The sequence below is a fragment of the Streptomyces sp. GDS52 genome (assembly GCF_052246875.1).
GTDB lineage: Bacteria > Actinomycetota > Actinomycetes > Streptomycetales > Streptomycetaceae > Streptomyces > Streptomyces cathayae.
Genome location: NZ_CM125966.1, coordinates 56,316 through 113,292 on the forward strand (window position 1 = coordinate 56,316; position 56,977 = coordinate 113,292).

Below are 56,977 nucleotides of genomic sequence, written 5' to 3' on the forward strand. Positions count from 1 at the left end.
GTCCGCGTATGCGCGGCGATGTGCGCGATGAGCACGCTGGTCGCCGAGGACGCGATGGTCGGCATGTTGTGGTGTTCCGCGTACCAGATCCGCCGGTAGCCCCACTCCTCGGCGTGCTGGGCCATGGTCACGCTGGCCTGGAAACTGTCAGCGGCGGTTTCGCCCTCGCCGATCTGCGCCAGGTCGAGAATGGAGAGCGGGACAGTCACGGGTAGCAGACCTCTCGGAGGGACAGACACCGGTACGCGGCGCGGGCACGCCGACCGTGCCCGTATCCGGGAACACTGACGAGGCCCGGGATATTTCGGCGCCCCTGTCCACCGGCCCGCCGGGGGCATCGAGCGGTAAGCCGGTCGCTACCGCGGGGACGGTGGCGGAAAGGGGACGGTCACGTCCGGGATGCGCTCGAAGGGGACGGACAGGATGACGACGTCCTTGCCCCGGACGGCGTCCTCCGCGGTCGCCGCGCGCCCCGAATTCCCGCACGGCGGCGCCGCCGGTCTCAGGGTCCCGGGAGTTCGCCACATGCACCTCGCGTGTCCACCGGCGCCGGATGTGCGCGTCGGCGTCATCCCGATCACCCTGCGCCGATGACGCCGAGTTGCGTGTCTGTCCTTCCGCGGTTCACCGGTCTCCAACGGAGGCGGCGAGGCGCGCGGGCAGGGCCGCGAGCGCACTCCGCAGGTCCTCGAGGTGGGTGGCAGTCCGTTGCCGGAGGAAGCGGAGGGTGGTCCACTCCACCGTGGGGAGCGCGTCGCCGCCGTACCGGGGGCACCGGTACCCGGCCGAGGTCATCTCCCCCTGCGTGTGGCTGTACGTCCGCTTCCCGTTGTCGTTCCCCGATGAAGGGCTTCCGCGCAGTCGGCAGAACCCAGAAATCCCCGTCCGCGTTCGGCCAGGTCTCACCGCGCTTCCGGCCCCGCCGCCACCGGATGACCGCTACCGGCTACCGCACCGAGATGCGCCACCGCTTCGCCATCCGGGGCCAGATCACCAGCACTGTCGGCCGGCCCGCCACGGCCTGGACCCAGGCCCGTACCGCGGGCCCCACCATGCCATGACACACCGTCAGGCACCTGCGAACCCAACAACGTGACAGCACCCGACGGTGCGGGCGCGCATCACGGTGCCGTGGACACGCCGACGGCGCCGTGACGACCGGGGTCCTGCGCCGGTGCGACCGAGACTGGTCCCGGAGCGGATGCGTCCCGTGCGCTTCGGTGGTGCACGGGAAACCGAGTCAGCCGCGGAACGCGACGACGATGGGACGGATGCCATGCCTCTCGAGGGCGAGTACGAACCCAGTCCGACACAGTGGGTGCGCGAGCAGGTGGAGCTGTACGAGAACTCCGGCGGAACGCAGGGAACGACTCTGCGGGACACCGGCCTGCCCGTAGTCCTGCTGACCAGCCGGGGCGCCAGAAGCGGCAAGCTGCGCAAGTCCCCGCTGATGCGGGTCGAGCACGAGGGGCGCTATGCGGTGGTGGCCTCACTGGGCGGAGCGCCCAGGCACCCGGTCTGGTACCACAATCTCAAGGCCCATCCGCAGGTCGAACTCCGGGACGGACCGGTGCGGCAGGACATGACAGCTCGCGAGGTGACCGGGGCGGAGAAGACCGACTGGTGGGAGCGAGCCGTCGCGGCTTTCCCTCCCTACGCCGAGTACCAGGAGAAAACGGACCGGGAGATCCCCGTGTTCGTGCTGGAGGCGAGGGAGGAGTGAAGCGACGGTGACCCGGCCGGCGGGGCGCTCGCGCGCACCGGAGACACTTTCTTCGGCCCGGTGCGCATGAACAACCACCGGCGGCTGGGCGCGCGTGCCTCAGGCTCCGCCGCGCTCCCCCTCGCGGCGGGCTCTCCCCTGCCTCCCGCGCCTCCGGGGCGTTCCGGTCGGTGACGTCGAGGAGGACCTGCGCCGCCTCGGGGACCGCGCCGCCGATGGACCGTTCGAGCGGACGGCGGCTTCCTCCACCCGCTCGCGGTCCAGGCCAGTTGCTGGACAGATGGTGCCCGGACATTCAGGGAGGCTTCTGTGCCCCGCAGTTACCCGGCCGAGTTCCGGCACAAGGTCCTCGATCCCGTCGAAGCCGACCGACCGATCCGGCAGAGCCCGCGCCCAAGCCGAAGGCTGGGCCGGTGAGATCGAAGGGCTCGACCTCACCCTCCGACTCCTCGACGCCAAGCGCGACGACACCCACCGTCGCACCCGACGCCCCGTCGTCGACCTCGGCATCCCCACCTCAAGAACCACAGGAGCCCTACGACTGGCTGGAGCCCGTCTGGCAAATGACCACAGGGCGGGCTCGTGGAGCCATAGGATCAAGAAGCTGGAACAGCTCCGGCATGGTGGCGGTCGGTCGGCCTGTCGAGCCGCGTGGCGATCGCACGGAGCTGCTCGCCCCACAGTCCTGCTGCGCTCAGCGACCGAACTCATCGTCGCGGGCGTAGCGGGTGGGCGCCGCAACCAGCCGTGCCGGTGTTTGGATGAGGGCCGCGCTCGGTGGCGCCGCAGAAAGCATGGGAAGGCTGGGGCTGCCCCTGGCCGCGCAGGGCCCGGACACGGAGCGCCCTCGACCCGGTCCCGGCGTGCACCGCGCTCTGGATGCCTGACACATCTGACGCTTTTGCCATGCACCCGTTGAGCAGGTGGAGGGAAGCCCGCACGTGTCGGCGGGCGTCCGATGGGAGCCCGCGCATGCGGGCGGGCGGGGAAAAGGACGATGACGTATCGACGTGCGCTCGCGCCCGCGGTCGTCGGGGCGCTCTTGCCGGCGGGGCTGCTGCGGTGGGCGGGGAGCAGTGCCCACGCACTCAGCCCGCCCGGCGCCACCCACCTCCTGCGCGCCCTGCTCGTTCTGACGAATCTCGAAGTCAACCACCGACAAACGATCTACATCTCAGACCGTCGCCCACGACCAGCGTGAGCGCCCCGGAAGACGCTCATACCAGCCCTTTGACCTGCGATTTCAAGTTGGCGGAGGCTCAGTGCGGTCGCCTGTCCGGCGGTGTACATGTCGCTGAACAGATGGGCCCCGTCCAGCGGCCCATGCGCCTGGGCAGGCGGTGAGCGTGCTGGGATCGTTCCTCCTCAACACCTGTCTCACCTGCCTCACCTGCCGGACCGAACCGACCTGGCAGGCGTTCGTCCGTTACCCGCTGTCGCAGCGGCGCCGGCCTCTCGGCCGCCGGTGGACTGCTCCACTTCGCCGTCGACCATTTGGGCACGGACAAGAATATTGCCGCCCTGGCTGCGGGAACCCTCGTCACACCGTTGTCCTCCTGCTCACCCGGTGGGCCATCACCTCCAAGACGGCGTCGCACGACAGGTGCCGGACGATTTCGGACAGCGTGCGGACGAGTCCGACGCCGCCTGAGGACCGCCGTCACCCCGGACGGTGGTCGGTTTGCCCGACCGATCGATGAAAGGCAGTACCACGCATGGTCTTCGACGGGCCCGGAACCACGGACCCCGAGCAGTCGAACAAGGCCGGTGAGCCCACCCGGAGACAACGCACCCGACCCGAACGACCGTGGGCGCAGCACTGGGCTGCGGTTTTCTCCCTGGTGCCTCTCGGGCTGCTCGCCGCGGCCATGTGGTTCGGGCGCTGGGTCCGGCCCAGTGGGGATGAGTGGTGCTTTTTGCCCGTGGTGCGCGACGGCGGTCTCACCGGCATGCTCGAAAAGTTCTACGTCCATGACAACGGGCGGGTCGCGAATGCCCTGCTGGTCTGGGCCTACGCGCGTTTCGGTGTTCCCGGACACCAGTGGTTCGCGCTGATCAGCGGCCTCGTGGTGGTGGGCGTCCTGTGGGCCGTGACCCTCGCGGCCGTGCGCCGGGCCGGCGTGACTGTGCCACGGGGGGTGCCGCTCCTGGTGGCGTCCATGGTGACGGTCCTCTTCCTCTTCGCGTCCCCCAACACCTACAAGACCTTCTATTGGCCGGCGGCCTCGGTCTCGCACACCCTGGCACCCGTGCTGGCCGGCGCGGCGGTGATCCCGTTGCTCCGAGCGCGATCACGCACGACGAAGATCACTGCGCTGCTCGTCGTCTTCCTGACCGGCGTCTTCATCGGCACCCTCTCGGAGCAGAGCTCCGTCTGCGTGCTGGTCCTCCTGAGCGGCGTGCTGCTCCTCGGCCGCTGGATCGTCCCCGGACCCCGGCGAAGCTACGTACGGCTCTGGTGTCTCGTGGGAACCGCGGGAACGGTGATCGGTACCTTGGTGCTCGTCACGTCTCCGGGGTCACGCAACCGACGGCATGGTCGCGATGCGGGGATGGCGTCCCTACTCGCTCCCGAATCCCTGATTGGGGCCGCCAAGGGCTTCGTCCGAATCCTCGAAACCCTCCTCACCACCTGGCCGTACGCGGGGGCGGTCGCGGTCGGCGTCCTGCTGGGCGCGCTCGCCACGAGGGCGGGCAGCGGCACAGCCCCGTTGGTGAAACACCTCTTGCTGACGAACGCCGCCATCCTCGCGTTCCTGCTCTCCGGCTACCTCTGCACCCTCGCCGCCTATCCCGTCTTCGGCCCGGCAGTGGCGACCTCCACCCGGTTGTGGAACGACTTCCGGTTCCTCTACATCCTGCTGCTCCTCGGCATCGGCGTGCTCCTGGGGCACCGACTGCGACGACGTACCCTGCACCCCGTGGCTCTGGTGGTGGCCGGCACGGCCGTCTGCGGCCTGGTGTGCGTCGTGTCCGCTCTCTCCCTCCACCAGCTTGAACACACCATGCGGATGCGAGCACATCAATGGGACCGCCAGGACCAGTGGCTCCGCACCCAGGCGGAGCGTGGTGCCCGGGAACTGCCGTACCGGCCCACACCGATCAGCAAGATGACGGAGCCCTTGGACGGGGGCTGGCCCAGCCGCTGTGTGGCGAGGTACTACCACCTGGATCGCATCACCCCCGCACGGGTGTTCCCCTGGCAGTGACGCCTTCCTCGGCCACAGCCCCGCGGGGAGCACGGACCGAACCGGAGCGGAGTACCGTGAAGCGGAAGGCGAGCGACAGGGACCGCCCGGTCGCCCCGGCCCAGGCGGCTGTCCGGGGCAGGTCAGGAGCAGCCTTCACCGTGCCGGACGGGATCACCGATGTCCACGACATGGCCGCGGGACTGGTGGGACAGGGCGTGGCTGTCCCGGGTCCGCTCCAGGCCACTACGTCCGGGGCCACCGGTGAGAAGTCTCCCGGGCCGCAGGCCCTTTGTCCGATACGGCTGCTCCCCTGCTCGGGGGCGGGGCCCGGCTGGCCTCCTGGGTTCCCGTCCGCGTAGGAGGTGCACCCGATATGGATGCGGAACGTGCCCGTCGCATGGTGGAACTGCTGCGTGCCCGTGGTGTGATGGCCCATCTCGTGGAGGCAGGAGTCTACGAGTTCGGAATCCGCGTGGTCCTCGATGAGGGGGTCGAAGCACTCTGGGACATCGGCGGAGTGGCGGGGCTGGATGCGGAGATCGTCGACGAGGGGGTCCTCATCGGCTTCGTCCCCCATGTCCCCGGCTCCGAGAACTACACCGAACAGCAACTCGTGGACAGCATCGCGACAACAGACTACTCGTTGGAAGGACTGCACCCACCGACAGACGGCCCACCCGGTGCACCTCCTCCCGAGCCGGGTTCCCCAGCCGGTGGTGACCTCCCGTACCCCGATGCGCCGCCCCCGGGGGCGCCCCCAATCCGCCGCGACCAGCGCCGTGCCCACTGGATCCGGCGGGGCCGGCGATGACGGTGCCCGAGAGGGGTGACCACAGGACCGTTCCGGGCCGGCCTGCGCAGGAGTGGGACGCTCCGGTCGTTGTCCGTACCTCCAGGCTGACGAAGGGGTACCCGGACACGGACCTCCTGGCTGTTGACGGGACCGGACGCACCGTGCGGCGGGGTGAGGTCCTCAGCCCGTGGGGCCAACGGCGTCGGCAGGACCACTCGGGGAGCCGTCGCACCGCTGCATCGATGGCCCAGCGGCTACCGCACAGTCGGCCTTGAGGCGGACGTACCGGAGGAGAACCCCGCCGCCGTCGTCGTCGAAGGAGAAATCGTCGGCTCTTCAACGGGCTGTTCCGGCTTCTTTCCGTCGTGCGGCAGTGACGGGCCGACGGGGACCCGGCGTGACCGGGGCCGGCTTCGGCTCGGCCGGCCGGTCGGCGCATGCACGTCCGTCTCAGGCCGAGCCGTAGACCTCGCGCACGTTGTCACGGGGTGCCGGCCTGGTCCCGGCGGCCGGTCCCTCCGCGAAGGCCCGGAGCAGGTTCTCGGTGGTACGGGTCACGAAGGCTCCGGTGCGCGCGTCCATGCCGTGGTTGCGGCCGTTCTCCCCCGTCCCGGCCATCAGGCCCTCGACCCATCGCATCGTCCCGGACGCGAAGACCCCGGCCCCGCTCGGCATCGTGTAGTACGCCGAATCGGAGTGGCTTCTCCTCCCGTTGCAGACCAGCGGGGAGTGGGCGACGATCTCGATCGGCGCGTCCGGAAGCGATCCCGGGGTGACACGGTCGTATTCGACGCCGACGAGATGGGTGAAGGAGTCACCCCGCTTGACTCCGGTGCCCGCGAAGAGCCAGTGATCGGCGTTGTGGACGACATAGGGGGCGTTCACGGGATAGCCCTCGTAGAGGACTCCCGTCAAGGACGATTCCGGGTCGGGCTCGGGTGCCTGGCGGAAGTCGGTGGTCACCAGGGCGCCGTGGCGGGGATACAGGAGATCGTGGCGGTGGTCGGTCTTGTAGCAGACCACGGTGCGGTCCCCTTCCTCGAGCCTGATCCGTCGAAAGCAGGTGTTCGCGCCGAGGAAGGCCAGATTGGTTCCGGCGTCGCGGGCCCGGGTCATGGACTGCCGCTGCTGGGGTGTCCAGTATTCGTCGTGGCCGAGCGTGACCGCGGACACGACACCCCGCAGCACCGCCGGGTCTCGGTGGATGTCGACGCCGGTGGTGTACGCCAGCGGTATGCCCAGCCGCTCCGCGAGGACGACCACGGCCCGCTCGTGCACCAGGAACTTCTCGGCTCCGTCGCTGTCGTAGGGCCGGGCGAAGGAGACGGCCAGGGCACGCATTCCGTACGACCCGTCGTCGCCCTCGTAAAGGCTGTAGCCGCCCCACAGGTTGTACGCCTGCCAGGTCGCCGGCGCATGGATCAGCAGGGTCCTCCCCCTGGCGGTCGCCGAGCGGACGATCAGAGGGACGTACCGCTGGTGGCCGCTCGAAGCGTCCAGCCGCAGCAGGTAGGCGCCCTCCGGCCAGCCCTCGGTGCGCACCTCGGCCGTCCGCTCCCATCCGGCTCGCACCGTACGCGTGGCGGAGAGCAGGTGCGACGCAGCCTGGACCCGGCCGTCCATCGTTTCGGAGCGCCAGACCAGCCTGGCCTGTGCACCGCCGTACCAGCCGACCCGGTACGCCGAAACGCGGAAAACGGGGGAGGTGGTCGAGACGTACAGCCCGAACCCTTCTCCCGGCAGGACACTCGACTTGTCGGTGTAGCCGACGACGTCCTCGGGCCGGCCCATCGCGCGCAGACGCCAGTCGGGGTCGCCATGCCGGGAACGCTCGGACGGCCCGGTCGAAGCCCCGGGATCCCCGCCCGCCGGTGCGTCGCAGCCGCTCAGCGCCGTACCGGCGGCGCAGGCACCTGCCCCGGCGACGGCTCCCAGAAAACGTCTGCGACTCAGCGCGGTCCCGGGACTGTCGGTCTCGTCTTCGAGGTGCTCCGTATTTCCGTCCATACCGTCCATACCGTCCGTCGCGTCCGTCGCGTCCGTCGAACCGCCCAGAGAGACGTGCACAGATCCGTACCACGTGCGTGAAGGGCTGTGCTCTTGTCGCCATCGTGGACGAGTCCACGACCTCCGGCATTTCCATGGACCCGAAAGCTCCCAGGACGGTCGGCATCGCGACTGCGGCATATGTCGCTGCTCCCCCGGGCCGGTACGCCGTCACGGGGTGCCGATCAGCCCGACTGCTCAGGCCCTTGTGGGCGCGGTGCTCGGCCGAGGGCATGGCCTCGCGGTGCGCCGCTGTTCCGCCCTTCGTCGAGCGTTGCCGACGTGGTCAGATTTTCCGGAGCGAACGGTGCGGTGCGGTCAGCGGAAGACGCCGGTGTGGCCGAGCGAGTAACGGCCGGGCTGCGGGAAGACAGCCAGCCCGTGAGGTCCGTCGCCGACCGGGATCCTGGCCAACTGCTTGCCGCTGGTGGTGTCGATCGCGTACACCTCGGCGTCGTAACGCCCGGACAGCCACAGCACCTTGCCGTCCGCGGACACTCCGCCCATGTCGGGGCTGCCGCCGTCGGGCAGGTGCCACTTCTCGGTCAGCTTGTCGGCTGCGAAGTCGAAGACGGAGACCGATCCCTCGTCCCGGTTGGTGACGTACATCCGTCTGGAGTCGCGGCTGATGTAGAGCCCGTGGCAGCCCTTGCCAGTGGGCAGCAGTTTCGGGGCGGTGAACTTCTCGGCGTCGAGCACCCACATGCCGTGCGCCATCATGTCGGCGATGTAGAAGGTCTTGCCGTCCGGCGAGAGCTTGACGTCCTGTGGCATCGCACCCTTCATCGGCAGCTTCTGCTGCCCTACGACCTTCATCTTCTCCGTGTCGACCTTGAGGAGTTCGCCGGAGAACTCGCAGGAGACGATGAAGTACCGTCCGTCCGCCGTGAAGTCGGCATGGTTGACACCCGCGCAGCTCACCGGGACGGTCTTGGCCCGCTCCATGGTCTTCGGGTCACGGAAAACCAGTTCACGGTCCATCGAGGCCATGACGACGGCGTACTTGCCGTTCGGGGTGAAGTAGAGGTTGTACGGGTCGGAGACCTTTACGGTGCGGCCGGTCTTCCCGGTGGCCGGGTCGATGGCAGTGAGGCTGTCTCCGCGGTTGTTGTTGACCCAAAGGGTCTTCATGTCCCAGGACGGGACGACATGCTGCGGCTGGTTGCCGACGGGGAGGGTCTCGATGACCTTGTACGTCGACGGGTCGATCACCGACACCGTGTGGGAGCCGTTGTTGGGGACGTACACCCGGGACGGGAAGTCTTTGACCGCCGGTGCGAGCTTTCCCGCCCGGTCGGCCGCGTAGATGTCCTTCGGGTCGAGCACGGGTGGCATCCCGGGCAGTCCCTGCGGGGGATCGGCCCGCCCGGGCTCGGTCGGCGCCGTGGCCTCGGTGCGGGACTGCGCGGGTCGGCCTTCGTCGCCGGCGCAGGCGGCCAGTGCGGCGACGAGCACGCCCGCGAGCAGGGCGGTGGCGGTGGTGTGCGGGGAGGGAAGCATCAGGTCAGCAACTCCGTGGTCGTCACCGCGCGCAGTCGGCGCCGGCTGATTTCGGTGAGCAGGAGGGGCAGTGCGGCAACCGTGTCCGGGTAGCCGAAGTGCAGGCTGACCACGGACCCGTTACGCAGTTCGCCGGCGACCTTGCGGGTGACGGCGGTGACGCCCGGAGAGGTGAAGTCGAGGGAGTCCACGTCGTAGGAGAGGAGGTGTGGGTAACCGGCCCGGACGGCGAGGCGCTGGACGAGCGGGGTGGCGTACCGGGTACGCGACGGGCGGAACCAGGTGCCGATGGAGCCGGTGAGGCGGCGCAGGCGTTCGGCACAGCCGATGATCTCGGCGTACGCCCGCGTCTCGTCCATCGTGGAGATGTCGAGGTGGTTCTGGGTGTGGTTGCCGAGGTCGTGGCCACCGTCGAGGATCCGGCGGGCCATGGCGGGGTGGTCGTCGAGCCAGCTGCCGACGGCCAGGACGGTGAGCCGGGCTCCGGTCCGTTCGGCTTCGGCGAGGACGGTGCCGGCGAGGGCGGGGTCGCCCTGGCCGTGGAAGGTGAGGGCGACGCGGGCACGGTCACGGGGGCCGTACTCGATCTGGACCGGGCGGCCGGGGAAGCGGCGGGGCCCCTGTGCGGGGCGTACGGCACCCGGGGCTTTCCGCGCACCAGGAGGCGGGGCATCGTGGGCAGGGGAGGCAGGGGCGGTACCACGGTTGTCCGTACAGCCTGCGGTGAGTACGCCTGCCAGGAGCGCCCCGGCGCCCGAGCGCAGCGCGCTGCGGCGGTGCACCGGTGTCTCGCGACCGTTCATGCGCATACCGTAAGGCGGAATCATCGGAATATGCGCATTGAAGATTTCACCGCAGGGCAAATGAGGCATCCCATGAGACCCATGGTTACGCACCAAAAGCCAGGCAGGCGAGAGGACGCACCTGAGATTCATTTCCCATGCCAGCACAATCAGAAATAATTACCAGCTTCACGGCTTCGGCTTCGAGGTCCCCCCATCTGCCCTATTGATAAGAAACTCATGGGATTCTCGTCTTCGCCCCGGTTCCGGGCCCGGTGCAGCTTCACGATCAGCTCTCCCACCAGCCGCCGCGTCCTCACGGTCCCGCCCCGCCGCCGACGCGGCCACCGCCCGCAACCGCACGGCCTCCTGCGCCGACGGCGACAGACGCCGCGCGCCTCCCACCGGATCGCTCACACCACCCATGCCCCAGAACCCGAACCGTTTACGGCAGGGCCATGCGATCCGACGTGTGCGTCCCCCACCGGCGACGACACCATGTCCACCACGCCGCCCGACAAGGCCAAACGGGTCATCCGCAGGCGCGTAGTCGTGTGATTGCGTTCCTGGGCCGGTGAATACGGGTCGAATGCCTCTGGGAGTGCGGCCCCTGCCCGTGCCGGGGCCAACCGTCCCACCACCGTGCGGCGGAAAGGACCGCCCAGGCGTGCTCGGTCAGGAGACTGGTTTGGCGAGTCCTCAGCTTTCCGTGGTCGTACCGTGCTTCAACGAGGCCGCCGTCATCGAGAGGTTCCACGCGGCTGTCCGGAAGGTTCTCGGCCAGGTCGGCCTCGACTACGAGATCTGCTATGTGGACGACGGCAGTACCGACCGCACGCGGGACGTCATCGGCGGCCTCGGTGCCGGCGACCGACGCGTCAGATACACGGTGCTCAGCAGGAACTTCGGCAAGGAGGCCGCGATGCTCGCCGGCCTGCGCATGTCCCGGGGGCAGGCGGTGGTCCTCATCGACGCGGACCTCCAGCACCCCCCGGAACTCATCCCCCGGATGCTGGAACTCCACAAACGTGGGTACGACCAGGTGATCCCCCGGCGGACCCGCGACGGGGAGAGCATGACGCGCACCGTGCTGAGCCGCTGCTACTACGCTCTGGTGCGCCGCCTCATGGATGTGGAGGTACTCGACGGCGCCGGGGATTTCAGGCTGCTGTCACGCCAGGCGGTGGACACGGTGCTGTCGCTGCCGGAGACCAGCCGGTTCTCCAAGGGCATCTTCTCCTGGATCGGTTTCACGACGGTCACCTTCACCTACCGGAACGCCCAGCGGCTCGCCGGCAGCTCGAAGTGGGGAAGTCGCCGTCTGCTCAACTACGGCATCGACGGGCTGCTGTCCTTCAACAACCGACCCCTGCGGCTGGCCATCTACGCGGGCTTCTGGTGCTTTCTGGCCGCACTGGTCTACGCGGTGTGGGTGGCCTTCGACGTGGCGCTCCACGGGGCCGTCGTCCCCGGCTACACGACACTTCTGATGGCGGTGGTGGGGCTGGGCGGAATCCAGCTGATCACCCTGGGGATCATCGGTGAATACGTGGGCCGCATCTACCACGAGGTGAAACGCCGCCCTTCCTTCGTGATCCGGGAAACCGACGAGCACCCTGCCCCGGGGCCCCGCCCTCCGCACCCCGGATCGCTCACTCATTCGAAAGGCCGTCTCGCGACAACACGGCAGTTCACGACCTTCGTGTTGATCGGATTCGTCAACACCGCCGTATACCTGGCCGTCTACGCCACCCTGCACCTGTGGATCCCGTATCTCGCGGCGCATGTCATCGGGTATTCGGTCAGTACCGTCGGTTCCTTCCTGCTCAACTCCTGCCTCACCGTCCGGACCCGTCCGACCTGGCGCGCGTTTCTCCGCTATCCACTGTCCAGCGGATTCAACCTGGTGGCCTCCGGCGCGCTTCTCTACGTGGCCGTCAGCCGACTCGAAATGGACAAGAATGTCGCCGCCCTTGCCGCCGGAGTCCTCGTCACGCCGATCACCTTCCTACTCGTCCGCTGGGCCATCAACTCCGGCCGGCGGCCGACGGACCCTGCGGGTACCGTTCCGAACGGTCCAGCCCAGGCGGAACGGGAAGACCCCGCCCTCAGTTGACGCCGCTCGCCCGGATGCCGGGAAACACCCGGCGCCCGTGCGGCCCGTCGAGGAGACCGATACGGATGCGAGCGGACACGGGAGCAGGGGGAGCCCGACCCGCTCTTCCCTGCGCGCCGTCCCGGCGAGTACGGCCTTGCTGCCCCTCGTTCCGCTGGCGCTTTTCGGCGGAGCCTCATGGTTCGCACGGTGGGTACGCCCGAGCGCCGACGAGTGGTGCTTCCTGCCTCTCGTACGTGACGAAGGCTTCATGGCTCTGGTGGACCAGTTCTATTCCACGGGCAACGGACGGATCGCCAACGGCGTGCTCGTCGCCTCCTACGCCACGTTCGGCGTGACAGGCCAGCAGTGGTACGCGGGGATCAGCGCGGCCGTGATGCTGGTTCTGCTGTGGGCGTGGGCGGCGGCACTGCTGCGGCGCACCGGGTGGCGACTGCCCCGGGGCGTCCCGCTGTTCTCCGCGGCCACGGTCCTGGCCCTCTTCTGCTTCGCCTCCACGAACACGTACAAGACCTTCTTCTGGCCGGCCTCATCGATTTCCCACACCTTCCCGCCCGTGCTCGCGGTCGCGGCCACCATGCCGGCCCTGCTCGCGACCTCGCGGCGCGGAAAAGCCCTCGCCGTCCTGTTTGCGTGCGCCGTCGGAGCCGTCCTGGGCACGCTGTCGGAGGAGACCTCCGTGGTCGCCCTGGTGCTCCTCACCCTGGCTCTGCTGCTGGACCGCCGACTTTTCCCGGCCGGGCAGCTCGCCTTCGTACGGACCTGGTGCGCCGCCGCCGGCGCGGGCATCCTCATCGGCACCGCCGTGCTCCTCACCTCCCCCGGCTCACGGAATCGCCGCGCACGTCACCACGCGGATTCCATGTTCACGCCCGAATCAGTCTTCGCTTCGCTGCGGGAATACACGCAGGTCCTCCACACCCTGATGACGACCTGGCAGTACGTCGGCGCGATCGCCGTGGGCGTGTTGATCGGCGTCCTCGCCCGCCGCGCGGACGGGGGCGTCCCCCGGCCCGATCGCAGGGCACCGCTGCTTCTGGTATCCGGGGCGGCGGCTCTGCTGTTCTCCGGATACGCGTGCACGGTGATCGCCTATCCGGCGTTCGGCCCCTCGGTCGCGACCGCCAACAGGCTGTGGAACGACTACCTGTTCCCGCTGCTCCTCCTGCTCGTCGGCGCGGGCGGTCTCCTCGGGAACCTGGCGGTGCGGCACTACCGGCGCGGCGCGGTCCCGGTGGCCGCGGCCGCCGCGATCCTGTGCGTGTGCGTCACGGCCGTACTCGCCGTGTCCCTGCACGACCTGGAGTCGGACATGCGGGTGCGAGCCAGGGCCTGGGACAGCCAGGACCGCCTGCTCCGGGAGCGGGCCGCAGCGGGGGCCACGGTGCTGCCCTACAAGCCGCTCGTCGTCAGCAGCATGCTGGAACCGTTCGGCAGCGATGAGCGGCCATGGCCTGCCTCCTGTGTCGCTCGCTACTACCAGGTGGAGAAGGTCACGGACGGAACGGAACATCGAGGTCGGGGCGTTGCCCGAGCAGGCCCGCCACGGCCCGGCCCGCAAGAGGCTCCTCGGCACCGGCACCGGACAGACCCACTGGCCACGGACCTGAAGCGGTGACCCGCGAAGTGCGGCCCAGCGCAGGCCAGGGGCTACCCGCAGACGGGCGGCAGGGTCGGTCAGGTGGAACGGCTTGGACAGGCAGTCGATGGGCGGTCGGGAGGACGGCCGGGAAAAAGGACCTGTGGGCGCGCATCGCCCGGCACGCGTCCCGGTCGTCGACGTCGAGCAGACCGATACCGGGGACGGCGGAGATGCCGGAGGTGGCCGGACGCGGGGTGGGAGCGCGCCGTCCGGCGCGGGAACGGTGTCGACGTCCTCGTCGTAGTCCTCGCGGCAGCGCGTCACGCAGGGCGTGATCGTCCTCGACGACCAGGACACTCGGGCGGCCGAGGCCGGCGGTGGCGGGGGTGCGCACGGTCGACAGACCAGGAGCGGGCCGGGCCGCCGGGCCGCCCGCCCGCCTGCCTCAGCGTGAACACGGAGCCGGAACCCGGCCTCACCGCACCCGACACACCGTCAGGCACTCACGCGCCCCACAACGTGACAGCTCCCGGCCGCCGCCTTGGCCGGCCCGGTGCGCGGCGTCGAACGCGTCCGGGCTCGCCTTGGCGAGTTCACCCGTTCACCGCACTCCGCGGAGCGCCTCCGAGGGCTCCCCAGCCTCTAGGGTCGCTCGCATGGGGCTCGTCCGACGGAGTCCGCAGCCGGGTGCGGATCGCAGCGAGTGGTCACGGCGTGGATACGTCTCAGCGGTCTGGTATCTGCGGGTCGTCGCCTTCATCAACTTCCTCGGCGCCGTGTGGGTGTCCTTCGGGAACGACATCCGGCGGCACAACGACGACGAGTTCTTCACGCCCTACCTACTGACCGCCGGGTTCTTCTCCGGCGCACTCTCCGTGTTTCTGGCGATCACCATGCGGCGGCGCAAACGCGCCGCCTGGATCCTCAATCTCGCCCTGGCCGGGCTGACGCTGGTGCTGACGGCCCTGGCCCTGGGGCTGCCGGTGTACCGGCAGCACATCCAGAACTGGCTCGCGGTCCTGCTGACCGCGTTCTTCGTCGCCGCCCTGATCGCCGGGCGGCGGGAGTTCTACGCGAAGGGCGACCGCGCCAACTCGAAACTGGCGGCGGCGGTCGGCGCGGTCGGGCTGGTGGTGGGGTCGTTGCTCGCCGCCACGATGGTCACCGTGAGCAACACCGACCCGGACCCCGGGCGCTCCGGCTTCCTGGAGCGCTGGCACTACGGCGTGCTCCGCATGTTCTCGCTCGCCTACGACGACATCCACTTCGAGGGCATCACCACCCCCGGCTGGGCCAATGTGCTCATCAACCTGATGAGCACAGCACTGATCCTGCTGGTCCTGTACGCGGCCTTCAGATCCTGCCGCGCCGTCGACCCGCAGACCCAGGCGGACCAGCAAAAGCTCCGCGCGCTGCTGGAGCGTCACGGCGACCGGGACTCCCTCGGCTACTTCGCCCTGCGCCGCGACAAGAGCGTCGTCTGGTCGCCCTCGGGCAAGTCGGCCGTCACCTACCGAGTGGTCGGCGGGGTCTCGCTCGCGTCCGGTGATCCGATCGGCGACCCGGAGGCGTGGCCGGGAGTGATCGACCGCTGGCTGGCCCAGGCCCGTGAACACGGATGGACCCCGGCCGTGATCGGGGCGAGCGAGGAGGGCGGCACCGTCTATGCCCGGCACGGATTGAACGCCCTGGAGCTGGGCGACGAGGCGGTTGTCGACATCGGCGAGTTCACTACGGAAGGCCGTGCCATGCGGAGTGTCCGTCAGGCACACCACCGGGTCGAGCGCGCCGGGTACACCGTCCGTATCCGCCGTCACGAGGACATGCCACCGGACGAGATGGCCGAGATGATCGAATTGGCCGACGACTGGCGTGACGGAGCGACGGAGCGCGGATTCTCCATGGCGCTGGGCCGTCTCGGTGATCCGCAGGACGGCCGCTGCGTCATACTGGTCTGCCGTGATGCCGTCGGACGGTCACGTGCCCTGCTGAGTTTCGTCCCCTGGGGAGCCGAAGGGCTCTCCCTGGATCTGATGCGGCGTGACCGGAACGCGGACAACGGCCTGTTCGAGTTCATGGTGCTGGAGTTGATCCAGCGTGCGGGCGACCTCGGCGTGACCCAGGTCTCGCTGAACTTCGCGATGTTCCGCGCGGTCTTCGAACGCGGCTCCCGGCTCGGCGCGGGCCCGGTGCTGCGGCTGTGGCGCTCACTGCTGACCTTCTTCTCCCGCTGGTGGCAGATCGAGTCGCTGTACCGCGCCAACGCCAAGTACCGGCCCATCTGGGAGCCCCGTTTCCTGCTGTACGACCAGAGCACCGACCTGCTGCGCATCGGTATCGCGAGCGCCCGCGCCGAGGGCTTTCTGGAGGCGCCCGGTCTGCCGAAGTGGCTGCACCGCGGGCGTCTGGAGACCCCCCGTTGAGCAAGGCGGCCTCTTTCGCCCGGCGGGAGTGGAGCCCGCTGTACAGGACCGTGCGGGCGGCAGTGGCGGCTCGGGGAGGGCGGGCCGTCCCGCTGACGCTCGCCTCGGTCTCTCTGATCGCGCTCTTCCAGCTCGTCCAGAATCAGAGTCGGGGCCATGGCTTCGTCCGGGCCCAGGATCCTCTCTGGCTCGCCCTCCTCCGTACTCCGCTCTCGCTCTTCGTACCCGCGCTCGACCTGCCCGTCTGGGGCTCGCTGGCACAGGTCCTGCTGGTGTTCGGCATCGCGGAGATCGTTCTGGGGCGGCCGGGGACCCTCGTCGTCGCCTATGTCTGCACCCTCGCCGGGACGCTCTACGCGCGGCTCGGGATCACGCTCGGCCCCGGGGACGTCCTCGGGCTGCCGGCCTCGGACGCGCAGGTCGTCGACACCGGGCCGTCGGCGGCGGTCGCCGGGCTCACGGTGTGCGTCTGCGTCAGTACAAGGGCCTGGTCCACCGGGGCGTCGGTGATCGTGGCGATGGTCGTCGAGGTGATCGCCGGACCCGGCCTGGCAAGCAGAGAGCATCTGGCGGCGATCGGGGCGGCGATCGCACTCTGCTCGCTCGTGGCCCTGCGCCGGCGTCGGCGCGCGTCCGGCGTCGGTGGCGGTGGCGGTGGTGGTGGTGGCGAAAGCAAAGGCGGTGCAGGCCGGTCCGGGGCTCCGCCCGTGGGGACCTGAATCCCCTACCGCCCGCGCCGGGCCGGCCGAACAGGGAGAATCGCAAGCCCTACGCCTGCCGGGGCTCCGTTCGGTGCACGTTCTGCGGTGCACGTTCTGCGCTCCGGCGATCGTGCTCGGCCATGTGCTGCTGGGCGTCTCGGCGCTGCTCGGGCTGAACCCGAGGGCCCCGCGCCTGGACTGGCGCTCCGCGCAGTGGCTGCCGGCGTATCTGGTGGGCCTGGGTCTGATCTCCTGGCAAGACGGCTGCTGCGGCGGCGGACCGGTCTCGTCGGTGCCCTGCGGCGCGACCGGAGCGCTGCCCCTGTGGGAAGACATGGCGATCACCGCGGTGTTCAGTCTGCTGATCTACTTCTGGGCGCAGTCGGTGCGGCTCCCGGACGAGGAGATCCAGGAGTACATCGGGTCGGCCGACGCACTGCCCGGTCGCCCACCTGAACCGCGCACGGTCCCGGTGTTCCCGTACGGGTGTGCCCCGCGTGGTCGTCGGCCCTGCACCGGCTCTTCGCCACGCCCTGGCCTACAGTCCTTCCCGTGTCCTTGGGGATGGTGTGCGCACTCGCTTCGGCCTGCTGCTTCGGCACGGCCTCCGTCCTCCAGGCCATCGCCGCACGTGCCGTGGACACCGGTTCCGGCTCCGGTGTCGACCCGATGCTGCTGGTGCGCGCTCTGCGCCAGTGGCGTTATGCCGCCGGTCTCGCTCTCGACGGCCTCGGGTTCCTTCTCCAGATCATCGCCTTGCGGTCGATTCCCCTCTACGCGGTGAGCGCCTCTCTCGCCGCCAGCCTCGCGGTCACCGCCGTGATCGCCGCCTGGCTCCTCGACGCCCGGCTGACCATCGCCGAATGGGCCTCGGTGGCCACCGTCTGCGTGGGGCTGGCGATGATCGCCCTCGCCTCCGGACCGGAGGGAAACCGTGCCGGACCGGCCGCACTGCGCTGGTCCCTGCTCTGTGCCGTCCTCGTCGTACTCCTGGTCGGCGCGCTCGCCGGGCGGCTTGCAGACAGGCCGCGCGCTGCTGCTGGGTCTCGGCGCGGGCACGGGCTTCGGCGTGGTCGAGGTCGCGGTCCGGCTGATCGATTCCCTCGCGGTTCCCCGAATCTTCGGCAACCCCGCCCTCTACGCACTGCTGCTCGGCGGGGCGGCGGGGTTTCTTCTGCTCACCTCGGCGTTGCAGCGCGGCTCGGTGACCGTGGCGACAGCGGGCATGGTCCTGGCGGAAACGGCCGGGCCCGCCGTGGTGGGCGTCGTCTGGCTGGGCGACCGGCCCCGCGACGGCCTCCAGTGGCCGGCCGTCGCGGGATTCGTGGCGGCAGTGGTGGGAGCACTGGTCCTGACGCGATTCGGCGGCGCGGCGGCCGAGGGTCCGAGACGGCCCTGAACCGCCGTCGTGAAACCGTGGGGCGGGAGGTGGCCGGGCCCTCAGCCGCCCCAGCGCCAGTAGAGTTCGGGCCGGGACCGGGCGCCGCAGTCGGAGAGCTTCAGCTCGGGGCTCTGCCGGTCGTGGTCATCCCAGTGGGCGGGGAGTTCGCGGTCGTCCTGGTAAAGGCAGCGGTCCGCACTCCCGGAGATCCGCCAGGCCGTGCGTTTCCAGGTCGCGCTCCGCCATGGTTCACGGTTCCACTGCTGGCTCCGGCGACCGGGCTCGCACCGTGTGAGTCCGACCGCCGGTGCGAGCGCGGTCAGGCAGGAGCCGCGGTCGTCGCGGGGCCTGATCGTGCCGTCGTGACCCATGTCCCACTTCTGCGCGGCTGATCCATCGCAGCCGCGGATGTCGACCGCCCCGGCGTTCGGTGTCCCGGTGCCGGCGTGGAGGCACTGTGCCGGATTCCTTCCGGCGGAGTATGTGGTCCGCCCGATGTCCCCGAGGATCTCCCCCGCGCGTGGAGCCCGGTGGATCTGCTCGTACCGGCGGTGGATCCACAGGCTCCAGTCCTTCCGGAGCGGGCCCCTGAAGGGCGCGGCGTTCGCGCAGGTCCCGGTGGCGCGGCACTCCCGGTTGGCAAGGTACCAACGCGCCACCTCGTCCTTCTCCGCCGACTCACCAGGGGTGAGATTCGGCTTGAGCGGAGACATGGTGTAGCCGAGGTAGGACGACACGGGAAGCCCGAGCTCGTAGCCCACCCTGCGGAAGTACCGGGCGCCGACGCCGTGGTCGCTGTGATCGACGCCGCCGCCGAGGCCGAAGGCGAACGACGCGTTGTCGTGGTCCATCGTCAGGATGCGCGCCGCCCCGCTGAGGCGGACCAGTGCGGTCATCACCGCGAGCAGCCGGTCCTCCGTGTAGCTCTCGGCGCCCTGAAACGGCTCGATGCTCTTTCTGCTCCCGTCGAACAGCCTGAGCAGACTGTTCGGCTCCTGGCCGCGCGGGAGGCCGTCGTGGAGGTCCAGGAAGGTCAGCCGCACATCGGTGTCCCGGGCCTTGTCCGCGAGCCGGTAGGACCTGACCCGGACGCCGTCCGCCCGCACATCCGCCCGTTCCCAGCGGTTGGCCGCCTCCGCCATCTCCGCGTAGGCCGCCCGTACCCCGTACTCCCTGCGGTCCACGTACTCCAGCGCCTCGTCCCGGTTCTTCTTGCCGTCGTCGCCGGCGGTCAGATAGACCGTGTCGACCGGGCATCCGGCGCGGATGGTCTGTCTGATCTCCGGATTCAGAAAGAACAGGTCGTCATCAGGATGCGCCACGCCGACCAGGGTGCGCCGGCACTGCCCCGGGTCCTTCGCGTGCGCGGCCGGACGGGACGGCCCGGCCGTCGTGCCCACCCCGGGAGCGGAATCGGGCGTAGCCGTGCAGGCAGGGCCCAGCAGGGCGCAGACGACCAGTGCCGCCGCAGTCGCCGGTGTACGGGAGGAACAACCCGGGGGACGCTTTCTCCAGCCCACCAAGGGCTCCTTTCGCGGCAGCGGATCTCCTGACGGAGGATCTTCCAGCGGACGGAGCGGAAGCAACCGACACACCGACGAGCAGCCCGGAGGCTTGCGCCGGAACTCCGGACACCCCGCTCCCCCATCGCCTTCCCGGTGTCCCCGCAAAGGGCACCGGGCCTCCGGAGTCGGCATGACTTTCCCTCTCCCCCTGCCGAATGCAGGGCACTGTCCGTTCGGATCGCACTCGATCACCGTCCAGCGCTCCGGGGGTGTCCCCGTCGCCGGTCAGTGCGAAGTCGAGGCAGCCGAAGACCATGCCGAAGGCGGCGGCCATCTCCTGGCAGGTCGACGGGTCTTGACCGAGCCGGGCCCGGTCCGCGAGCGCGGTGATAATGCGCCGGCAGTCCACCGACAGCACCGACCAGGCCTGCCCCGGGCGCCAGACCGGTACCTGCGACTTCGCCTTCGCCGCATCCCGAGGCGCCGAACGAGCCTCCGCGTCCGGCGGATCCGCGACGGCCTCCGCCCCGGCGGTGCCGTCGCCCTCCGGAGCCAGCACCGTGCCGACCCGTCTGCGGGCGATCACCCACTCCTGCCGTTCCAGCTCGGCCGCGGCCAACTCGGCCTGGACACGGTCGGTCTCCTCCCGCAGTCCGTCCACGCGACGGCGAGCGGCGAACTCGTGCTCTTCCAGCAGTCCGACGACCGACGGCATCCACAACCTCCCCAAGCAGTGACCACCCGACAGGCCACCACTCCCACGGAAGCACCGCCCCTATCCCCGACCAGCGGAAACGCAACGATCATGCCCGGAAGGACAACAGCTTCTCACCAGTTCGTCGCTCAACCGGTCGTCCACGGCCTTGTCCCGCCGCGGCCTCTGCAGACCCGACGGCCTGGCGCTCGGTCGTGATCGGGAGTTTCACCGAACGTCTTACCGTCCCGCGCCCGGCGCGTCGACCAGCGAGCGGACGGAGGCGAACCTCTGCCGGTTACGTGAAGGAGAACACCAACCTGCACCGCACCCTCGCCCTCTGCGAGGAGGCCATCGGACAGCTCGTCCTGGAAAACTCCGCGGTGCGCCGGCGGGCTGTCGTCGTCCCGCTGCCCACCCACGCCCGCCCGGCCCCGGCGATCGCAGGACCGGGCTGCGTCCGTCGGAGCGGCAGCGAGAGGCCGCGTGGACCGGGTCCTGGCCGTGTGTGCGGGCAGCCGGGAGGCAGGTCACCGAGGCGCAGTGGCGGGTATCGAACTCCCGCCCTACGCTTGATCGGGAAGCGCCCGCTCAGCAGGACTGCCCCGCGTGGCCGTGCCCGGGCGGCAAGGGTCCGGTGCGGGCTGTCCTCTACAACGCATCCCGTTTCTGACCGGCGAAGTCTCGCCTCACCCGGTTCGCCGTGTCCCCGGAGGTTGGCGCGCCCATGCCCGGCCGCCCTTCTGAGGAGCAGATATGAAGGTCGCAGTGGTAGGGGTGGGCGCGGTCGGGTCGGCAACCGCTCTGTCCCTGGTCGAACGTGGCGGAAGTTGCCGGGAGATCGTCCTGGTCGACCGCGACACCGCCCGCGCCGACGGCGTCGCCAGCGATCTGCGCTATGCGGCGCCGCTGTCACCCACGGTCGACGTACGCTCCGGCGGCTACGAAGACCTGGCCGGCGCCGCGATCGTCGTGATCACTGCCGGTGTCAACGAGAAGACCGGTGGCGCCACCGACCGGTCCGACCCCAAAGGGCGCCTGCGACTGCTGGAGACCAATGCCAAGGTCTTCGCGGAGATCGTTCCGCAGGCGGTCGCGGTCGCGCCCGAGGCGGTGCTGATGGTCGTCACCGACCCACCGGACCCGCTGGCCGACCTCGCCCGGCATGTGGCAGGACACAACCGGGTGTTCTCGACCGGGACCGTGATCGACAGCCTGCGCTTCCGCGTCCAGTTGGCCGACCGCCTGAGGGTTCGGCCGCGTGACGTGCAGGCCCTGGTGGTGGGCGAACACGGGACGTCCGAGGTGCTGTTGTGGTCCTCGGCGACCGTTGGCGGCATCCCCGTCGCCGACCTGCTGGGCCGGGACGGGCGCTCCGTCGAGGACATCCGCAAGGAGGTCGAGCGCGACATCCGCTACGCGAACATCACCATCATCGAGGGCACCGGCGCGAGTCAGTACGGCATCGGCGCTGTCTCCGCCCGCCTCGTCGAGGCTGTTCTGCGCGATGAACGTGCGGTGCTGCCCGTCGCCGCCTACTCCTCTCGGCACGAAGTCACGCTGTCCCTGTCGAGCGTTCTCGGCGCCGGTGGCGTACAGCAGATGCACGAGCCCGTGATGACTCCTGAAGAGCATCAGGCCCTGGCCGAGAGTGTCAGGGTCCTGCGTGCAGCCGCTGATCGGGCCCTTTCCATCGGGACGACCTGAGCGGCAACGCGCCAGATCCCGCCGGTTGTTCAGATCCCGCCGGTTGCGTCGCCCAACAGGGAACTGCTGCACCGCTCTTCGACCAAGATCCGGACCGTTCCCGGACCGGTGAGCTGCTCCGGGCGCCGAGCTGCACTCCGTGCACTGGCCGGCGATGCGCCGTCGCCGTACCACCGGCAGACGAAGAACCCATTGGTGGCGCTCGGGCAGCACTTCTCTGACTGGATCAGGGAAAGCAGCGTTCACCAGCGGGCATCCACGGCCCCCGAGCCTTGTCGACTCTCCACAGGGCGACAGGGCACGTGCCGAGTTCCCGCACCGGCATCCGGCCCAGCCGCCCGCCGGGTCGGCATTCGTCCGGCCGGCACCGAGTCCGCAAAGGCCACCGCGCGCGAGGGAGCTGCGAGAAGAGTGTCTCAACCGCAGCTGACGAGGCGTCAGTGAAGTCAGCATCAGGTCGGCAAGAGTCCTGCCACAGCTGCTCACGGACGGCCACACCGGGGAGCCGCCTGCCATCCCGGCTCCGGTTCGCACTCCGCTCAGCCGTCCTTCCGCGAGCGGCCGGAAAGCGGGAGGCAGCACCCGACCACCTCCCGCCCACCAGCAGGGCGAATGCTAGGGCACAGGGGGTTGATTCCTGCCAGATTCCCGGTGTTCCCGTAACTCTTGGCGGTGTGTGGGTAGCGTCTGCGGTCATCACTCGGCCGGAGTGTGAGGCCGGCCGGGGTCGTCCAGAACTGAGGGAGCGGGTACTGATGCTGACTGTGGAGACGTCTCTGAAGGAGGCGATGACCTCGATCGAGGGGAGTGTGGCGGCCGCGCTGGTCGACTACACCAGCGGCATGGCGTTGGGAACGCTGGGCGGGAGCAAGGACCTCGATCTGACGGTGGCCGCGGCGGGGAACACCGACGTGATCCGGGCGAAAGTCCGCACGATGGAGATGCTGGGCCTCAAGGACGACATCGAGGATGTGCTGATCACCCTCGGCAGCCAGTACCACCTCCTCCGGCTGATCAGGGGCCGCGGAGGCAACGGCCTGTTCCTGTACCTCATCCTGGACAAGGGCAGGGCGAACCTGGCCATGGCCCGACACCAGCTCAGGCGCATCGAGGCGGAACTGGAGCTGTAGCCGTCCCCATGTTTCCCGGCTCCGCATGCCCACAAGTTGAAAAAGTCTTCAACTCAGCACATCTGAATGTGATCAAGCCAGGGCAGGCCGGGCCGGGAGACGGAAGGATGGCTGGAGCTGGGCACCGAAAATCCAGCAGGTCCAGCTGCCGGCCCTGGAATGGCCGAACCGTGGGTTGGGAGTGTTGTCGCATGCAGGTGCCGCTGTACCAGGCCAAGGCGGAGTTCTTCCGTATGCTCGGGCATCCCGTCCGGATCCGTGTACTGGAGCTGCTCCAACACGGTCCTGTACCCGTACGCGAACTCCTGAGCGTGATCGAGATCGAACCATCGAACCTCTCCCAGCAACTCGCGGTACTGAGACGGTCCGGCATCGTGATCTCCATCCGTGACGGCTCCACCGTCAGCTACGCCCTCGCCGGCGGCGACGTGGCGGAACTCCTGCGCGCCGCACGGCGTATCCTCACCGAACTCCTGGCCGGACAGAATGAACTCCTCGCCGAACTCCGGCACACCGAAAGCTCGGCACAGACGGGGTCTTCGGCTTTCCCCCCTCCGGGGAGATGACCTCTGGCCGCTGGGGCGTTGAATGTGTGGATGCCTTCAGAGCGGACGGATCCGGAACGGCTGGGTGGTCGAGACGACCATGGTTGGGCCTCGTCCCGGCCGCCGGCCGTTACGGAGGCCGGCGAGTTGCGCATCGAGCAGATCGTCGCGGCGGTTCAGGCTGATCATCACCCGGCGCACCGGAGCTTGCCGGCGCGGCTCGCCCGGGTTACCGATGTCGCGGTGCTCCTGCGACCGCGCCGGCGCCTCTACGAGGACGTCCCCGGCTGGCCGGGTTCAGGGCCTGGGCCGGCCCCCCTACGTTCCGGAATCCGGTCCACTCGCATGAGTGCACAGCCGGATCTCCAGTTGGCCTGATCCCGCCTGATCCGCTCAGCTGGGCCGCGAAACATTCGGTGAGGGTGGGGAGATGGGGGTGTGAGGTTCCCCTCCTGCTGTAAAAACCGTGACCGGAGGGACAGTTGGGGGTCATGGCATCCAGGAAGCACTCTACGACGCCGAGTTCCGCGAGGGAGCGGTACGGATCGTGACGGAGACCGGGAAGCCGATTCCGGAGGTGGCCGAGGACCTGGGCATCCACCCGGGGACGTTGCGCAGCTGGGTGCCGCGGGCCCGGCACAACGGCTCACCGTCCCCGGACCGGCCGGTGGCCGGTCCATCGCCCGGCGGTCGTCTGCGGGAGAGCGAGCGCGCTGAGCTGGAGCGGCGCTGAGCTGGAGCGGCTGCGGGCCGAGGCCGGGGAGAAGGACAAGCGCATCCGCGAGCTGGAAATGGAGCGTGATGTGTACAAGCGATTCGTGGCCTTGTGGGTGAAGCAGCTGAGGCGGACCCGGCCGTCGCGGTCGGAGTGATCAGCAACTGCAAGGTCGAGCAGAAGATTCCGTACCGCACCGCCTGCCGGGCGTTGGGGGTGTCCGAGTCGTGGTTCTACAAGCGGCGGGATCGTCCGCCGACAGCGCGTGAGGTACGCCGCCGGCAACTGGCCGAGGAGATCGAGGAGATCGAGGAGATCTTCCACGACTCGGGTGGCACCCACGGCTCGCCGAAGGTGTTCATCCAGCTGATGCGCAGAGGTTGGCAAGTGCCGGTGAACACCGTCGCGAAGGTCATGGCCGAACTCGGGCCGGCCGGACGGAAGGTGCGTCGCCGCCGGTCGCCGGCGAGGCCGGGCAAGCGGCCGGCCGCAGCGGACTTCGTACGCCGGGACTTCACCGCCGGGGAGCCCGATCCCGTCCGGGCGGACGATCTCACCGAGATCGAAGCCGGCGAGGGCACGTTGTACCTGGCGACGGTCGTCGACCTGTTCTCCCGCCGCCTGCTCGGCTACGCAATGGCCGCCCGTCATGACGCCGACCTGGTCGTCGCGCCCCTGAACATGGCCGTGGCCACCCGCGGCGGCGACGTGCGCGGCGTGATCACGCCCACGGACAGGGGCAGCGAGTACTGCTCGCGGCGATTCAGGCGAGCCTGCCGCAAGCTCGGCCTCGTCCAGTCCATGGGCAGAGTCGGGTCCTGCTTCGACAACGCCGTGAGCAAGGCGGTCAACAGCGTGCTGAAGGGCGAGTACGTCCACCGCCACTCCTTCCGCACCCGCACCGAGGCCCGCGTCAAGATCGCCACCTGGATCACCGACTTCTACGACGCCAGGCGGCTGCACAGCGTGTGCGGGTTCAAGAGCCCGATCGACTGCGAACGCGAGTACCGGGCCGCCCTCGCCGAGGGACTGGCCGCATGGATCGTCTCCACGCTGCGAGGGGATTGACATCTCCACAGCTCACTGCATCGAATCGTGTTTTCGGACGGGACAGGCCTGTGAGAACGGTCGATACGGACACGGCTGGGGCCGTAAGATCAAGTGATCTCATGGGGGTGGTCATGCTCAGGCGGCGTACGGGCCCACCGACGCTCGAGGAGGTGGCCGCGCTCGCCGGCGTGGGGCGGAGCACCGTTTCCCGCGTCATCAACAACGCGGCGGGAGTGAAGGACACGACGCGAGGCGCCGTGCAGCGCGCCATCGCGGAACTGGGGTACGTCCCCAACCTGGCGGCCCGTACGCTGGCGGGCCGGCGTGCCGACGCGGTCGCGCTGGTCATGACGGAGCCGGACTGGCGGCAGTTCGGTGAACCCTTCTTCTCGGAGATCGTGCGGTCCGTCGGTGACGCGCTGACCGAGACCGAGGTGCAGTTGCTGCTCACCCTGGTGCGCACGGACGCCGAGCGGCAGCGTCTCGTGGAGTACGCGCGCGGCGGCCGGGTCGACGGCGTCATGCTGATGTCCGTGCACGCCGAGGACGCGCTGCCCGACATGCTGGCCGAAGTGGGCGTGCCCACCGTCCTGCTGGGGCGGCGCTCCGGGGACGAGAGTGTGACCTACGTCGACGCCGACAACGTCGGCGGGGCCCGCAGCGCCGTGGCGCATCTGCTGGACACCGGCCGCCGCGCGGTCGCGACCATCACCGGACCGTCCGGCATGTACGTGGCCCAGTGCCGGCTGCGCGGCTACCGGGAGGCACTGGAGCGGGCGGGCGCCGAGGGCAGGGCGTCCTGGACCGTCGAGGGCGACTTCTCCGCGGACAGCGGGCACCGCGCGATGGCCGAACTCATCGAGCGCGCCCCGGAGATCGACGGGGTGTTCGCCGCGTCGGACACCATGGCCGCGGGCGCGCTGGGCGCCCTGCGCGCGGCGGGGCGGCGGGTGCCGGACGACGTCGCGGTGATCGGTTTCGACGACTTTCCGCTCGCACAGCACACCGATCCGAAGCTGTCGACGGTGCGTCAGCCGCTGGAGGAGATCGGGCGCACGATGGTGCGGCTGCTCCTGGAGGAGATGGAGGAGTCGGCGGTGGCCTGGCGGCACGTCATCCTCCGCACGGAGCTGGTGCTGCGCGGATCCGCCTGACGACCCACTGCCCCGACCCACCGGGCACACCCCCGGTGCACGTCGAATGTTTCGGGAGCGCTCCCGGCGTTCGGAGTTCGAGTGGATCACCTCTCCGACCAGCGCCTTCGAAACGCATTCGACGGGTTGCCGCGCACAGGGTTGTCAGGGACATGGACGCCTTCTACAGTCCCCTTCCGGAACGTACTGGGAGCGCTCCCACCCCTGGGGAGACGGGAGCGCTCCCGCCGGTAACCCCGCACCCCCTCCCGGAGAGGTCCCCCACATGCCACGGTTACGGCATCACCCCCGCACGCTGCGCACCGCGTCGGCCGCGCTCCTCACCGCTCTCGCCGCGCTCGCGGCGCTGCTGACCGCGACCGCGCCGGCCCAGGCCGACACCACGGTCTGCGAACAGTACGGATCAACCGTCATCCAGGGGCGCTACGTCGTCCAGAACAACCGCTGGGGCACCAGCGCCCCCCAGTGCGTCACCGCCACGGGCACCGGCTTCCGGGTCGCCCAGGCCGACGGCTCGGTGCCGACCAACGGCGCGCCGAAGTCCTACCCGTCGGTCTTCAACGGCTGCCACTACACCAACTGCTCGCCGGGCACGGCCTTCCCTGCGCGCATCAGCGGCATCGCGAACGCCCCCACCAGCATCTCGTACGGCTACGTCGACAACGCCGTGTACAACGCCTCGTACGACATCTGGCTGGACCCGACGCCCCGGACCGACGGGGTGAACCGGACCGAGATCATGATCTGGTTCAACAAGGTGGGGCAGATCCAGCCGATCGGCTCGCAGGTCGGCACGGCCACCGTGGCCGGGCGCACCTGGCAGGTGTGGTCCGGCGGCAACGGCACCAACGACGTGCTGTCGTTCGTCGCGCCGTCGGCGATCAGCAGCTGGAGCTTCGACGTGATGGACTTCGTCCGGGAGACCGTCGCGCGCGGACTGGCGCGCAACGACTGGTACCTGACGAGCATCCAGGCCGGTTTCGAGCCCTGGCAGAACGGCGCGGGACTCGCCGTGCACTCGTTCTCGTCCACCGTCAACACGGGCGGCGGCTCGAATCCGGGGGACCCCGGCGCCCCGGCCGCCTGCACGGTGTCGTACGCCACGAACGTCTGGCCGGGCGGCTTCACCGCGAACGTCACCGTCACCAACAACGGCCCGGCCGCCGTCGAGGGCTGGCAGCTCGCCTTCACCCTGCCCTCCGGGCAGAGCATCGTCCACGCCTGGAACGCGTCCGTCACCCCCTCCTCGGGCGCGGTCACGGCGACCGCACCGGTAGGTAACACGCGGATCGCCGCCGGGGGAAGCCAGAGCTTCGGCTTCCAGGGCAGCTACAGCGACGCCTTCGCACGGCCCGACGCCTTCCGGCTGAACGGCACCGCCTGCCGGACCGCGTGAGGCGCATGGCGAGCCGCGCCCCGCCGTGCCCCCTCGCTCCGGAGGCCGCTCTTCCCTCCCTGCGCCGACGGGGCGCGCCCCGGCCGGACCGCACCGCGAACGGCCGCGCCGAGGACCGGTGCCGACGCACCGGCCGCCCGGCCGGTCCCGCTTCCGCCGCGGGACGGTCCCTCCAAGCCCCCCGCCCGTCCGGTTGGCACCCTCCCCGGCCGGGCGGGGGTTCCACACCTCCACCGCTCATGAAGAACTCAGCATCAGGACAGGAGACTCCATGGCTCTGAGAAGCAGACTGGTCTCTCTGGCAGCGGTACTGGCGACCCTCCTCGGAGGGCTCGGTCTCAGTTTCCTCTGGCAGAAGGACGCGCAGGCGCACGGCGTGGCGATGATGCCCGGTTCGCGCACCTACCTCTGTCAGCTGGACGCCACCACCGGCACCGGCGCACTCGACCCGACCAACCCCGCCTGCCGGGCCGCGCTGAACCAGAGCGGCGCCTCGGCCCTGTACAACTGGTTCGCCGTCCTGGACTCCCGGGCTGCCGGGCGCGGCCCGGGCTATGTGCCGGACGGTACGCTGTGCAGTGCCGGCGACCGGTCGCCGTACGACTTCTCCGCCTACAACGCGGCCCGCTCCGACTGGCCCCGGACGCATCTGACGTCCGGAGCGACGATCAAGGCGCAGTACAGCAACTGGGCTGCGCACCCGGGTGACTTCCGGGTCTACATCACCAAGCCCGGCTGGTCGCCCACGTCCCAGCTGGGCTGGAACGACCTGGAGCTGATCCAGACCGTCACCGACCCGCCCCAGCAGGGCTCCCCGGGTACCAACGGGGGCCACTACTACTGGAACCTGAAGCTGCCCTCCGGCCGCTCCGGTGACGCGCTGATCTTCATGCAGTGGGTGCGTTCGGACAGCCAGGAGAACTTCTTCTCCTGCTCCGACGTCGTCTTCGACGGGGGCAACGGCGAGGTGACCGGCATCCGGGGCTCGGGCAGCACGCCGCCCCCGGACCCGGACCCGACCGACCCGCCCCACACGGGTGAGTGCATGGCCGTCTACAACGTGGTGAACTCCTGGAACGGCGGTTTCCAGGGCTCCGTCGAGGTGATGAACCACGGGACCTCGCCGCTCAACGGCTGGGCCGTGCAGTGGAAGCCCGGTCCCGGGACCACGATCGGCAGTGCCTGGAACGGCTCCCTCACCACCGGATCCGACGGCACGGTGACGGTACGGAACGTCGCTCACAATCGGGTGATCGATCCCGACGGAAGTGTGACGTTCGGCTTCACAGCCACGTCGTCGGGCAACAACTTCCCGGTGGGCACGATCGGTTGTGTGAATCCGTAGCGACCGCCCCGGCCAGGTGCGCCGCTTCGCCCCGCCTCCACCGCGGGGCGGAGCGGCGCACCCTTGCTCCCGTGTTCAGGCGGAATCCGTCCGGGCCGGCTCCCGGACCGGTGCGGGGACAGGGTGCGCGGCCTCGCGGTCGGCTCGGTGCAGGGGCATCAGTACCACGAGGCCGACGACCGCGACGAGGACGAGGAAGCCGCCGAGCACGGCCGCACCGGTCACCGGACCGGCCATCAGTCCGTGCGCGGTCACGACGGCGCCGAGGGCCGGTGCCCCGATGCCCTGGGCGGGCGTTGTCACGTTAGCGACGCGTCCCCCACGGACACCTCCTCCGACGTGATCGACCCGACGGTCATCCCACCCGGTCAGCCAACGTGACAGTGCCCCTCTGAGCGGTGCCGGCCGATGCCGGGCTGGAGGTCGTCCTCAGCGGCATCCGGATGTCCCGGACGAACTCCCTCATGGAACGGTGGATCCAGACCTGACGGCGAGAGCTGCTGGACCACACCTTGGTCTGGAACCAGCGTCACCTGCTCCACGCCCTACGCGAGGTTGCCGACGGCCGGGAAGGACCAGGGCGGCGCGATACGCCCCGGTGGGCTGACGGTGCCGAGGATTCTCCATGGCCGCTGAGTGCCGGAGTCGTGCGACGAGACGGTGGGGAGCCCGCTACCGTGCGGCTGCCGCGCGATCGGGTGTGTTCACACCAGGAGCGCAGGGAGCCCCGTCGGGGCAGGGTGACCAAACGGGTCCCCTGCCCCGACGGAGCTCGGTCGGCCGGGCGGCGGGTTACCGGCGCCCGGCCGAGGCCGGTGCCGTGTGCGGCGCTCTCCGGCTCAGCCGAAGTTCACGTCGCTGCACCACATGTAGGCCTGGTCGAGGTGCGAGGCCTGCCAGATCACGAACAGGACGTGGTGTCCGGTGTAGCCGGAGGTGTTGACGTTGAACCTGATGTCCTGCGCCGGGGCGAAGCTGCCGGTCTGCGTGATGAAGTCAAGGTTGCCCCAGCCCAGGTTCTGGGCCTTGGGGTTGAATCCCTGCTTGCTCACGTAGACCCTGAAGTAGTCGGCACCGTGGGACGCCTGGTCGTGCAGCTGGACCGTGAAGTTGTTGCTGACGTTGGTCGTCTTCCACTGCCCGGGCTTGTTCAGGCTGTCGTTCCTCGAGAGGTTGTTGCTGCAGAGCGTCCCGTCGGGGGTCCGCGCCTGGAACTGGCCACCGAGGCCGTCGCGGAGCGCGCTCATCCAGTTCCACATGGTGTCCGGGTTGGCCTGGAACGCCTGATAACACATGGGGTCTTCGGTCTGCATGGCCGGGCTCGTGTGGTTGCTGCCCCACGTCTTCCAGCACTGGTACGCGCGGGAGGCGGGGTTGACGATGGTGCCGTGAGCTTGGGCGGGGGCCGACCAGGCCAGTGCGCCGACAACCACGGCGAACACCATGACGAGCGCCTGGAGAGGCCGACGGAGGGACGACCACGAACGCCCGGTTAACGGACTCTTTGTGCGCATGTGGGGGGAACTCCTTCCAGTTGCAAGACTGTTATGGGAGCGCTCCCAACGGTACGACTTCTGAGTGAAATGTCAATGAAGCACGTGGTGTTGATTGCAGGGGTGGGCGGCGAGCAGGGAATCTTCCGTGAGCCGGGAGTCAGAACCGTTCCCGGGACCGGAAAACGAGGATGCGGCCTGGACTGGTGTGCGGGGCGATGCCAGGGAGGGGCGTTCGCGGCATGACAACGGGACCTGGTTCTGGCGTGAGAAGCCGTATCTCAACCGAACGTGATTCGCTTACTTCTGCCGGTCAGGCATGGTTTCGCTCGGAGTGAGGGAGGCATGCGGCGTCTCGTGTCTGCTTCAGGCAGCTTGGTGCGCCACCGCCGGTGCCCGTCCACGTTCTGCCAGCCCCTCGCACGCATCTCCGCCGCGCGCTCGGGCGTCTGCTCGTGGTCCCGGTCCTGGATGGCGACGTGGAACTCGCGGTTCGTCTCCGACGGCTCGAAGGCCACGATCATGGTGCGTCCCCAGTCCCGTGACGCCCAGAGCTTGAAGCCCACCCAGTCGCCGGGAGCCTGGACGGGCATGTGCTCCGCCCAGGAGGCGAGCATCCCCGCCGGTCGCTCCTCGGCCGCCGCCCAGTGGAAGGCCGGGCAGCGGGACCTGAGGGCGGCCTCGGTGGGGCACCTGGACCCACTGCTGGGTAGCCAACGGATGAGTACTTCGACCACAGGTGGTCGAAGCCTTCATTCAGACCATGGAAGGCAACGGCGCCGGTCTGGCCACGCAGCCCAAGACGGCACCGACCACCCCACCGTGCCGAGATTACCGTTGCCTGCCGGAGGTCATCGGTCACTGCGCGCGTCGGACGCGACGCCACGCACGTCCTGTCCGGCTCAGCCGCTCACGCTGACCGCAGCGTCGACGGTCGCTCGGTCCCTCTTCTCGTCGTAGCGGGGGCACAGGCTCGACGCAGGACGCGCCGAACGATCTCGCGCGCGTCTCGTTTCCACTACCGTGGATTCATGACGGCGCCACTGGACGTGTTGGTGGTGGGAGCGGGGCCGACCGGTCTTGCCCTCGCCGCGCAACTGCGCTTGTACGGAGCGCGGTTCAGGATCGTCGATCGTTGTCTCGACCGGGTGCGGGAGTCGCGGGCGCTTGCCGTCCAGCCCCGCACCCTGGAGGCGTTGGCGGGCTTCGGGGTGACGGACGAGCTGGTGGCCCGGGGCAACCCGGCGATGCGGTTGCGGCTCCACCTGCCCCGCCGCGTGGTGGCGCTGCGCTTGTTCGACATCGGGCTGACCGACACGGCGTATCCGTTCCTGTTGTTCCTCTCGCAGGCCGAGACGGAGCGCGTCCTCTCCGAGTATCTGGCCGCGCGGGACGTGACGATCGAGCGTGGCACCGAACTGGCCCGGCTGGCGGCGACGGACTCGTTCGTCGACTGCCGGCTGCGCCACGGTGACGGCTCGCAGGAGGCCGTGGAGGCGCGCTACGTCGTGGGCTGCGACGGCGCTCACAGCACCGTGCGCGGCCAGAGCGGTATCGGATTCGAGGGATACGCCTACCCGCAGACGTTCCTGCTCGCCGACCTGGAGGTCGACGGGCTGGAGCCGGACTCCGTGCATTCGTACATGAGCGGGGCGGGGATGGTGTTCTTCTTCCCCCTCGGCTCGCCGGCCGGCTGGCGCATGCTCGCGATGCGCCCGCCCGACGCCCCGGAGGCCGAGGTGGACCTGCCGTTGTTGCAGGAGATCACCGACCGCTACACCGGCCAGCGGCTGACGCTGCGGGATCCCGTCTGGATGACCGACTTCCGCCTCCACAACCGCAGCGCCGACCGCTACCGCTCCGGCCCCTGCTTCCTCGCGGGCGATGCGGCCCACATCCACAGCCCGGCCGGCGGGCAGGGCATGAACACCGGCATCCAGGACGCGCTCAACCTCGGCTGGAAGCTCGCCCTCGTCTGCCGGGGCGTGGCGCCCGAGGAACTGCTGGCAACGTATGAGGCCGAGCGGGCACCCGTCGGCCACAGCGTGCTGCGCTTCACCGACCGCGCCTTCACCATCGCCACCAGCGGCAACCCCGTCCTCCGCGTCGGCCGTACCCAGGTCGCCCCGCGTCTGGCGCCGCTGGCGCTGCGCGCGGCCGGGATCCGCGGGCGGCTCTTCCGAACCGTCTCCGAACTGGGCATCCACTACCGGCGCAGCCCCGCCTCCACGGCCGGCTCACGACCGCCCACGGGCGGGCCGAGAGCCGGGGACCGGCTGCCCGACCTGCCCCGTGGGCTGCAGGCACGCACGGCGGCACCGGGCTGGCACCTGCTGCTGTCCGGGCCACCGCCCCTCTGGCCGGATGAACGGCTCTCCTCGGCCCTGGAAGGACGGATCGGCCTGCTCTCCGTCCACCGGCTCGGCGGACAGGGCCCGTGGCCGGGCGTCGCGCAGGGACTCGTTCGCCCCGACGGCTACCTGGGCTATGTCGCACGGGGCACCGACCTGGACGGCCTGCGAGCCTACCTGGACCGCTGGCTACCGGTCGGCCGCCGTTGATCTCACCCGCCGCAATGCGGCCGGTGGCCTCTCCGACCGTAGATCCTGCACCCGAGTACCGGTTGCACATCTGGGGGCGTTGTCACGTTGTTGGGCGTGTGAGTGCCTGATGGCGCATCGGGGCGTGGTGAGGGCCGGGTTTCGGGCCGGTGCTCAGGCCTCGGCGGGCTGGCCGGCGGCACCGGTGATCTGGTCCCAGATGACGAAGCGGAGGGTCATCTCGGCGCGGTAGTGGAAAGCGGTCAGCAGGTGGCGACGGGGCCGGACGTGGGGCGAGATGCCGCTGAACGCAGCCAGGAACCTGCGCGCCCCGCCGACGCTGCGGAAACCCTTCATCGCGCGCTCGCGCCGCCTCGTCGGCTGGTGGGAGTTCTCGGCCCGATCGGTCAGGCCCTGGTGACAGCGGTGCTCGACGGAGGGCATGACCTCGCGGTGGGCCGCGCCGTAGGAGCGGAGCCTGTCGGTGACGATCACCCGCGGCACCGAGCAGATCTTCTTCAGCAGCCTGCGGAAGAACCGCCGGGCCGCAGCGGTGTCCCGCCGGTTCTGTACGAGAATGTCCAGGACGGTGCCGTCGGCATCCACGGCCCGCCACAAATACTTCAGTTCGCCGTTGATCTTGATGAAGACCTCGTCCGGGTGCCACTTGTCCCCGGGCCGGGGCTGCCGACGGCGCAGCGCGCCGGCGTAGGCCTGCCCGAACGTGGCGCACCAGCGGCGGACCGTCTCATGGGGGACGACGACACCGCGCTCGAGCATCAGCTCCTCGACCTCGCGGTACGACAGCGGGAAGCGGAAGTACAGCCATACACAGGGGGAGATGATCTCGACTGGGTACCGGTGCCCCTGGTACGACGGCGACGCGGATGACACGAGCGAATCCCTCCCCGGCACGATCAACTCCAAGATCACCCCAGGCCGGTCAGCCAACGTGACAACGCCCTTCCTCCTGATCCTTGCCGCCCTACCGTGCCTGGGAGCACACCCGCGTAGGCGGGCCAACCACACCGGCTGGACCGCGACTGCCGCTTTCACCGTCACCCGTCTGGCCGCCGTCCTGTCGCCGGGTCTGGTGGCACGCGCACACCAGCCACGGGCCAAGAGTGACCGCCCGCTCGTCTGCTGCCACCGCCTGCCGGGCGGCCCCGTAGGCTCATGTGCGGGTTGACACCGGACCACTGGGGCCTCGTACTGAGCATGAGGGAATCTTGATCAGAAGTTTCCTGTGGGGGGAGTTCCATCATCCGCATCCTCTCCCCTCTCATGGAGGCGCCGTGACGGTGCAGCAACAGCAAGCTATCCCGACGGTTCTGGTGTACGAGGACGACCCCGGCTTCCCTCCGAAGGTCAACATGCCCGTACCGCATCCCGTTCCACAGCTCGACACACAGCCCTTCCCGACAGCCATAGCGGAAGCCGCACCACAGCAGGACGGTGCTGGGCCTGGCACCGAGGCATTCCGCTACTGGGTGGCGGCCGACTCGCTGAGCAGGGCCAGCCAGACCTGGGGACCGCTGGTTCCGACCGGAACCCAGTGGAATCCGCAGGTCGGACGCGTCCTCACTGCGCACCTCAACGCCGGAGACGACCTCAACGCCTTCTACGACCGCAGAGGCCTGTGGTTCTTCCGCCGCACGGTGGCAGGCGTCACCGTCGCCGCATGCGAGAGCAACGAGGTCGTCGAGCACGAGACGGGGCACGCGATCCTCGACGCTCTGCGCCCTCAGCTGTTCAACGCGGCGAGCGCGGAGACGGCCGCCCTGCACGAAGCGTTCGGTGACATCAGCGCCCTGCTGAGTTCACTCCGGCTGGAATCGCTGCGGATCGCGGTACTGGCCGAGACGCAGGGCGACATCGAAGTGTCCTCGCGGGTGTCGAGGATGGCCGAGCAACTGGGCTGGGCGATCCGCCAGGGCCACCCGAACGCGGTCGACCCGGACTGCCTGCGCAACCTGGCGAACAGCTTCTTCTACCGCGACCCGGTGCAGTTGCTGCCGAACGGACCCGCGAACACGCTCTCCAGCGAGCCGCACTCGTTCTCCCGGGTGTTCAGCGGCGCGTTCCTGAAGATCGTCGCCGGGATCTTCCGGCAACAGAACCTGCAGGACCAAGCCGGTCTGGCCAAGGCGGCCGAGGTCGCGGGACAGCTGCTGGTGGATGCTGTCGTGGCCGCGCCCGTGGTGTCCGCCTACTACGCGCAGGTCGCGGGTCACATGATCGCCGCGGACCAGCGCCGGAACGGCGGCAGGTACGGTCAGTCCCTGCGCTCGGCGTTCATCCGCCACGGCATTCTCTCCCTGGAGGCTGCCGCGTCGATCACCGAGCCGGAGGTGGCACGCCGAGGTGCCGGAATCGCCGAGGCGACGCCGGGCGGTGGCGACGATCAGGGTCTGACGGCCGTCACCGTCCAGGGGGCGACGTACGGTATCACCCAGCCACTCACCCTCTCCGCTCCGGCGCAGGAACGACGCTTCGGCATCGCAGGCTCAGACCCCACCGGCGGCTCGGTGCGCCCTGCCGACCCCGAACTGGTCGCGACGTCGTTCCTCGAGGACCTTTTCCGACGCGGCCGGGTCCACGTGCCCGAAGATCACCGCTCCGACACGTCGTTCGTCGACGACAACACCTCCCGGCTCAAGACCCACGAGATCACGCGGAGCGCGACCGGCGAGGGTCTTGTCCTGGTCCGGCGGTGCTTCGACTGAACAATCAGTGGAAAAAGCGCAGACGACGGACGGTGAGCCGTCCGTCGTCCTCGCGCTTGATCACGTGCGTCGTCCTGGGCGTAGGCTCCTCGCCCTCGAAGACCGCCTCGCCGCGAGCCAGCAGGTCGCTGATGAATTTCTCGGTCGCCCGGCGCTCGGCGTCATCGCTCTGTCCGCCTTCACTGGCGCCCTTCCGGCCTTCATCACTATTTGCGTCCATCTCGTGTTTCGCACTTTCTGGCCGGTCAACGGTGGGACGGTGGGGTGACTCGGTGAGGTGATTTTCGGGCGGGCTGCGCGTGGCAGCGGCGGCCGTGCCCGGACATAACGGAAGCATCCGCGGTGTTCTCCCACACTCTTGCGAGGGGCCGCCGATGCTTTCGGGTCCGACCGTACCGCCTTCCCTGCTCGCTCTGCTGCAGGTGCTGCGCCCGTGTTTCACCGCGCCCGGCGTTGTCACGTTGGTGGGGGTGTGACCGGCTGAGTCTTCTCTCGTAGCGTAGAGACCCTGACTGCAGGGGAAGTTGGGAGTCATGGCGGAGAAGAGGCGGAAGTCCGACGCGGAGTTCCGTGAGGGGGCCGTGCGGATCGTGACCGAGACCGGGAAGCCGGTCGCCCAGGTCGCGAAGGACCTGGGGATCAATGAGACGACACTGGCCAGCTGGGTGTCGCGGGCCCGCAAGGCAGGCGGGGCCAGTCCGACGGGCGAGAGTGAGGAACTCGAGCGGCTGCGTCGAGAGAACGCCCAGCTGAAGAGAGGCGTCAAGGAGCTGGGGATGGAGCGCGAGGTCCTCAAACGCTGCATGGTCTTGTGGGTGAAGTAGCTGAGGCGGACCCGGCGGCCGTCGTCGGGGTAGTCAGCGACCGGAAGACGAGTACGAGATTCCGCACCGGACCTCCTGCCGAGCGCTCGGCGTGTCGGAGGCGTGGTTCTACGAGTGGCGCCGCCGCCCCGCCCAGCCGACGCAACGCGAGGTCAGGCGGCAGGCGCTGGCCGAGTGGATCCGCTACTTCTTCGACCGGTCGGGCCGGACCTACGGCTCGCCGAGGATCACGCTGGATCTGTGGGAGGAGGGCTGGCAGGTGTCGCAGAACACGATCGCCGAGATCATGGCCGAGCTCGGCCTGCAGGGCCGCAAGCCGCCCCGTCGGCGCCGCTCGCTGACCCGGCCCGGGAAGCGGAAGACCGCCCCTGACCTGGTCCGGCGCGGCTTCGACGCGGTCGCTCCGGACGTGCTGTGGTGGGGCGACATGACCGAGATCGAAACCGGTGAGGGCAAGCTCTACCTCGCCAGCGTCCACGACGCGTTCTCCCGCCGGGCCCTCGGCTACGCCATGGGACCCCGGCACGACACATCCCTGGTCAGCGCCGCCCTGCGGATGGCCGTGGCCACCCGGGGCGGCCACGTGGACGGCGTCGTCTTCCACACCGACCGCGGCTCGGAACGCCGATGAGTACCAGCCGCTCCGGACGGTCGCGAGCGACCACCTGTTCCACCTCCCACCGCAGGTTGCGTCCCGGGCCGCAGACCAGCAGGACGAGCGTTGCCCGGTCCAGAACCGTGAGCACCTCCTCCTGCCACTGAAGGTCCGAGGGGGAGTGGCGTGCCGCGCCGACCTGAGGCAGCCGGTCGTTGGGCCGGCCAAGCGCCACCATCGTCCCGAACGGCAGCACTTCCTTGGCTAGTTGCTCCTCCTCGGTCTCGGTGGACGCAGCCCAGGGGCCGTCCCTCATCGAGCCCTGCTGCACGCGCGCGAGCCCCGCGTCGTCCGCGAAGGACCGCAGGAGCAGCACGACGGGCTTGTCCTGCGGCAGGCCGGCGAAGTGCTGGAGCACCTGCGCCCGGTGCCGGCTGCCCTGCCTGATGGCCCACCTGCCGCCGGGCAACAGCACAATCATCGAGGCGAGTTCAACCAGGGTGGCCAACCAGCCCAGCTCGGCCTTCCAGGTGCGCAGGGAGCGGTAGGACAAGGCCCCGCAGTCCATCCCGGCACTCACCATGAGGGTTCCGGCCAATTTCAGCAGCAGCCCCCCGCAACTGCGACTGGTGAAGCTCGGCCGGAGGCCGGGGGAGTCGCCGACCGGACGACGATTCCGATCGCCCGGCCGCCCCCGGTTCCGTACCCGGCCCCTGTTCACCGGACGGATCCTCTTGCCCTTCGGACGTCGGCCCGTCCCCTCCAGCCATGCCACCCCCCGTTATGTTTTTCGCGGTCCTGCGAGAGGGCCGCTGGCCTCCGGGCCCGGCATGACTGTGTCCCCCTGTCGATCGGATGACCTGGGGGGTGGTGTCACCAGGCTCGGGAGGTGCCGTCGGAGACGTTGATGAGAGGTCCGGCCACCGTCTGGTCCGGCGCAATGCCGGACAGTTCGCGGGCGGCAGGTCTGCATAACGCGGATGCGCGCGTACGACACCGAAGCCGAGGCCAGGAAGAGTCAACTCACCTCGGAAGGGTGCGATGTTCGACACCGGCCATGTGGGCGTCTTCCTCGGCATGGACGTCGGCAAGAGCACCCACCACGGGCACGGGCTCACCCCGGCCGGCAAGAAGGTCTTCGACAAGGCCATGTCCAACAGTGAGCCGAAACTGCGGGCGGTCTTCGACAAACTGATCGCGAAGTTCGGCACCGTGCTGGTGATCGTGGACCAGCCCGCCTCCATCGGCGCGCTGCCCCTGACGGTCGCCCGGGACGCCGGCTGCCGGGTCGCCTACCTGCCCGGACTGGCGATGCCCCGGATCGCGACCTCTACCCGGGCGAGGCGAAGACCGACGCGAAGGACGCCGCGGTGATCGCGGACGCGGCCCGCACCATGCCGCACACCCTGCACTCACTGGAGTTGACCGACGAGATCACCGCCGAGCTCACCGTGCTGGTCGGCTTCGACCAGGACCTCGCCGCCGAGGCCACCCGCACCTCCAACCGGATACGCGGCCTGCTCACCCAGTTCCACCCCAGCCTGGAACGCGTCCATGGAGATTCCTACCTGCTGGGGGACGGAGGCGCGGCGGTCACAGGCTGCGCAGGAAGGGCAACGAGGGCATGAAGAAGTACTCGCCGCCCTTCATGGTCACCGCCTGCTCAGGGGCGGGGACTTCCTGACTCTCGTCGTCTCCCCAAGCCTGCGGCCATGTCTGCGGGAGCCGACTGCCCTGGCCGATGACCGGGTCGAGCCCCGGTTGGGGAGCGGTGCCGTGCTGGGGGAAGCCGGCGTTGTTCGCCCACAGTCGCTGCACGAACTCGAACTGCTGACCAAGCTCGGAGTTGAACGCCATGAACAGCAGGCCGACGCCGCTCTCGGGCAGATCGCCCTCAGCGCGTTCCCCGTAGGTCTGCCCTCGCCGCGCCAGCAGGTGCAGCCTCTCCCCCTCCGGCGGTTCGAAGCCGCCGGACCCGCGCGGGTTGGTCTTGCGGATGTGCGCCTGGAACGGGCACTTGTGGGCGGCGTGGTCGCTGGCGTACGTGAAGTCGTTCATCACCGGCTTATCCGCTCCAGCCTCCGCCTGCAGCGTGAGCGGCGTACCGTCCCTGAAACGACCGACGAGCATCGCACCGGCCCGCTCGCGGTCGTTGTTGTCGAGCTTGAGCGCATCGGCGAGCTCTTCCTCGGCCGCCTTGAAGGCCCGCACGTTCTGTTCCAACTTGCGCAGCACGAAGTAGCTGCCGAAGTCCGTGGTGGGGTCGGGGGCCGCTGTGTCTGCGACCAGCACCCGTCCCAGCGGCAGGAACGGATCCCATACGGAGGTTCCATCCATCGTGTCGCGCTCAGCCTGAAGGTCCTCGGCGAGGAACAGCGGCAGGCTGCGCCCGTCGACATACCCGAAGTGCTCGATAGCGCGGCCCGCGGCGTCGTGCAGGGTCTGGCCGGTCTCCCTGGCGAGCACAGTGATCGAATCGGTCAGCAGTGCCTCGACCTCGGCGAGCCTGGCGCCGGCCGGGGATGAGTCGGCGTCGCCGACCAGGACGACGGCGTGGATCGTCTGCTGGTAACCGGGCTCCCACTGCACGGGATCAGGGTCGCTCAGGTTAGACAGAGAATCGGGGTGTCGCATCCCTCGCTGGAAGACCTGGTCCGAGGGCACCGCGCCCGTCAGGCCCAACCTGCCGTAGCCGGCATTCGTCAGCCCCACGCCGACATAGGGCGTGCCCTGCGTGCCGTGCTGATTGAACGCGTCCACCTCTTCGAGCGCCGTCTTAGCCGACTTCATGAGCGGGACCAGCCCCGCCAGGAACGCCCGGGCCGCGGCGGTGCCCTCAGGGCCTTCGGCGAACTGCAGGAGCAGGATGTGCAGCCGGTCGCGGACATGGCCCTTCAGGATGTTCGGCTGCAGGTTCTGCAGCATGGTCTCGTTGTCGCCGGTGGCGTTCTTCCACGACAGCGGCACTGTGTCATTGAGTTCGACGGGCATGTCAGCTCTCTTTGTCGGTCCGGGATCCGGAGAGTTTCGGAGCGGCATACAGGCCGGACGGTGCCGGATGCTGGCCCCTCCCGCTCAGAACTCTGTGCATGCGTTGCGGCACCTGTTTCCAGTCTGAGGGGGCCACATGCAATATGCCACTCGATCCAGGCCCCGGCATGTGCCGAGCGTGCAATTTCCCGTTGACTACGGGCAAGAAATTGAACGGTGAAACTCTCGATTGACGGGAAAAGTGCTTCACTCATCGGAATTCCGTGACCGCTTGCACGGCCTCGCGGAGATTGACAGGCTGTCACCCATTCGCCACTGCGCCTGAAATACATTGGGGTGAGGTGTCAGATGCCGCTGTTCACCGAAGGACTCGTCACAATACCGCTCGACAAGGAACCTGCACACGTGACCGTCACTCCGGACGGACGACGGGTTTATGTGACGGTGACGGAATTCAACCCGACCGGCCCGGGTCCGGGAGCGGTGTGTGTGATCGACACGGTTAGCCACACGGTCATCGCCGAGATTGCCGTGGGCCGCAATCCCGGAGGTGTGGCGGTTACCCCGGATGGGCGCCGGGCTTACGTCATCCACACGGCCGAGCCCGACGTCTCGATGGTCGACCTTTCCACCGAACACGCCACCGTCGTCTCCCTGACACGTGGCCTCACCACCGATGTGGCGATCACGCCGGACGGACGCCACGCCTATGTGACCCAACGGAATACCGTCGACAACGTCATCGTGCTCGACACCGAGACCAATAAGGTCACCGAACTCCCTGTCACCTGGGGCGGCGAGGCCCACGCGATAGCGATAGCCCCAGACGGGACGCGCGCCTATGTGGTCGACGGTCGGTCGCGCGCGATCGTCATCATCCCAATCCCGCACTCCTGGCGACCGACGGACGACCTGGGTCTGTCAAACGAGCAATGTAACCAGGGTGGTTGGGGTTACTGGCGGGCTGCGGAGAGTCGGCCGTCGAAGGTGATGTCGAAGGCGTTCAGGGCGGTCTTCCAGCGCATGGTCCAGCGGGCCTGGCCCTTGCCGGCGGGGTCCAGGCTCATGATGGCCATGTAGACGCACTTCAAGGCGGCGGTCTCGTTCGGGAAGTGCCCGCGTGCCTTGACCGCCCGCCGGATCCTGGCGTTCACGGACTCGATCGCGTTCGTGGTGCAGACGATGCGGCGGATCTCGGTGTCGAAGCGGAGGAACGGGGTGAACTCTTCCCGCGCGTTCTCCCAGAGCCGGACGATCGCCGGGTACTTCTTGCCCCAGGTGTCGGCGAACTCGGCGAACCGCTCGAGTGCGGCCTCTTCGGTCGGCGCGGTGTAGACGGGCTTGAGGACACGAGCGATCTTGTCCCAGTCCTGGCGGGCGGTGGCGGAAGGAGTTCCGTAGCAGGTGGACCACACAGGTCTGCACGATCGTCCTGGGCCAGACGGTCTCGACCGCGTCGGGCAGACCCTTGAGACCGTCGCAGACGAGCATGAGGACGTCGTTCACGCCGCGGTTCTTGATCTCGGTGAGGATGTGCATCCAGTGCTTGGCACCCTCACCGCCGTCGCCGGCCCATAGGCCCAGGATGTCCCGTCGGCCCTCCGCGGTGACGGCGAGAGCCACGTGGATCGGCCGGTTGGCCACCGCACCGTCGCGGATCTTCACGTGGATCGCGTCGACAAAGACGACCGGGTAGACGACGTCGAGGGGCCGGTTCTGCCACTCGGCCATGTCGTCCATGACCGTGTCGGTGATGGTGGAGATGGTCTGCTGGGAGACGTCGGCCCCGTAGACCTCGGCGAGGTGGGCCTGGACCTCGCCGGTCGTCAGGCCCTTCGCGGACAGGGAGATCACCATCTCGTCGACGCCGGACAGGCGTTTCTGCCGCTTGCGCACGATCTTCGGCTCGAAGGTTCCGTCCCGGTCACGGGGCACGGATATCTCGACCGGTCCGACCTCGGTGAGCACGGTCTTGCCGCGGATGCCGTTGCGGGAGTTGCCGCCGTTCTTGCCGGCCGGGTCGTGCTTGTCATAGCCGAGGTGGCCGGTGATCCCGCCCTCGAGGGCGGACTCCAGCAACCGCTTGGTCAGCTGCTGCAACAGCCCGCCCTCGCCCGTCAGCTGCAGGCCCTCGGCCTGGGCCCGGCCCACCAGTTCGTCGATGAGCTGGTCGTCCACCGCCTTCGACGGCTGCGGCTCAGGCATCTCGACGGACTGGGCCTCGGACACGTTCTCACTGGTCATCGGTGCATCTTCCTTGATCAGGAGTTACACCGAACGTTTTACAGTCCCGTCATCGGATCTCATTGGATCCGAGCCGCCGTCAGGCCCCGGAAAGACCGGGTTCATGGGGACTGCTGCACGGATAGGTGACATCTGAACTGTCTTGCCCGTGGGGCGGCCTGAAAGGATGTTGCTGTGCCTGTCCCCTGTCCCGAAGAGTTCCGTGAGACGTCGTGCACGTGGCCCGCAACCGCGAGAAGGTCGCCCCCCTTGCGCAGATCGCGAAGGACTTCGGCGTCCATGAGATGACGCTGTCGAAGTAGCTGCGCCAGGCCGCCGTGGAGGATGGCGAGAAGCCCGGTGTCACCAGGTCCGAGTCGGCGGAGAACCGTGAGCCGAAGAGGCGGATCCGGCTGCTGGAGCAGGAGAACGAGGTCCTGCGCCGCGCGACGGCCTACCTGCCGCGGGCGAACCTGCCGGGAAAAGGCTCTACCCGCTCGTGAGGGAGCTCGCCGCCGACAAGATTCCGGTCGCGGTCGCGTGCCGGGTACGGGGGCTTGCTCGCCGGCCCTCCTACTGGTGGCTTCGCCGGCCGGTGACCGGGGCCGAGATCACCGAGGCCCACCGGGCGAACGCTCTGTTCGACGCCCACCGCGACGATCCCGAGTCGGCTGCCGGTTCCTCGCCGGGGAAGCCGAAACGGCGGGCGAGCGGAGGAGTGAACGGACCGCGTGGCGGATCTGCCGGGACAACGCCTGGTGGTCGGCGTTCGGGAAGAAGCGGTCGAAGCACGGCAGGCGGCCCGGGCCGCCGGTGCACGACGGCCTTGTCCGGCGTGAGGTCACCGCGAACGCGGTGAACGAGCTGTGGCTGGCGGACATCACCGAACATGTCACCGGAGAGGGGACGTTGTACCTGTGTGCGGTCAAGGACGCGTTCTCCGGCCGGATCGTCGGCTACTCCATCGGCAGTCGGATGCAGGCACGGCTCGCGGTGAACGCGCTGGACAATGCGGTCGCACGCCGTGGCGTGGTGGCCGGTTGTGTCGTCCGTTCCGACCGCGGGTCGCAGGTCAGGTCGAGGGAGTTCGTCCATGCCCTGAACCGTCACGGCCTGGTCGGGTCCGTGGGAAGGGTCGGCGTCGCCGGTGACACCGCGGCCATGGAGTCCTTCTTCGCGTTCCTGCGGAGCCTACGTCCTCGACCGCCGTACCTGGGCCACCCGCGAAGCTCTCCGCACCGCGATCGTGACGTGGATCGAACGGACCTGCCACCGGCGCCGCCGGCGACTACGGCTGGGCCGATTGCCCCCCAATCGAATTCGAGACCACCATGAAATCCGCCGCAGCCCTTGCGGCATGAAACCCAACCGTCACCTATCCGTGCAGCAGTCCCGACCGTAGTGACCCGCCAAACTCATCGACCGCCCCCTGCGGGACCAGAAAGACATGGCCTGGCACGAAGTCACCCGAGCTGAACTCGACCTACGGCTCTCCGGAGTCGCGAGTCGTTGCGGGCTCTGCGAGACTTGCAACAAGTTAATCACAGAGAGCGACCATCTCGGACGGGCGCCTGTTCAGCGTGCAACCATTTCGGTGAAAGAGTGAGGTCACATGTGCAGCGCGCCTGTGTTTGACGTCATCATTGTCGGCTCCGGGGCTGCCGGCGGAATGGCTGCACATGAGCTTTCGGCGGCGGGCCTTCGCATCCTCATGCTGGAAGCTGGCCGAGACTACGATCCCGCCACCGAGACACCGATGTTCAATACGCCGGAAGCCGCCCCGCTGCGGGCAGCGTCGACTATGGACAAACCGCAAGGCTTCTACGACGCCACCATCGACGGAGGTACCGAACTCGCTGGTGAGCCGTACACTCAGGCCGACCCCACACAGCCGTTCAGCTGGTGGCGACCGCGGATGTTGGGCGGGCGGACCAGTCACTGGGGAAGAGTAGCACTGCGCTTCGGACCGTATGACTTCAAACCGAAGACCCGTGACGGGCTGGGTTTTGACTGGCCGATCGAATATACCGATCTGGCCCCATGGTACGACAAGGTCGAAAGCCTCATTGGCGTCACGGGCTCTCCCCACGGGATCGAGAACGCCCCGGACTCACCGCCCGGCATCCAGCTTCCTCCGCCACCTCCACGCGCTCACGAGATCGTTCTTACCCGGGCATTCGAGCACATGGGCATGAAAGTGGCAGCCATTCGGGCGGCCATTCTCACGCGCCCATTGAACGGCCGTGCGGCATGCCTGTACGCCACGGCGTGCACGCGAGGCTGCGGAAGTCGCTCCAACTTCCAGAGCAACACCGTTCTCATTCCTCCCGCTCGGGCGACCGGAAATCTCACTGTCGTGTGCAACGCCATGGTGTCGCGGGTTGACATCGACGCAACTGGACGGGCGACTGGGGTCACTTACAACGATCGCGATACCGGGTCCGAGTTCTCGGTCACGGGGAGGGCAGTGGTACTCGCGGCCGGAACCTGCTCGTCGGTCCGCATTCTGCTCAACTCAAGAAGTGATGCATTCCCCAACGGCATCGGAAACAGTCACGGGCTGGTCGGCAAGTATCTGATGGATTCGGTCGAATTTTCGCGTTCGTCACAGATTCCATTGCTCGAGAAGCTGCCGGCGTTGAACGATGACGGCATCTTCACGCCGCATGTCTACGTGCCCTGGTGGCTCCTGCGGGAGCAGGCTGCCGGGAAGCTCCGTTTCCCACGCGGTTACCACATCGAGCCGCGAGGAGGCCGCAGGATGCCGACGACGGGCGTTGGCGGCCTCGTCGCCGCCAGTGCGGCGAGCTACGGAGACACGCTACGCACGGAGGTACGACGGAAATTCGGCACGACCGTCACCCTCATCGGTGAAGGCGAGATGATCCCGAACGAGGACTGCTTCTGCGAACCCGATCCCACAACGAAGGACAGGTGGGGTGTTCCGGTTCTGCGTTTCCATTGGAAGTGGGGAGATTCAGAGGTCCAGCAAGTCAAGCACATGCAAGAGACCTTCAACGAGGTGTTCCGCCTGCTCGGGGGCGCGCCAGACAACACTGCGTTCGCGATGCCTCAGGGGGGCGGAGCAAGTCATGAGGTCGGTGGCGCACGAATGGGAAACTCGCCGCAGAACTCCGTGATCGACTCCTACAACCGGTGCTGGGACGTAAGGAACCTGTTCGTACTCGACGGCGCCGCCTTCGTATCGAGCCCGGACAAGAACCCAACACTCACGATCCTGGCGCTGGCAGCGCGAAGTTCTGCCCGGATCGCCGAACTGCTGAAGAACGGGGGACTCTGATTGCATCTGCCTGCCACACCCCGAAGAAAGCGAGTGGACGAGGGGTGAACCCGTAACGAGGGGAACAGATGGATCACAACGAAGCGTCCGGTTCCAGCACTGCAACGCAGGGCTACGGCACCGACCCCAATCTCGTGACACCGGACACGCCTTGGCCTCGCACGCTCTCCGAACGCCAGCGGAAGCTCATCGTGGCCCTTGGCGACATCATCCTACCGGGCACCGACGAGTACCCGGCGCCGAGTGCCGTGGGCATTGCCGACTTCTTCGACGACTGGGTGAGCGCTCCGTACCGTACCCAGCAGAAGGACGCGACCGTCGTCACGACCGGCCTCGCCATGGTAGACGAGGCCTCGCACCAGCAGTTCGGAATCGGATTCGCCGAACTGGACGGCTCCCGGCGGCGCATGATCGTAGACCAGATCGCGTCAACGACCGCAACGGACAGAAGCTTCTTCGTCCGGTTCCGATCTCTGCTGCTGAGCGGCTACTTCACGACCGACATCGGTTTCAAGGCGATCGGGTATGTCGGAAACGTGCCGCTGGTCGAATTTCCCGGCGTACCACCCGAGGTGCAGCGCATCATCGACGACGAACTCAGGAAGCTGGGGCTGTAGCGTGAATCCCGTAACCGCGGGTACCCCGCGCATGAAGACGATCAAAGAGTATGTCGAAGCACGAGATCTGTCTCTGGATGACCTCAAAGGCGCCCTGCAGCTTGCGATGCGCCTAGAATTCTCCACGATCCCGCCCTACCTGTGTGCACAATGGTCGGTCAAGCGCGATCCGGATCGCGTCGAAGGCGTGCTGCATGCGGTCGTCAGCCAGGAGATGGGTCACTTCGCGCTGGCAGGAAACCTACTGGCCGCAATCGGCGGTCGGCCGTCGATCGGGCACGCAGACTTCGTGCTGAACTACCCGGTCGCGGAGCTACCCGGCGGCATTCCACAGGAGCTTCCGATCGATCTCAAGCCCTTGCGGAAGGAGCAGCTCGCCGTCTTCATGCAGATCGAGACTCCCGAATTCCCACCGGTCGCGTTCCGAACGGCGCGGGCTCCTGCCACGATCGGCGCCTTCTACGACACGATTATCACAACCTTCCAGACGCTCAACCCCGAGATCGATCCGGACGCGCATGCCGTAGAGCTGCCCTTCTCGCATCGGATTGAAACCGTCGCCGACGCGATCGAGACGATCGATCGCATCAAGAGCGAGGGAGAGGGTGCGCAAGATTCTCCCGACCAGCCGTCAGGGGAGGAGCGGGCCAGCTTCGCACACTACTACCTTTTCAAGGAGCTCTGGCTCCAGAAGCGACTGGTGAAGGCCGGCGAGAAATGGAGTTTCAGCGGAGCTTCCATCGACTTGCCGGACGTCTATGACTTTCAGCCTTCCCAAGCCGAACCGAACCCCTCGGCCGATTTCAACCGCACATTCTCGCAGTTGCTGATCGATCTGGAGTCCTGCTGGACGGCCGGCGCATCGCCGAACGTGGCGGCGATGTTCCAGCTTCAAATCCTCGGGCGGGACCTGATCAAACGTGGGATCCGCCCGGAGTTCAGGTGGGATGACGGAACCTCCTGAGTGCGTTGTGGCCAACCGAGCGGCGTTCGAGTTGGCCGTCGGGGTGATGGTTCGGACATAGGTGCCGCCTGCGGGACAGGCATGAAAGAACGGGCCTCTCGGTAGAGACGCGGGTGATGAAGACCGATCTCGCCGGGAGGCCCGTTGCTGCGCCAGTCCACCATCGCCTAGCTCACCCCAGCGATATGACGGCCGCGGAGTGGGCCGAGGTGAGGGCGGCGATGCCGGTGCCGGCATGGATGGAGGGCCGGGGCGGCCGTCCGGAAGCCTACTTTCATCGGAAATGGTTGATGCGGTGCGCTACCTGGTCGACAATGGCGTCAAGTGGGTCGCATTGCCCGCGGATTATCCCTGGTGGCGGGCGGTCCACGACTCCTTCCGCCGCTGGCGCGCCTACGGCTACGTCCGGGAACTGCACGAACGCCTGCGCCACGGTGCCCGGCTGCGGCGTGAGCGGAAGGCCGAGCCCAGTGCCGGGATCATCGATTCGCAGTCGGCGGACGCCTCGGAGACCATGGGCGAGGCCACACGCGGTTTCGATGGCGGCAAGCTGCGCGACGGGCTCAAGCGGCCCATGCTCACTGACAGCCTGGGCCTGCTGCTGGAAGTGAGCGTCACCCCGGCTGACGGGCACGACTCCAAGGCCGCCCCGGACCTGATGGGCATGTTCATGGCCGCGCCGGGCCGGCTGCTGAAGCTGGTGTGGGTGGCCAGCGCCTACCAAGGCCCGGCGCCGGCCGAGGCGTTCGCCCTCCACGGCGTGCAAGTCGAGGTGGTGCGAGACGCCCCGACGGGCAGCGCGGCTTCACCGTATTGGCCCGCCGGTGGGTGGTCGAGCGCACGCTGAGCTGGTTGTCGCGCTCACGCCGCCTCAACCGTGATCACGAACGCCGCCCGGACCATCACGAGCAGATGGTGTGGTGGGCCGCCTCGATCAGGCTGACCCGGAATCTGGCCGGGGATGCTCCGCGCTGGCCGGAGAAGCGGGCCCACCGGTTGTCCCCGGCGCAGGCCTGAACAGCCCGCCGCTCTCGCGCACCAGCCGGCTGCGCGCCTGGAGCCTGTAGGCGCGGTGGCGCACTTTCTCCCCCTCGTTCTTCTCCTGCGGCCGCCCCAGGTGCCGTGCCAACTCCGCACCGGTCACCGGCCGGGGCGCATCGGCCACGACACGGAACACCTCGCGGTACACACCATCAAGAGTCTCCTGGCCCAAGACCGGCTGCCACCGCGGCGGACGCTCGTCGAACCCGCCGGCATCGGCACCACTCGCGCTCTCCTCTGCCAGGGCCTGCACAAGCTCCTCGCGGGCCACCCGGGCACGCTCGGTCCGCTCCTGCGCGCCCGCAACCTCCATCTGCGCCTGACGCAGGACCTCCCGCCACGGGTTCAGTTCTTCCTGCGTCCGCGCCTCACGCTGCTCGAGCAGACCGATCACCGACGGCATCGCACCCTCCAGGGTCGACAACAACCGTCCGCTGCCTGCCCCCCACGATCCCGCGCTCATGCCCGGGACACGAAGAAACCCCTGCTCACCGAGCAGGAGTTCCGTTTGCCACAACGCACTGAGACCAGCCTCCAACCGCCGCCTTCTCAGCTCCTCGCCGAATACGGTGGGCGGCCGCGGCACGGAAACCTCCATAACCATCCATCCAGATGAACGGGGTTGCCGCACGAAAGACTGCGACAACCCCGGCCGGCCGGACAAGACGAGCAGTACTGTTTCCCGTTTCCTCCCCACGGATCGCCGCTCTGCTGCACCGGCTGCCGCGGGATGTGGCGCAGGCTGCGGCTGCCGGTGCGGCCGGACGCGGAGACGGCCAGCAGCTGCGGGGGCGGTCGTTCGCGAACGCTTTCCGCTTCTCCTGCATCCACGCATTCGCCCCGGACCGCCAGGCGTTCGCCAGCGGCACACGTGGTCGACATCTGCGGCCTCACCGCCGGGAGCGGCTACGGAGGCGGCGAGCGACGCCGCAGCCTTGGACGACGCCTGGGCCGAGCAGATCATCGTTGCGCGTTGGTGGGGCGGTGACGCTGCCGTCCCGGCGCCGCGGCGCGGCATCAGGACCGCATCCAGGTGGCGAAGGCATCGATGAGACCGGTGTAGAACTGCTCGCCTGGCACAGATCCGGGGTTCTTGCTGGCGTCGTAGAAGGCGACGTTGGTGAAGGTGGCTGACGCGGAGGCGTTGAGGTTCTTGTGGAAGGCGAGCTTGCCGCGGCCGAACCCGACGAAAAGCCAGAACACTCCGAGGGAAGCGGTGTTCTGCAGGAGGGAGGAGCGGACTTCGGCTTTGTCCCAGGGCTCGTCGGCGACGTTGCCCCAGCCCCAGTCGACCTGAGTGTGCAGCTGCCCGATGCGGCCGCGGTAGTTGTCCAGCCGGATCTCTTCCAGGAACGGCTCGTTGCCGCTGGAGAAGACCAGGGGCACGGTGCCGTCATCATCAAGGTTGGCCGACAGGGCCAGGACCCTCTCGGCGAAGGCCTGGACCGCGAAAGACTCGTACAGCTCCTCCATGTGCCAGTCATGGTCCAGTACAGGTCTCCCGAGTCCGGGCAGACCTGCCGGGTTTTCAGCAGCCCCGTTGCTGCCGGCCGGCCCAAGGTGCCGGTCAGTACAGCAGGCGGGATACCGCAGGCGCGTGCCATCTGGTCGAGTTCGCACAGGCCGCTGCCGGCTTGCGGATCGGTGTGCGCTGCAAGGTAGAGGTGTGCCGGTTTCGGCACCGGGCCGACTGCTTTTGCTGTAGAGGCGCGCAGTGCCCGGTTCAGGCGTGATGGAGGCTCTGCGGGAAGTCGAAGAGGTGGTCGGGGTCGTAGTCGTGAGCGATGGAGCGGAGGCGGTGGAGGTTGGGGCCGTAGTAGGCGGTGGGCCAGTCGGGAAGGTTGGGGTCGATGTAGTTGACGTATCCACCACCGATACCCAGGGCGCCGAGTCCGGCGACGATCTCGGCGACATTGCGGGTGACGTCGGGTTCGGAGGCCATGGTGGCGGAGGCGTAGATCTGGGCAGTGGCGAAGGCGTCGCGGTGCGGGAAGGCGGTCTGGGCGGTGACGGTGTCGGCGACCGCGCCGCCGAGCGGATCGAAGATGAGGCTGGTGCCGGTCCGGCCGGTCAGCAGGCGTGTCAGGGCCTGGGGGTCGGGGGTCGGGGTGGTGAGGATCCGGGAGGAGGCGACGAACGACTCGCGCAGGGGCTTGCCGGAGAAGAAACGCATGCCGTTGAAATAGTCACGGTCCTGGATGTTGCGGCCGGTGGGCACGACGCCTGCGCGGAGGATCAGGTCGTCGAGCAGCGGATAGCAGGCGGTGCTGGGGCCGACGAAGCAGCCAGCCACCCGGCAGCTGGGCGGGTTGCCACCGGAGATCTTGAAGTTGGCCCACATTTCCCTGGGGGCACCGGCGATCCAGGGCTGCCAGGCGGTGAGGATCTCGGTCACCTTGCCCTCGGGGAAGGTGAGGACGAAGACCGTCAGAGCGGGGGCGGGGTCGGTGGCGAAGGTGAAGCTGGTGACGATGGAGAGGTTGCCGCCTCCGCCACCGCGCAGGGCCCAGAAGAGATCGGGGGTAGCGGCGGCCGTGGCCGTCAGGACGCGGCCGCCGGCGGTGACAGCCTCCGCGGCGGTCAGATGGTCGCAGGTCAGGCCGAATTTGCGCTGCAGGACCCCGATGCCGCCGCCGAGGGTGACGCCGGCGATGCCGACGGTGAAGCACGATCCGGCAGGCAGGCAGCGGTTGGCCTGTCCCACGGCGCTGTAGACGGACCGCAGCGGTGCGCCGGCCCCGACCGTCACACTGCCGTCCCCGGCAGCGTCGACCTGGGACATCCGGCGCAGGTCGACGACCAGGCCGTCGGGCGGCGCCGAATACCCGACGTAGGAGTGGCCGCCGCTGCGCGCCGCCAGCGGCACCCGGCCGCCCGCGGCCACCACGGCCTCCGCCACATCCGCCGCGGACGCGCACTGCGCCACCGCGGCCGGAACATGGTCGTCGTGCAGCGGGTTGAAGCCTTTGCGGGCGTCGTCGAATCCCACATCGTCCGGCCGGAGCAACGTCCCTTCGAGCCGCCCGCGCAGGCCTTCCCAGTCCACCGCCGCCGGATCGTAACTCCCGGCGGCGGGTGCGCCGTCCCAGGAGGGGGTCTCTGCGCTTGTCGGGGCCGAGGAACCGGCCCGCGGCGCGTGGAACCCGGAGTCCCGCGCCATGGTCACCATCTCCGCTGCGAAGGAATCGGAACGCCGCGACGCGGCGGACGTCATCGACGCCCGGAGCGTCGGAAAGCGGTACCCTGAATAATGCGGACCATTCCACGCTAACACGGAACAATCACCCGCTCCATCGGAGGAAATGCGGTCCTCTCACCGGGCCTTGGCCAGCTGCGAGGACAGGCGGCAGCACATCGGCAGCGTGTGCGGCAGGACGCCCTCGGAGGCGATCCGGTACCTCACCTGCCGCAGCGTGCTCTTGAGCGGGGCATACCCCTCAACGATCTGTCGCGCCAGGTGACCAGTTCGTCGACGGCCTTGCCGGCGGACGAGGCCGGCTGATGGAGCTCGGGACCCCGGGGCGGGCGGTAGTGGGTCTCCAAGGTGTCGATGCCGTCGAGCCGGAGCTGTGCGCCGCCGCGGCGGTTGCGCCGCGCCCGCCGCCCACGCAGCAGGTCCCCCTGGTGGACGCGAGATCCGCAGAGCAGCAAGTGTCCAGGACGGCAGCACGTTTGAGACGTGTGTACGCGAGGCGGCTCACCTCCGCTCGCACGGAGAGAGGACAGGAAGGCCACGCTGCGGATCAGCCACCCCCGGGCCTTGAGTGCGTCGAGATGGGACTGGGCGCGTGTGCGATGCGCGGCGAGGGCAACTCGCCGTGCAGCTCCAAATCGGCTTTCTTCGTGATGTGCTCGGAGCTTGCGACCCGAAGAAAACCCGGTTGTAGGGTGATCATTTCGGTGTCTAACGTCGGCCGTCATCGGCGTGTAGCTCAGCAGCAGAGCACCGGGCTCGGGACCCGGAGGGCGCAGGGGCGGAACCTGCCACGCCGGCTTATGAACGACAACGTTGAGCAGCAGCCTCTCACCGCGGCCCCGTCCTATCCGGAAGCCCAACTGGCCAAGGCCTTCATGACCGCGCTGACCCACGGGGACGCCGACACCCGGCGCCGCGCCGAGGTGCGCGGGCAACGTTGGCGTGAGGTCCTCGCGGGAATGGCCGCAGGCCGGCTGTCGGTCGGTTCACGTACGCCCGTGGAGGGGCTTCCGCCCTGGGTGACTCTTGAGGTGGTGCGGGGCGGCTTCGCTACCGGGACCGCGAGCGCGGGTGGCCCGCTCCAGGCGTACGAGGTCGAGGCCGCGCGGAGTTTCGGGGTGCCCGCTGAGCGGCGCGCGCTCTTCGCATGCTGCCTCACCGAGCCCGGACTCGCCTGGCTGTGGGCCCGGTTGGACAGCGGCCACTACGAGATCGGCGTGCCCGAGGAGGCCGCGCTGCTCACCATGGCCTGGCTGGCCCGGCACGGGGAGATGAACGCGGCGCTCGGCCTCGTGGCGGAACTGGAGCCGTTCGCCGACCGGCTGCGGTTCCTGCCCCGCCCGGCGGACGGGCCTGCGCCGGACGCCATCGCGGCCGTCCACCGGTACACCGTCTCCGAGGCCGTCGACACCCTGACACGGCGGCGGCCCAACGCGGCCATCGAGACCCAGCGCGAGGCGCTCGCCGTATGGCAGCCGTTCGGCGACGAGCTGCTCGTCCACTGGCTGCGGACGGCGCAGGACGGACGGGTCCTCCAACTCGCCCCGGACGCCGACTGGCTGGCGCACGGAGAGGTCCTGCTCGGCCGCTACCGGCTGCTCGCCGCGGAACACACCCGCTGCACCAAGCACCGCAACCCCAAGAAGAACCTGGGCATTCTGCGCGGCGCGCTGGAGGAGACCGTCGCCGGACGGCCGCTGGAGATGCGCCGGCTCGGTCTGCTGCGGCATGCGGTGGAGTCCATGGTGCGGCGGCGCGGGCTGCCCGGCTCCGTTGCGCACACTGCCCTGCGCCGACGCCAGGCCGAGCAGGCGGTGCTTCCCTCCCACCACGCCCTGGCCCAGCTGATGCTGCGTCGGCTCGCCGTTCTCCCGCAGGAGACGGGCATCACCGATGTCGCCCCGCTCCTGGGCGCGGTGACCGAGGAGGAGAGCCGGGAGACCGGCCTGCCCGCCGGAGCCGTCGTACCGCCCACGATCCGCCAGGTGGTCGAGTCCACGCTGAGCGCACCGCTCGGCACGCTCGTGGAGCGGGGTGTCGTCCCGTCCGCTGAGGTCCTGGCCGAGCTGGTGCCGCAGTTGGTCGCCGCCACCACCGCGCAGGCGTACGGCGACGAGACACTGCAAGCGCTGATGGCCGCGAACTACCGGGCGTTCGGCAATCGCCGCTCATTGCTCCTGCTCAACCTGGAACGGCAGGTGCGCGTCGAGGAATTGCCCTGGGTACGGGCGGTGTCGGGGCAGCGATCCGCGGTGCTGGGCAAGCCGGACGGCGAAGGCGCGCTCGCCGTGCTGCGGCAGCTGGGTGAGCTGGCCGTGCGGGCCTTCCCGGGCACGATTCTGCCCAACCCGCTGGTCCGCGAGTTCGGCGTTCTTGAACGCCAGTGCGATCTGAGCGCCCCGTTCGTGGAGGAGTTGGCCGCCGACATCTTCATGGGCACATTCAGCCCGAAGTTCCTCACGGCGGCTCGGGTCGCGGGCGAGTTGCTCGACGGCACGCTGTACGAGCGTTACTACGGCATCGACTACGCGGCGATCCGCAACCTGGCGATCGCCGAGACCGGCGCGGCCCTGATCCGTTCTCACGGTGCCCGCACCTCTCCCGGTTTCGCGCGGCTGTGCGCCGAGCGGGCCGGGGCGGCGTCGCGGTCCTGGTCGGTCGCGGCGAACGGCACGGTGATCGAACAGGCGCAGATCCTCACCACACACAACTTGGCCACGCTGGTCCACCGGGTGGGCATCGCCCCGCGGCCCGGCTGGCCCGACCTGGCGCGCCGCTGCTTCGTGACCGTGTGCCGGCTGGCCTCCCGTGTGCACCGCAACCCGCGACCATTGGGCACCATCAAGGACACTGCGTACGCGTGGCGCCAGATGGTGTTCCATCTGTCCTTGTGCCCGCCGGAGGAGCAGCGGCGGGTCATCGCAGGTCTGGACGAGGAGACGGCCCGCCACCCCGCCCATGTCGCAACCCGACTGGCCCCCGCCCTGGCGGGCCTGGCCCTGGTCGCCGAGGGCGGTGCTTTCGGCGGTGACGGAACAGCGGACGATGGCCGTGCCCGGCGCTTTCTGGGGTGGAGCACCGACGGGCACTGGATACGGTGAGGGCAAAAGCGCGGGCGCGGCGGGTGACGCGGTCACCAGCTTGACGTCCGCAGCCGAGCGGATCAGGCCGCTGTGGACGACCCGCTCCCCAGCAGCATCACGAACAGCACTGTCACGCCGGCGGAGCGGATGGGATGATCTTCGGGTTGATCACGTCGGAGGAGATGTCCGTGGGGGCCGCATCGCCGTCGTGCAGAGGGCATCGGTACCCGAGCGGGTGCCGGTCATCCAGTCCTGGCGGGCCTGTTCGATCCCTTCCTGGGTGCGGCCGATCCAGTTCCAGAACATAGCGAACCCCGCACACATCAGCGCAGGTCAGCGGCGTTCCGGACCGCCGACGGTCAGCAAACCGGCAGCATCGGGCCCGAAGGAGTCAGCAGCCATGAGTGCCGCGGCCCCGGTCCGTGGGACGGGGCCGTTTTCAAGGAGTGTGAGCACCCGCGGTCGCGGTGATCGAAGCGCCCTCACCCGTACAAGATCCGATATCGGTCGGCGGCCGACAAGCAGGTGAAGGAATCCGGGTTCGCGCCCCAGGACAAGGCGATTGCGCGTTTGACGGAGGTCTGCAACGCGAAGAAGGCGGCGCCGCGGGCCCAGGCGAAGGCGGACCGGATCGCCAGGTACGGGGCGATACGGTTCGAGGAGTACGCCGCCCGGTGGAAGGCCGGGCAGCGGGACCCGGGAGCGGCCTCGGTGGTGCGCCTGGAGTCGCTGCCGACCATCCACCTGCCGCCGCTGCCGGGCAGTCGGCGGATGAGCACCTTCGAAACCAGACGTCGGGGGACCCCTGTGGGGCTCGCAAAGTCATCGATGCAGGGGGAGCCCGCGTGCACGCCCCCTCGGCGGTGGCGATGAACGCCCATGCCGAGAGGTTCGTCCGCAGCGTGCGGGCCGAACGCACCGACCAGATGCTGCTCCACAACGAGCAACACACACGGCGTGTGCTCGCCGAGTACGCCGAGCATGACAACTCCGGAAGGCCGCACCGGGCCCTGCAGCTGCGCGCACCAGCCGACGACCCGGACGTCATCCCACTCCCAGCCCAGCGGATCCAGCGCCACGACGTCCTCAGCGGACTCGTCCATGAGTACCGCGACACACCCTGACGGAGATCAGGACGCTCTGGCAAGCGCCCAGATCGACACACGTACGGACTTTTGACATCCAACAGGCCGCCCCACAGCCGGCTCATTGGCTTGCGGCGCTCTTCACGTATGCCTCGTACCCCTCCTCCTCCAGCCGCTCAGCCAGTTCCGGGCCGCCGGAGTCGACGATCCGGCCGTCCGCGAAGACGTGTACGTGATCGGGGTGGACGTAGCGCAGAATGCGCGTGTAGTGGGTGATCAGCAGGGTGGCGACCGCGCCGGTGGCGCGGACGCGGTTGACGCCCTCGGAGACGACGCGTAGCGCGTCGATGTCCAGACCGGAATCGGTCTCGTCCAGAATGGCGATCTTCGGCTTCAAGAGTTCCAGCTGAAGGATCTCGTGGCGCTTCTTCTCGCCCCCGGAGAAGCCCTCGTTCACGTTCCGCTCGGCGAAGGACGGGTCGATCTGCAGCCGCTCCATCGCCGCCTGGACCTCCTTCAGCCAGGTGCGCAGTCGCGGGGCCTCACCGCGCACGGCGGTGGCGGCCGACCGCAGGAAGTTGACCATGGAGACGCCGGGAACCTCGACCGGGTACTGCATGGCGAGGAACAGGCCGGCCCGCGCCCGCTCGTCGACCTTCATGGCGAGCAGGTCCTCTCCGTCCAGGAGAACTGTGCCGGAGGTGACCTGGTATTTGGGATGCCCGGCGAGAGCATAGGCGAGGGTGGTCTTGCCGGAGCCGTTGGGCCCCATGAGGGCGTGTGTCTCGCCCTGTCGCACGGTCAGGTCGACACCGCGGA

The 56,977-nt window shown here is 68.9% G+C and carries 46 protein-coding genes, 1 tRNA gene and 7 pseudogenes (2 of these 54 only partly in view); 33 read left to right on the top strand and 21 right to left on the bottom strand.

Going from position 1 to position 56,977, the window contains the following annotated elements:
* Both ACTWJ9_RS00260 and ACTWJ9_RS00265 read right to left on the bottom strand, forming a co-directional pair.
* Window positions 1-209 carry the start of an LLM class flavin-dependent oxidoreductase gene (locus tag ACTWJ9_RS00260; protein WP_279331959.1) on the bottom strand. Its footprint begins 784 nt before the window's first position, so only the first 209 of its 993 coding nucleotides appear in the window; its start codon is at window positions 207-209; the stop codon falls past the left edge of the window.
* A 147-nt stretch (window positions 210-356) separates the two neighbouring features.
* Window positions 357-572 (bottom strand): NAD(P)-binding domain-containing protein, encoded by a 216-nt coding sequence (locus ACTWJ9_RS00265; RefSeq protein ID WP_423836063.1) that lies wholly within the window; start codon window positions 570-572, stop codon window positions 357-359.
* A 170-nt stretch (window positions 573-742) separates the two neighbouring features.
* On the opposite strand from ACTWJ9_RS00265, the pseudogene ACTWJ9_RS00270 reads away from it, so the two are divergent.
* From ACTWJ9_RS00270 to ACTWJ9_RS00290, 5 genes and pseudogenes are all read left to right on the top strand, one after another.
* Window positions 743-844 (top strand): annotated as a pseudogene (locus tag ACTWJ9_RS00270) (IS6 family transposase); the annotation flags it as partial.
* Window positions 843-1,061: a hypothetical protein gene (locus ACTWJ9_RS00275; RefSeq protein ID WP_341483650.1), complete on the top strand. Its 219-nt coding sequence runs from the start codon at window positions 843-845 to the stop codon at window positions 1,059-1,061. The pseudogene ACTWJ9_RS00270 and the gene ACTWJ9_RS00275, both read left to right, overlap by 2 nt.
* 215 nt (window positions 1,062-1,276) lie before the next feature.
* Window positions 1,277-1,723: a nitroreductase family deazaflavin-dependent oxidoreductase gene (locus ACTWJ9_RS00280; protein ID WP_279331961.1), complete on the top strand. Its 447-nt coding sequence runs from the start codon at window positions 1,277-1,279 to the stop codon at window positions 1,721-1,723.
* A 1,715-nt stretch (window positions 1,724-3,438) separates the two neighbouring features.
* Window positions 3,439-4,932, top strand: a complete 1,494-nt coding sequence (locus ACTWJ9_RS00285) for a DUF6056 family protein (protein ID WP_387038590.1) — start codon at window positions 3,439-3,441, stop codon at window positions 4,930-4,932.
* Between the two features lie 379 nt (window positions 4,933-5,311).
* Window positions 5,312-5,725: a hypothetical protein gene (locus tag ACTWJ9_RS00290; protein WP_387038588.1), complete on the top strand. Its 414-nt coding sequence runs from the start codon at window positions 5,312-5,314 to the stop codon at window positions 5,723-5,725.
* 432 nt (window positions 5,726-6,157) lie between these two features.
* Here ACTWJ9_RS00290 and ACTWJ9_RS00295 read toward each other — a convergent pair whose 3' ends face one another.
* The 3 genes from ACTWJ9_RS00295 to ACTWJ9_RS00305 all read right to left on the bottom strand — a co-directional run bounded on the left by ACTWJ9_RS00295 (window position 6,158) and on the right by ACTWJ9_RS00305 (window position 10,056).
* Window positions 6,158-7,714 (bottom strand): N,N-dimethylformamidase beta subunit family domain-containing protein, encoded by a 1,557-nt coding sequence (locus tag ACTWJ9_RS00295; RefSeq protein WP_387038586.1) that lies wholly within the window; start codon window positions 7,712-7,714, stop codon window positions 6,158-6,160.
* Between the two features lie 357 nt (window positions 7,715-8,071).
* Window positions 8,072-9,253 carry a YVTN family beta-propeller repeat protein gene (locus tag ACTWJ9_RS00300; protein WP_387038584.1) on the bottom strand — a complete coding sequence of 394 codons (1,182 nt, stop codon included), beginning with the start codon at window positions 9,251-9,253 and terminating at the stop codon, window positions 8,072-8,074.
* Window positions 9,253-10,056, bottom strand: coding sequence for a polysaccharide deacetylase family protein (locus tag ACTWJ9_RS00305; protein WP_387038582.1), 804 nt, complete (start codon window positions 10,054-10,056; stop codon window positions 9,253-9,255). The genes ACTWJ9_RS00300 and ACTWJ9_RS00305 overlap by 1 nt, the downstream gene beginning before the upstream one ends.
* Before the next feature lie 667 nt (window positions 10,057-10,723).
* Here ACTWJ9_RS00305 and ACTWJ9_RS00310 point away from each other — a divergent pair.
* From ACTWJ9_RS00310 to ACTWJ9_RS00330, 5 genes and pseudogenes are all read left to right on the top strand, one after another.
* Window positions 10,724-12,151, top strand: coding sequence for a glycosyltransferase (locus tag ACTWJ9_RS00310; RefSeq protein WP_279331967.1), 1,428 nt, complete (start codon window positions 10,724-10,726; stop codon window positions 12,149-12,151).
* A 250-nt stretch (window positions 12,152-12,401) separates the two neighbouring features.
* Complete coding sequence (locus tag ACTWJ9_RS00315) at window positions 12,402-13,769, top strand: DUF6056 family protein (RefSeq protein ID WP_387038580.1); 1,368 nt, start codon at window positions 12,402-12,404, stop codon at window positions 13,767-13,769.
* A 620-nt stretch (window positions 13,770-14,389) separates the two neighbouring features.
* A complete protein-coding gene (locus ACTWJ9_RS00320) occupies window positions 14,390-16,156 on the top strand; it encodes a phosphatidylglycerol lysyltransferase domain-containing protein (RefSeq protein ID WP_279331969.1) in 1,767 nt (588 codons plus the stop codon).
* Window positions 16,153-16,875, top strand: a complete 723-nt coding sequence (locus ACTWJ9_RS00325; RefSeq protein WP_387038578.1) for a hypothetical protein — start codon at window positions 16,153-16,155, stop codon at window positions 16,873-16,875. Before ACTWJ9_RS00320 ends, ACTWJ9_RS00325 begins: the two co-directional genes overlap by 4 nt.
* A gap of 546 nt (window positions 16,876-17,421) precedes the next feature.
* A pseudogene (locus ACTWJ9_RS00330) lies at window positions 17,422-18,256 on the top strand (hypothetical protein).
* Window positions 18,257-18,297: 41 nt separating this feature from the next.
* Here ACTWJ9_RS00330 and ACTWJ9_RS00335 read toward each other — a convergent pair.
* Window positions 18,298-19,638, bottom strand: coding sequence for a ricin-type beta-trefoil lectin domain protein (locus tag ACTWJ9_RS00335; protein WP_443295013.1), 1,341 nt, complete (start codon window positions 19,636-19,638; stop codon window positions 18,298-18,300).
* A 418-nt stretch (window positions 19,639-20,056) separates the two neighbouring features.
* A pseudogene (locus ACTWJ9_RS00340) lies at window positions 20,057-20,458 on the bottom strand (hypothetical protein); the annotation flags it as partial.
* A 735-nt stretch (window positions 20,459-21,193) separates the two neighbouring features.
* Here ACTWJ9_RS00340 and ACTWJ9_RS00345 point away from each other — a divergent pair.
* From ACTWJ9_RS00345 to ACTWJ9_RS00355, 3 genes are all read left to right on the top strand, one after another.
* The gene (locus ACTWJ9_RS00345; RefSeq protein WP_279331972.1) at window positions 21,194-22,144 is read left to right on the top strand and encodes a lactate/malate family dehydrogenase; all 951 of its coding nucleotides are present in this window, start codon (window positions 21,194-21,196) and stop codon (window positions 22,142-22,144) included.
* A 755-nt stretch (window positions 22,145-22,899) separates the two neighbouring features.
* Window positions 22,900-23,274: a hypothetical protein gene (locus ACTWJ9_RS00350; protein ID WP_279331974.1), complete on the top strand. Its 375-nt coding sequence runs from the start codon at window positions 22,900-22,902 to the stop codon at window positions 23,272-23,274.
* 191 nt (window positions 23,275-23,465) lie between these two features.
* Window positions 23,466-23,840, top strand: coding sequence for an ArsR/SmtB family transcription factor (locus ACTWJ9_RS00355; RefSeq protein ID WP_202282751.1), 375 nt, complete (start codon window positions 23,466-23,468; stop codon window positions 23,838-23,840).
* 36 nt (window positions 23,841-23,876) lie between these two features.
* On the opposite strand, the gene ACTWJ9_RS00360 is transcribed toward ACTWJ9_RS00355, so the two are convergent.
* Entirely contained in the window at window positions 23,877-24,008 is a 132-nt protein-coding gene (locus tag ACTWJ9_RS00360; RefSeq protein WP_387038572.1) for a hypothetical protein, read from the bottom strand.
* Window positions 24,009-24,366: 358 nt separating this feature from the next.
* Here ACTWJ9_RS00360 and ACTWJ9_RS00365 point away from each other — a divergent pair, with 358 nt between their 5' ends.
* The 5 genes from ACTWJ9_RS00365 to ACTWJ9_RS00385 all read left to right on the top strand — a co-directional run bounded on the left by ACTWJ9_RS00365 (window position 24,367) and on the right by ACTWJ9_RS00385 (window position 29,479).
* The gene (locus ACTWJ9_RS00365; protein ID WP_279331977.1) at window positions 24,367-24,552 is read left to right on the top strand and encodes a transposase; all 186 of its coding nucleotides are present in this window, start codon (window positions 24,367-24,369) and stop codon (window positions 24,550-24,552) included.
* 93 nt (window positions 24,553-24,645) lie between these two features.
* Window positions 24,646-25,602, top strand: a complete 957-nt coding sequence (locus ACTWJ9_RS00370; protein ID WP_279331978.1) for an IS3 family transposase — start codon at window positions 24,646-24,648, stop codon at window positions 25,600-25,602.
* 113 nt (window positions 25,603-25,715) lie between these two features.
* The gene (locus tag ACTWJ9_RS00375) at window positions 25,716-26,738 is read left to right on the top strand and encodes a LacI family DNA-binding transcriptional regulator (RefSeq protein ID WP_279337823.1); all 1,023 of its coding nucleotides are present in this window, start codon (window positions 25,716-25,718) and stop codon (window positions 26,736-26,738) included.
* A 265-nt stretch (window positions 26,739-27,003) separates the two neighbouring features.
* Window positions 27,004-28,134, top strand: coding sequence for a GH12 family glycosyl hydrolase domain-containing protein (locus tag ACTWJ9_RS00380; RefSeq protein WP_279331979.1), 1,131 nt, complete (start codon window positions 27,004-27,006; stop codon window positions 28,132-28,134).
* 271 nt (window positions 28,135-28,405) lie between these two features.
* Window positions 28,406-29,479, top strand: coding sequence for a lytic polysaccharide monooxygenase auxiliary activity family 9 protein (locus ACTWJ9_RS00385; RefSeq protein WP_279331981.1), 1,074 nt, complete (start codon window positions 28,406-28,408; stop codon window positions 29,477-29,479).
* A gap of 75 nt (window positions 29,480-29,554) precedes the next feature.
* On the opposite strand, the gene ACTWJ9_RS00390 is transcribed toward ACTWJ9_RS00385, so the two are convergent.
* Window positions 29,555-29,782, bottom strand: coding sequence for a hypothetical protein (locus ACTWJ9_RS00390; RefSeq protein WP_279331982.1), 228 nt, complete (start codon window positions 29,780-29,782; stop codon window positions 29,555-29,557).
* Window positions 29,783-29,874: 92 nt separating this feature from the next.
* Here ACTWJ9_RS00390 and ACTWJ9_RS00395 point away from each other — a divergent pair.
* Window positions 29,875-30,033, top strand: a pseudogene (locus ACTWJ9_RS00395) (integrase core domain-containing protein); the annotation flags it as partial.
* A 285-nt stretch (window positions 30,034-30,318) separates the two neighbouring features.
* Here ACTWJ9_RS00395 and ACTWJ9_RS00400 read toward each other — a convergent pair.
* Entirely contained in the window at window positions 30,319-30,924 is a 606-nt protein-coding gene (locus ACTWJ9_RS00400) for a lytic polysaccharide monooxygenase auxiliary activity family 9 protein (RefSeq protein WP_279331984.1), read from the bottom strand.
* A 329-nt stretch (window positions 30,925-31,253) separates the two neighbouring features.
* Window positions 31,254-31,589 (bottom strand): hypothetical protein, encoded by a 336-nt coding sequence (locus tag ACTWJ9_RS00405; RefSeq protein WP_279331985.1) that lies wholly within the window; start codon window positions 31,587-31,589, stop codon window positions 31,254-31,256.
* A 414-nt stretch (window positions 31,590-32,003) separates the two neighbouring features.
* On the opposite strand from ACTWJ9_RS00405, the gene ACTWJ9_RS00410 reads away from it, so the two are divergent.
* Entirely contained in the window at window positions 32,004-33,533 is a 1,530-nt protein-coding gene (locus ACTWJ9_RS00410) for an FAD-dependent monooxygenase (RefSeq protein WP_279331986.1), read from the top strand.
* Window positions 33,534-33,686: 153 nt separating this feature from the next.
* Here ACTWJ9_RS00410 and ACTWJ9_RS00415 read toward each other — a convergent pair whose 3' ends face one another.
* On the bottom strand, window positions 33,687-34,406 hold the full coding sequence (locus ACTWJ9_RS00415; protein WP_387037956.1) for an IS6 family transposase: 720 nt from the start codon (window positions 34,404-34,406) through the stop codon (window positions 33,687-33,689).
* Window positions 34,407-34,807: 401 nt separating this feature from the next.
* Here ACTWJ9_RS00415 and ACTWJ9_RS00420 point away from each other — a divergent pair, with 401 nt between their 5' ends.
* Window positions 34,808-36,238: a hypothetical protein gene (locus tag ACTWJ9_RS00420; RefSeq protein WP_387037958.1), complete on the top strand. Its 1,431-nt coding sequence runs from the start codon at window positions 34,808-34,810 to the stop codon at window positions 36,236-36,238.
* Window positions 36,239-36,242: 4 nt separating this feature from the next.
* Here ACTWJ9_RS00420 and ACTWJ9_RS00425 read toward each other — a convergent pair whose 3' ends face one another.
* A complete protein-coding gene (locus tag ACTWJ9_RS00425) occupies window positions 36,243-36,458 on the bottom strand; it encodes a hypothetical protein (protein ID WP_279331989.1) in 216 nt (71 codons plus the stop codon).
* 313 nt (window positions 36,459-36,771) lie between these two features.
* Here ACTWJ9_RS00425 and ACTWJ9_RS00430 point away from each other — a divergent pair, with 313 nt between their 5' ends.
* Entirely contained in the window at window positions 36,772-37,062 is a 291-nt protein-coding gene (locus tag ACTWJ9_RS00430) for a transposase (RefSeq protein ID WP_279331990.1), read from the top strand.
* 91 nt (window positions 37,063-37,153) lie between these two features.
* Entirely contained in the window at window positions 37,154-37,693 is a 540-nt protein-coding gene (locus tag ACTWJ9_RS00435) for a DDE-type integrase/transposase/recombinase (protein WP_279331991.1), read from the top strand.
* Here ACTWJ9_RS00435 and ACTWJ9_RS00440 read toward each other — a convergent pair.
* Window positions 37,602-38,240, bottom strand: a complete 639-nt coding sequence (locus tag ACTWJ9_RS00440) for a hypothetical protein (RefSeq protein ID WP_443295014.1) — start codon at window positions 38,238-38,240, stop codon at window positions 37,602-37,604. The genes ACTWJ9_RS00435 and ACTWJ9_RS00440 overlap by 92 nt on opposite strands.
* A gap of 458 nt (window positions 38,241-38,698) precedes the next feature.
* On the opposite strand from ACTWJ9_RS00440, the pseudogene ACTWJ9_RS00445 reads away from it, so the two are divergent.
* Window positions 38,699-39,216, top strand: a pseudogene (locus ACTWJ9_RS00445) (IS110 family transposase); the annotation flags it as partial.
* 34 nt (window positions 39,217-39,250) lie between these two features.
* Here ACTWJ9_RS00445 and ACTWJ9_RS00450 read toward each other — a convergent pair.
* Window positions 39,251-40,648 carry a Dyp-type peroxidase gene (locus tag ACTWJ9_RS00450; RefSeq protein WP_279331993.1) on the bottom strand — a complete coding sequence of 466 codons (1,398 nt, stop codon included), beginning with the start codon at window positions 40,646-40,648 and terminating at the stop codon, window positions 39,251-39,253.
* Window positions 40,649-41,601: 953 nt separating this feature from the next.
* Window positions 41,602-42,853: pseudogene (locus ACTWJ9_RS00455) on the bottom strand (IS256 family transposase).
* 213 nt (window positions 42,854-43,066) lie between these two features.
* Between ACTWJ9_RS00455 and ACTWJ9_RS00460 the strand changes: the two are divergent.
* The 6 genes and pseudogenes from ACTWJ9_RS00460 to ACTWJ9_RS00485 all read left to right on the top strand — a co-directional run bounded on the left by ACTWJ9_RS00460 (window position 43,067) and on the right by ACTWJ9_RS00485 (window position 48,770).
* A pseudogene (locus ACTWJ9_RS00460) lies at window positions 43,067-44,232 on the top strand (IS3 family transposase).
* A gap of 251 nt (window positions 44,233-44,483) precedes the next feature.
* On the top strand, window positions 44,484-46,172 hold the full coding sequence (locus ACTWJ9_RS00465; protein ID WP_443295015.1) for a GMC oxidoreductase: 1,689 nt from the start codon (window positions 44,484-44,486) through the stop codon (window positions 46,170-46,172).
* A gap of 68 nt (window positions 46,173-46,240) precedes the next feature.
* Entirely contained in the window at window positions 46,241-46,789 is a 549-nt protein-coding gene (locus ACTWJ9_RS00470; RefSeq protein WP_387037967.1) for a gluconate 2-dehydrogenase subunit 3 family protein, read from the top strand.
* A 31-nt stretch (window positions 46,790-46,820) separates the two neighbouring features.
* Window positions 46,821-47,753 (top strand): ferritin-like domain-containing protein, encoded by a 933-nt coding sequence (locus ACTWJ9_RS00475; protein WP_279331996.1) that lies wholly within the window; start codon window positions 46,821-46,823, stop codon window positions 47,751-47,753.
* Between the two features lie 283 nt (window positions 47,754-48,036).
* Window positions 48,037-48,600, top strand: a complete 564-nt coding sequence (locus ACTWJ9_RS00480) for a transposase (RefSeq protein ID WP_443295016.1) — start codon at window positions 48,037-48,039, stop codon at window positions 48,598-48,600.
* Window positions 48,582-48,770 carry a hypothetical protein gene (locus ACTWJ9_RS00485; RefSeq protein ID WP_387037973.1) on the top strand — a complete coding sequence of 63 codons (189 nt, stop codon included), beginning with the start codon at window positions 48,582-48,584 and terminating at the stop codon, window positions 48,768-48,770. The genes ACTWJ9_RS00480 and ACTWJ9_RS00485 overlap by 19 nt, the downstream gene beginning before the upstream one ends.
* Here ACTWJ9_RS00485 and ACTWJ9_RS00490 read toward each other — a convergent pair.
* The 3 genes from ACTWJ9_RS00490 to ACTWJ9_RS00500 all read right to left on the bottom strand — a co-directional run bounded on the left by ACTWJ9_RS00490 (window position 48,688) and on the right by ACTWJ9_RS00500 (window position 52,008).
* On the bottom strand, window positions 48,688-49,392 hold the full coding sequence (locus ACTWJ9_RS00490; RefSeq protein WP_443295018.1) for a hypothetical protein: 705 nt from the start codon (window positions 49,390-49,392) through the stop codon (window positions 48,688-48,690). The genes ACTWJ9_RS00485 and ACTWJ9_RS00490 overlap by 83 nt on opposite strands.
* Before the next feature lie 419 nt (window positions 49,393-49,811).
* Window positions 49,812-50,414: a VWA domain-containing protein gene (locus tag ACTWJ9_RS00495; protein WP_388707861.1), complete on the bottom strand. Its 603-nt coding sequence runs from the start codon at window positions 50,412-50,414 to the stop codon at window positions 49,812-49,814.
* 103 nt (window positions 50,415-50,517) lie between these two features.
* Window positions 50,518-52,008, bottom strand: a complete 1,491-nt coding sequence (locus tag ACTWJ9_RS00500) for an FAD-dependent oxidoreductase (RefSeq protein ID WP_387037977.1) — start codon at window positions 52,006-52,008, stop codon at window positions 50,518-50,520.
* A 707-nt stretch (window positions 52,009-52,715) separates the two neighbouring features.
* On the opposite strand from ACTWJ9_RS00500, the gene ACTWJ9_RS00505 reads away from it, so the two are divergent.
* Together ACTWJ9_RS00505 and ACTWJ9_RS00510 are read left to right on the top strand one after the other, a co-directional pair.
* Window positions 52,716-52,787: transfer RNA gene (locus tag ACTWJ9_RS00505), tRNA-Pro, on the top strand.
* Between the two features lie 3 nt (window positions 52,788-52,790).
* Window positions 52,791-55,091, top strand: coding sequence for a hypothetical protein (locus ACTWJ9_RS00510; RefSeq protein ID WP_388707855.1), 2,301 nt, complete (start codon window positions 52,791-52,793; stop codon window positions 55,089-55,091).
* 464 nt (window positions 55,092-55,555) lie between these two features.
* On the opposite strand, the gene ACTWJ9_RS00515 is transcribed toward ACTWJ9_RS00510, so the two are convergent.
* Complete coding sequence (locus ACTWJ9_RS00515) at window positions 55,556-55,852, bottom strand: hypothetical protein (protein WP_443295020.1); 297 nt, start codon at window positions 55,850-55,852, stop codon at window positions 55,556-55,558.
* A 66-nt stretch (window positions 55,853-55,918) separates the two neighbouring features.
* On the opposite strand from ACTWJ9_RS00515, the gene ACTWJ9_RS00520 reads away from it, so the two are divergent.
* On the top strand, window positions 55,919-56,197 hold the full coding sequence (locus tag ACTWJ9_RS00520; protein ID WP_279332002.1) for an integrase core domain-containing protein: 279 nt from the start codon (window positions 55,919-55,921) through the stop codon (window positions 56,195-56,197).
* An 82-nt stretch (window positions 56,198-56,279) separates the two neighbouring features.
* On the opposite strand, the gene sufC is transcribed toward ACTWJ9_RS00520, so the two are convergent.
* Window positions 56,280-56,977, bottom strand: the 3' portion of a protein-coding gene (gene sufC / locus ACTWJ9_RS00525) for a Fe-S cluster assembly ATPase SufC (RefSeq protein ID WP_279332003.1). Its footprint extends 67 nt past the window's final position; 698 of the gene's 765 nt are visible here — the last part of the coding sequence; the start codon falls outside the window, past its right edge; its stop codon occupies window positions 56,280-56,282.

Bases quoted from the DNA above. Each gene is read 5' to 3' on its own strand.
- ACTWJ9_RS00290 (WP_387038588.1), top strand. From the start codon at position 5,312: ATGGTGGAACTGCTGCGTGCCCGTGGTGTGATGGCCCATCTCGTGGAG.
- ACTWJ9_RS00355 (WP_202282751.1), top strand. From the start codon at position 23,466: ATGCAGGTGCCGCTGTACCAGGCCAAGGCGGAGTTCTTCCGTATGCTC.
- ACTWJ9_RS00320 (WP_279331969.1), top strand. From the start codon at position 14,390: ATGGGGCTCGTCCGACGGAGTCCGCAGCCGGGTGCGGATCGCAGCGAG.
- ACTWJ9_RS00475 (WP_279331996.1), top strand. From the start codon at position 46,821: ATGAAGACGATCAAAGAGTATGTCGAAGCACGAGATCTGTCTCTGGAT.
- ACTWJ9_RS00385 (WP_279331981.1), top strand. From the start codon at position 28,406: ATGGCTCTGAGAAGCAGACTGGTCTCTCTGGCAGCGGTACTGGCGACC.
- ACTWJ9_RS00425 (WP_279331989.1), bottom strand. From the start codon at position 36,458: ATGGACGCAAATAGTGATGAAGGCCGGAAGGGCGCCAGTGAAGGCGGA.
- ACTWJ9_RS00295 (WP_387038586.1), bottom strand. From the start codon at position 7,714: ATGGACGGAAATACGGAGCACCTCGAAGACGAGACCGACAGTCCCGGG.
- ACTWJ9_RS00405 (WP_279331985.1), bottom strand. From the start codon at position 31,589: ATGCTCGCCTCCTGGGCGGAGCACATGCCCGTCCAGGCTCCCGGCGAC.
- ACTWJ9_RS00480 (WP_443295016.1), top strand. From the start codon at position 48,037: ATGGTTGATGCGGTGCGCTACCTGGTCGACAATGGCGTCAAGTGGGTC.
- ACTWJ9_RS00315 (WP_387038580.1), top strand. From the start codon at position 12,402: ATGGCTCTGGTGGACCAGTTCTATTCCACGGGCAACGGACGGATCGCC.
- ACTWJ9_RS00275 (WP_341483650.1), top strand. From the start codon at position 843: ATGAAGGGCTTCCGCGCAGTCGGCAGAACCCAGAAATCCCCGTCCGCG.
- ACTWJ9_RS00350 (WP_279331974.1), top strand. From the start codon at position 22,900: ATGCTGACTGTGGAGACGTCTCTGAAGGAGGCGATGACCTCGATCGAG.
- ACTWJ9_RS00280 (WP_279331961.1), top strand. From the start codon at position 1,277: ATGCCTCTCGAGGGCGAGTACGAACCCAGTCCGACACAGTGGGTGCGC.
- ACTWJ9_RS00465 (WP_443295015.1), top strand. From the start codon at position 44,484: ATGTGCAGCGCGCCTGTGTTTGACGTCATCATTGTCGGCTCCGGGGCT.
- ACTWJ9_RS00400 (WP_279331984.1), bottom strand. From the start codon at position 30,924: ATGGTGTTCGCCGTGGTTGTCGGCGCACTGGCCTGGTCGGCCCCCGCC.
- ACTWJ9_RS00305 (WP_387038582.1), bottom strand. From the start codon at position 10,056: ATGAACGGTCGCGAGACACCGGTGCACCGCCGCAGCGCGCTGCGCTCG.
- ACTWJ9_RS00450 (WP_279331993.1), bottom strand. From the start codon at position 40,648: ATGCCCGTCGAACTCAATGACACAGTGCCGCTGTCGTGGAAGAACGCC.
- ACTWJ9_RS00430 (WP_279331990.1), top strand. From the start codon at position 36,772: ATGGCGGAGAAGAGGCGGAAGTCCGACGCGGAGTTCCGTGAGGGGGCC.
- ACTWJ9_RS00490 (WP_443295018.1), bottom strand. From the start codon at position 49,392: ATGGAGGTTTCCGTGCCGCGGCCGCCCACCGTATTCGGCGAGGAGCTG.
- ACTWJ9_RS00360 (WP_387038572.1), bottom strand. From the start codon at position 24,008: ATGATCAGCCTGAACCGCCGCGACGATCTGCTCGATGCGCAACTCGCC.
- ACTWJ9_RS00500 (WP_387037977.1), bottom strand. From the start codon at position 52,008: ATGACGTCCGCCGCGTCGCGGCGTTCCGATTCCTTCGCAGCGGAGATG.
- ACTWJ9_RS00410 (WP_279331986.1), top strand. From the start codon at position 32,004: ATGACGGCGCCACTGGACGTGTTGGTGGTGGGAGCGGGGCCGACCGGT.
- ACTWJ9_RS00380 (WP_279331979.1), top strand. From the start codon at position 27,004: ATGCCACGGTTACGGCATCACCCCCGCACGCTGCGCACCGCGTCGGCC.
- ACTWJ9_RS00345 (WP_279331972.1), top strand. From the start codon at position 21,194: ATGAAGGTCGCAGTGGTAGGGGTGGGCGCGGTCGGGTCGGCAACCGCT.
- ACTWJ9_RS00510 (WP_388707855.1), top strand. From the start codon at position 52,791: ATGAACGACAACGTTGAGCAGCAGCCTCTCACCGCGGCCCCGTCCTAT.
- ACTWJ9_RS00470 (WP_387037967.1), top strand. From the start codon at position 46,241: ATGGATCACAACGAAGCGTCCGGTTCCAGCACTGCAACGCAGGGCTAC.
- ACTWJ9_RS00285 (WP_387038590.1), top strand. From the start codon at position 3,439: ATGGTCTTCGACGGGCCCGGAACCACGGACCCCGAGCAGTCGAACAAG.
- ACTWJ9_RS00300 (WP_387038584.1), bottom strand. From the start codon at position 9,253: ATGCTTCCCTCCCCGCACACCACCGCCACCGCCCTGCTCGCGGGCGTG.
- ACTWJ9_RS00440 (WP_443295014.1), bottom strand. From the start codon at position 38,240: ATGGTGAGTGCCGGGATGGACTGCGGGGCCTTGTCCTACCGCTCCCTG.
- ACTWJ9_RS00265 (WP_423836063.1), bottom strand. From the start codon at position 572: ATGACGCCGACGCGCACATCCGGCGCCGGTGGACACGCGAGGTGCATG.
- ACTWJ9_RS00375 (WP_279337823.1), top strand. From the start codon at position 25,716: ATGCTCAGGCGGCGTACGGGCCCACCGACGCTCGAGGAGGTGGCCGCG.